General features: G+C 47.5%; 57 protein-coding genes and 1 tRNA gene (1 of these 58 running past the window's edge). 30 read left to right on the forward strand and 28 right to left on the reverse strand.

Going from position 1 to position 57,671, the window contains the following annotated elements; all coding sequences use genetic code 11:
* Window positions 1–689 precede the first annotated feature (689 nt).
* Window positions 690–1,277: a DUF2780 domain-containing protein gene (locus tag ABF87_RS02555; protein WP_160827572.1), complete on the reverse strand. Its 588-nt coding sequence runs from the start codon at window positions 1,275–1,277 to the stop codon at window positions 690–692.
* 201 nt (window positions 1,278–1,478) lie between these two features.
* Here ABF87_RS02555 and ABF87_RS14640 point away from each other — a divergent pair, with 201 nt between their 5' ends.
* The 4 genes from ABF87_RS14640 (at window position 1,479) to ABF87_RS02570 (ending at window position 5,241) form a co-directional block, all read left to right on the forward strand.
* Window positions 1,479–1,655, forward strand: coding sequence for a hypothetical protein (locus tag ABF87_RS14640; protein ID WP_164503124.1), 177 nt, complete (start codon window positions 1,479–1,481; stop codon window positions 1,653–1,655).
* A 161-nt stretch (window positions 1,656–1,816) separates the two neighbouring features.
* Window positions 1,817–1,996 carry a hypothetical protein gene (locus tag ABF87_RS02560; protein WP_160827573.1) on the forward strand — a complete coding sequence of 60 codons (180 nt, stop codon included), beginning with the start codon at window positions 1,817–1,819 and terminating at the stop codon, window positions 1,994–1,996.
* A 151-nt stretch (window positions 1,997–2,147) separates the two neighbouring features.
* A complete protein-coding gene (locus tag ABF87_RS02565; protein ID WP_240143489.1) occupies window positions 2,148–4,595 on the forward strand; it encodes an ATP-binding protein in 2,448 nt (815 codons plus the stop codon).
* Window positions 4,585–5,241, forward strand: a complete 657-nt coding sequence (locus ABF87_RS02570) for a response regulator transcription factor (protein ID WP_160827574.1) — start codon at window positions 4,585–4,587, stop codon at window positions 5,239–5,241. The genes ABF87_RS02565 and ABF87_RS02570 overlap by 11 nt, the downstream gene beginning before the upstream one ends.
* Window positions 5,242–5,485: 244 nt before the next feature.
* On the opposite strand, the gene ABF87_RS02575 is transcribed toward ABF87_RS02570, so the two are convergent.
* Both ABF87_RS02575 and ABF87_RS02580 read right to left on the reverse strand, forming a co-directional pair.
* On the reverse strand, window positions 5,486–5,896 hold the full coding sequence (locus tag ABF87_RS02575) for a KGG domain-containing protein (RefSeq protein WP_160827575.1): 411 nt from the start codon (window positions 5,894–5,896) through the stop codon (window positions 5,486–5,488).
* A 75-nt stretch (window positions 5,897–5,971) separates the two neighbouring features.
* Window positions 5,972–6,235, reverse strand: coding sequence for an NAD-dependent epimerase/dehydratase family protein (locus tag ABF87_RS02580; protein WP_160827576.1), 264 nt, complete (start codon window positions 6,233–6,235; stop codon window positions 5,972–5,974).
* Between the two features lie 55 nt (window positions 6,236–6,290).
* Between ABF87_RS02580 and ABF87_RS02585 the strand changes: the two genes are divergently transcribed.
* On the forward strand, window positions 6,291–6,797 hold the full coding sequence (locus ABF87_RS02585; protein ID WP_160827577.1) for a hypothetical protein: 507 nt from the start codon (window positions 6,291–6,293) through the stop codon (window positions 6,795–6,797).
* Window positions 6,798–6,888: 91 nt separating this feature from the next.
* On the opposite strand, the gene wrbA is transcribed toward ABF87_RS02585, so the two are convergent.
* From wrbA to ABF87_RS14900, 3 genes are all read right to left on the reverse strand, one after another.
* Window positions 6,889–7,518 carry an NAD(P)H:quinone oxidoreductase gene (gene wrbA, locus ABF87_RS02590; RefSeq protein ID WP_160827578.1) on the reverse strand — a complete coding sequence of 210 codons (630 nt, stop codon included), beginning with the start codon at window positions 7,516–7,518 and terminating at the stop codon, window positions 6,889–6,891.
* A 299-nt stretch (window positions 7,519–7,817) separates the two neighbouring features.
* Window positions 7,818–8,651 carry a thermonuclease family protein gene (locus tag ABF87_RS02595; RefSeq protein WP_160827579.1) on the reverse strand — a complete coding sequence of 278 codons (834 nt, stop codon included), beginning with the start codon at window positions 8,649–8,651 and terminating at the stop codon, window positions 7,818–7,820.
* 235 nt (window positions 8,652–8,886) lie between these two features.
* Complete coding sequence (locus tag ABF87_RS14900; protein ID WP_160827580.1) at window positions 8,887–9,585, reverse strand: PEP-CTERM sorting domain-containing protein; 699 nt, start codon at window positions 9,583–9,585, stop codon at window positions 8,887–8,889.
* A 405-nt stretch (window positions 9,586–9,990) separates the two neighbouring features.
* Between ABF87_RS14900 and ABF87_RS02605 the strand changes: the two genes are divergently transcribed.
* From ABF87_RS02605 to ABF87_RS02650, 10 genes are all read left to right on the forward strand, one after another.
* Window positions 9,991–10,803 (forward strand): ABC transporter ATP-binding protein, encoded by an 813-nt coding sequence (locus ABF87_RS02605; protein WP_160827581.1) that lies wholly within the window; start codon window positions 9,991–9,993, stop codon window positions 10,801–10,803.
* Window positions 10,796–11,593, forward strand: a complete 798-nt coding sequence (gene mlaE / locus ABF87_RS02610) for a lipid asymmetry maintenance ABC transporter permease subunit MlaE (RefSeq protein WP_160827582.1) — start codon at window positions 10,796–10,798, stop codon at window positions 11,591–11,593. The genes ABF87_RS02605 and mlaE overlap by 8 nt, the downstream gene beginning before the upstream one ends.
* Entirely contained in the window at window positions 11,593–12,054 is a 462-nt protein-coding gene (gene mlaD / locus ABF87_RS02615) for an outer membrane lipid asymmetry maintenance protein MlaD (RefSeq protein WP_160827583.1), read from the forward strand. Before mlaE ends, mlaD begins: the two co-directional genes overlap by 1 nt.
* Window positions 12,055–12,123: 69 nt before the next feature.
* A complete protein-coding gene (locus ABF87_RS02620) occupies window positions 12,124–12,744 on the forward strand; it encodes an ABC transporter substrate-binding protein (protein WP_160827584.1) in 621 nt (206 codons plus the stop codon).
* 32 nt (window positions 12,745–12,776) lie between these two features.
* The gene (locus ABF87_RS02625; protein WP_160827585.1) at window positions 12,777–13,070 is read left to right on the forward strand and encodes an STAS domain-containing protein; all 294 of its coding nucleotides are present in this window, start codon (window positions 12,777–12,779) and stop codon (window positions 13,068–13,070) included.
* 69 nt (window positions 13,071–13,139) lie between these two features.
* Window positions 13,140–14,054, forward strand: a complete 915-nt coding sequence (locus tag ABF87_RS02630) for an ABC transporter ATP-binding protein (protein WP_193567990.1) — start codon at window positions 13,140–13,142, stop codon at window positions 14,052–14,054.
* On the forward strand, window positions 14,051–14,806 hold the full coding sequence (locus tag ABF87_RS02635; RefSeq protein WP_160827586.1) for an ABC transporter permease: 756 nt from the start codon (window positions 14,051–14,053) through the stop codon (window positions 14,804–14,806). Before ABF87_RS02630 ends, ABF87_RS02635 begins: the two co-directional genes overlap by 4 nt.
* A gap of 44 nt (window positions 14,807–14,850) precedes the next feature.
* Window positions 14,851–15,093, forward strand: coding sequence for a BolA/IbaG family iron-sulfur metabolism protein (locus tag ABF87_RS02640; protein ID WP_160827587.1), 243 nt, complete (start codon window positions 14,851–14,853; stop codon window positions 15,091–15,093).
* A gap of 238 nt (window positions 15,094–15,331) precedes the next feature.
* Window positions 15,332–16,120, forward strand: a complete 789-nt coding sequence (gene djlA / locus ABF87_RS02645; RefSeq protein WP_160827588.1) for a co-chaperone DjlA — start codon at window positions 15,332–15,334, stop codon at window positions 16,118–16,120.
* Window positions 16,121–16,151: 31 nt separating this feature from the next.
* A complete protein-coding gene (locus ABF87_RS02650) occupies window positions 16,152–16,760 on the forward strand; it encodes a glutathione S-transferase (RefSeq protein ID WP_160827589.1) in 609 nt (202 codons plus the stop codon).
* Window positions 16,761–16,890: 130 nt separating this feature from the next.
* Here the strand turns inward: ABF87_RS02650 and ABF87_RS02655 are convergent, their stop codons facing one another.
* Window positions 16,891–17,244, reverse strand: coding sequence for a CZB domain-containing protein (locus tag ABF87_RS02655; RefSeq protein ID WP_160827590.1), 354 nt, complete (start codon window positions 17,242–17,244; stop codon window positions 16,891–16,893).
* Between the two features lie 532 nt (window positions 17,245–17,776).
* A complete protein-coding gene (locus tag ABF87_RS02660; RefSeq protein ID WP_160827591.1) occupies window positions 17,777–18,298 on the reverse strand; it encodes a hypothetical protein in 522 nt (173 codons plus the stop codon).
* 480 nt (window positions 18,299–18,778) lie between these two features.
* Between ABF87_RS02660 and hrpA the strand changes: the two genes are divergently transcribed.
* The 8 genes from hrpA (at window position 18,779) to ABF87_RS02700 (ending at window position 29,634) form a co-directional block, all read left to right on the forward strand.
* Entirely contained in the window at window positions 18,779–22,543 is a 3,765-nt protein-coding gene (hrpA, locus tag ABF87_RS02665) for an ATP-dependent RNA helicase HrpA (protein WP_160827592.1), read from the forward strand.
* A gap of 90 nt (window positions 22,544–22,633) precedes the next feature.
* Window positions 22,634–22,981 carry a small metal-binding protein SmbP gene (gene smbP, locus ABF87_RS02670; RefSeq protein ID WP_160827593.1) on the forward strand — a complete coding sequence of 116 codons (348 nt, stop codon included), beginning with the start codon at window positions 22,634–22,636 and terminating at the stop codon, window positions 22,979–22,981.
* Window positions 22,982–23,395: 414 nt separating this feature from the next.
* Window positions 23,396–25,339 (forward strand): integrin alpha, encoded by a 1,944-nt coding sequence (locus ABF87_RS02675; RefSeq protein WP_240143490.1) that lies wholly within the window; start codon window positions 23,396–23,398, stop codon window positions 25,337–25,339.
* Window positions 25,340–25,748: 409 nt separating this feature from the next.
* Window positions 25,749–26,801, forward strand: a complete 1,053-nt coding sequence (locus ABF87_RS02680; protein WP_160827595.1) for a TIGR03032 family protein — start codon at window positions 25,749–25,751, stop codon at window positions 26,799–26,801.
* Window positions 26,802–26,915: 114 nt separating this feature from the next.
* On the forward strand, window positions 26,916–28,151 hold the full coding sequence (locus tag ABF87_RS02685) for a bifunctional alpha/beta hydrolase/OsmC family protein (protein WP_160827596.1): 1,236 nt from the start codon (window positions 26,916–26,918) through the stop codon (window positions 28,149–28,151).
* Window positions 28,152–28,155: 4 nt separating this feature from the next.
* Window positions 28,156–28,560: an RNA-binding S4 domain-containing protein gene (locus tag ABF87_RS02690; protein ID WP_160827597.1), complete on the forward strand. Its 405-nt coding sequence runs from the start codon at window positions 28,156–28,158 to the stop codon at window positions 28,558–28,560.
* A 79-nt stretch (window positions 28,561–28,639) separates the two neighbouring features.
* Complete coding sequence (locus ABF87_RS02695) at window positions 28,640–29,425, forward strand: aldolase (protein WP_160827598.1); 786 nt, start codon at window positions 28,640–28,642, stop codon at window positions 29,423–29,425.
* 132 nt (window positions 29,426–29,557) lie between these two features.
* A tRNA-Val gene (locus ABF87_RS02700) sits at window positions 29,558–29,634 on the forward strand.
* A 29-nt stretch (window positions 29,635–29,663) separates the two neighbouring features.
* On the opposite strand, the gene ABF87_RS02705 is transcribed toward ABF87_RS02700, so the two are convergent.
* The 4 genes from ABF87_RS02705 to ABF87_RS02720 all read right to left on the reverse strand — a co-directional run bounded on the left by ABF87_RS02705 (window position 29,664) and on the right by ABF87_RS02720 (window position 33,853).
* Window positions 29,664–30,944, reverse strand: a complete 1,281-nt coding sequence (locus tag ABF87_RS02705; RefSeq protein WP_160827599.1) for a response regulator — start codon at window positions 30,942–30,944, stop codon at window positions 29,664–29,666.
* A 333-nt stretch (window positions 30,945–31,277) separates the two neighbouring features.
* The gene (locus tag ABF87_RS02710) at window positions 31,278–32,093 is read right to left on the reverse strand and encodes a metal ABC transporter permease (RefSeq protein WP_160827600.1); all 816 of its coding nucleotides are present in this window, start codon (window positions 32,091–32,093) and stop codon (window positions 31,278–31,280) included.
* A 7-nt stretch (window positions 32,094–32,100) separates the two neighbouring features.
* Window positions 32,101–32,907 carry a metal ABC transporter ATP-binding protein gene (locus ABF87_RS02715; protein ID WP_160827601.1) on the reverse strand — a complete coding sequence of 269 codons (807 nt, stop codon included), beginning with the start codon at window positions 32,905–32,907 and terminating at the stop codon, window positions 32,101–32,103.
* A complete protein-coding gene (locus ABF87_RS02720) occupies window positions 32,885–33,853 on the reverse strand; it encodes a metal ABC transporter substrate-binding protein (RefSeq protein WP_160827602.1) in 969 nt (322 codons plus the stop codon). Before ABF87_RS02720 ends, ABF87_RS02715 begins: the two co-directional genes overlap by 23 nt.
* A gap of 179 nt (window positions 33,854–34,032) precedes the next feature.
* Between ABF87_RS02720 and ABF87_RS02725 the strand changes: the two genes are divergently transcribed.
* Both ABF87_RS02725 and nikR read left to right on the forward strand, forming a co-directional pair.
* Window positions 34,033–36,054, forward strand: a complete 2,022-nt coding sequence (locus ABF87_RS02725; protein WP_205012650.1) for a TonB-dependent receptor — start codon at window positions 34,033–34,035, stop codon at window positions 36,052–36,054.
* Between the two features lie 98 nt (window positions 36,055–36,152).
* Window positions 36,153–36,614, forward strand: a complete 462-nt coding sequence (nikR, locus tag ABF87_RS02730; RefSeq protein WP_160827604.1) for a nickel-responsive transcriptional regulator NikR — start codon at window positions 36,153–36,155, stop codon at window positions 36,612–36,614.
* Between the two features lie 174 nt (window positions 36,615–36,788).
* On the opposite strand, the gene yut is transcribed toward nikR, so the two are convergent.
* The 9 genes from yut to ABF87_RS02775 form a co-directional block, all read right to left on the reverse strand.
* Window positions 36,789–37,772, reverse strand: coding sequence for an urea transporter (gene yut, locus ABF87_RS02735; RefSeq protein WP_160827605.1), 984 nt, complete (start codon window positions 37,770–37,772; stop codon window positions 36,789–36,791).
* Between the two features lie 88 nt (window positions 37,773–37,860).
* On the reverse strand, window positions 37,861–38,508 hold the full coding sequence (ureG, locus tag ABF87_RS02740) for an urease accessory protein UreG (RefSeq protein WP_160827606.1): 648 nt from the start codon (window positions 38,506–38,508) through the stop codon (window positions 37,861–37,863).
* A gap of 16 nt (window positions 38,509–38,524) precedes the next feature.
* Window positions 38,525–39,202 carry an urease accessory UreF family protein gene (locus ABF87_RS02745; protein ID WP_160827607.1) on the reverse strand — a complete coding sequence of 226 codons (678 nt, stop codon included), beginning with the start codon at window positions 39,200–39,202 and terminating at the stop codon, window positions 38,525–38,527.
* A gap of 10 nt (window positions 39,203–39,212) precedes the next feature.
* Window positions 39,213–39,734 (reverse strand): urease accessory protein UreE, encoded by a 522-nt coding sequence (gene ureE, locus ABF87_RS02750; RefSeq protein ID WP_160827608.1) that lies wholly within the window; start codon window positions 39,732–39,734, stop codon window positions 39,213–39,215.
* A 30-nt stretch (window positions 39,735–39,764) separates the two neighbouring features.
* Complete coding sequence (gene ureC, locus ABF87_RS02755; RefSeq protein WP_160827609.1) at window positions 39,765–41,471, reverse strand: urease subunit alpha; 1,707 nt, start codon at window positions 41,469–41,471, stop codon at window positions 39,765–39,767.
* 33 nt (window positions 41,472–41,504) lie between these two features.
* A complete protein-coding gene (locus ABF87_RS02760; RefSeq protein WP_160827610.1) occupies window positions 41,505–41,825 on the reverse strand; it encodes an urease subunit beta in 321 nt (106 codons plus the stop codon).
* Window positions 41,826–41,845: 20 nt separating this feature from the next.
* The gene (locus ABF87_RS02765) at window positions 41,846–42,148 is read right to left on the reverse strand and encodes an urease subunit gamma (RefSeq protein ID WP_160827635.1); all 303 of its coding nucleotides are present in this window, start codon (window positions 42,146–42,148) and stop codon (window positions 41,846–41,848) included.
* Window positions 42,149–42,232: 84 nt separating this feature from the next.
* Window positions 42,233–43,180 carry an urease accessory protein UreD gene (locus tag ABF87_RS02770; protein ID WP_160827611.1) on the reverse strand — a complete coding sequence of 316 codons (948 nt, stop codon included), beginning with the start codon at window positions 43,178–43,180 and terminating at the stop codon, window positions 42,233–42,235.
* Between the two features lie 44 nt (window positions 43,181–43,224).
* A complete protein-coding gene (locus ABF87_RS02775; protein ID WP_240143491.1) occupies window positions 43,225–44,469 on the reverse strand; it encodes a hypothetical protein in 1,245 nt (414 codons plus the stop codon).
* Window positions 44,470–44,960: 491 nt separating this feature from the next.
* On the opposite strand from ABF87_RS02775, the gene ABF87_RS02780 reads away from it, so the two are divergent.
* The gene (locus ABF87_RS02780; protein WP_160827612.1) at window positions 44,961–45,305 is read left to right on the forward strand and encodes an exosortase system-associated protein, TIGR04073 family; all 345 of its coding nucleotides are present in this window, start codon (window positions 44,961–44,963) and stop codon (window positions 45,303–45,305) included.
* A gap of 121 nt (window positions 45,306–45,426) precedes the next feature.
* Here ABF87_RS02780 and htpX read toward each other — a convergent pair whose 3' ends face one another.
* The 6 genes from htpX to argH form a co-directional block, all read right to left on the reverse strand.
* Window positions 45,427–46,311: a protease HtpX gene (gene htpX / locus ABF87_RS02785; protein ID WP_160827613.1), complete on the reverse strand. Its 885-nt coding sequence runs from the start codon at window positions 46,309–46,311 to the stop codon at window positions 45,427–45,429.
* 341 nt (window positions 46,312–46,652) lie between these two features.
* Window positions 46,653–46,937: a cell division protein FtsB gene (gene ftsB / locus ABF87_RS02790; protein ID WP_160827614.1), complete on the reverse strand. Its 285-nt coding sequence runs from the start codon at window positions 46,935–46,937 to the stop codon at window positions 46,653–46,655.
* A complete protein-coding gene (gene eno, locus ABF87_RS02795; protein ID WP_160827615.1) occupies window positions 46,937–48,220 on the reverse strand; it encodes a phosphopyruvate hydratase in 1,284 nt (427 codons plus the stop codon). The genes ftsB and eno overlap by 1 nt, the downstream gene beginning before the upstream one ends.
* Window positions 48,221–48,347: 127 nt before the next feature.
* Entirely contained in the window at window positions 48,348–50,015 is a 1,668-nt protein-coding gene (locus tag ABF87_RS02800) for a CTP synthase (protein WP_160827616.1), read from the reverse strand.
* A gap of 89 nt (window positions 50,016–50,104) precedes the next feature.
* Window positions 50,105–51,007, reverse strand: a complete 903-nt coding sequence (locus ABF87_RS02805; RefSeq protein WP_345789867.1) for a fructosamine kinase family protein — start codon at window positions 51,005–51,007, stop codon at window positions 50,105–50,107.
* Between the two features lie 14 nt (window positions 51,008–51,021).
* Window positions 51,022–52,425, reverse strand: a complete 1,404-nt coding sequence (gene argH, locus ABF87_RS02810; protein ID WP_160827617.1) for an argininosuccinate lyase — start codon at window positions 52,423–52,425, stop codon at window positions 51,022–51,024.
* Between the two features lie 309 nt (window positions 52,426–52,734).
* Between argH and ABF87_RS02815 the strand changes: the two genes are divergently transcribed.
* Window positions 52,735–53,349, forward strand: coding sequence for a hypothetical protein (locus tag ABF87_RS02815; protein ID WP_160827618.1), 615 nt, complete (start codon window positions 52,735–52,737; stop codon window positions 53,347–53,349).
* 217 nt (window positions 53,350–53,566) lie between these two features.
* On the opposite strand, the gene murA is transcribed toward ABF87_RS02815, so the two are convergent.
* Window positions 53,567–54,826, reverse strand: a complete 1,260-nt coding sequence (gene murA, locus ABF87_RS02820; protein WP_160827619.1) for a UDP-N-acetylglucosamine 1-carboxyvinyltransferase — start codon at window positions 54,824–54,826, stop codon at window positions 53,567–53,569.
* Between the two features lie 187 nt (window positions 54,827–55,013).
* On the opposite strand from murA, the gene ABF87_RS02825 reads away from it, so the two are divergent.
* The 3 genes in view from ABF87_RS02825 to ABF87_RS02835 are tightly spaced (at most 42 nt apart) and all read left to right on the forward strand, a layout consistent with a single transcriptional unit that may run on beyond the window.
* Entirely contained in the window at window positions 55,014–55,406 is a 393-nt protein-coding gene (locus ABF87_RS02825; protein ID WP_160827620.1) for a RidA family protein, read from the forward strand.
* Between the two features lie 28 nt (window positions 55,407–55,434).
* Entirely contained in the window at window positions 55,435–57,474 is a 2,040-nt protein-coding gene (gene recG, locus ABF87_RS02830; RefSeq protein WP_160827621.1) for an ATP-dependent DNA helicase RecG, read from the forward strand.
* 42 nt (window positions 57,475–57,516) lie between these two features.
* Window positions 57,517–57,671: the 5' portion of a bestrophin family ion channel gene (locus ABF87_RS02835; RefSeq protein ID WP_160827622.1), read on the forward strand. It continues 778 nt past the right edge of the window; 155 of the gene's 933 nt are visible here — the first part of the coding sequence; it begins with the start codon at window positions 57,517–57,519; its stop codon lies off the right edge, out of view.

Consider the following 57,671-nt stretch of genomic DNA (forward strand, 5'->3'; position numbering starts at 1 on the left):
CCGAGATTATTAGACCACTACACATCAGTCGACTTCCTCAATTGGCAATAATATGCCTTTTCAAATTCAACCGGTGGGATATTGCCGATCGACTCCAGCAGTCGGCTGCCAAATTAAGCAGACCAGTCTTGTGCTTGAAACATTCTGGTGAAAGTATAAAAATAAGCTCTTCAATAAGAAAAAACCAGTGTGCTCAAAGGCGAGCACACTGGTTAAAGTCGAAGAAACTTATCTTACTTTAACAATAAAGTATTTTCCTCCATTGTTCTGTGCGAAAACTCACAAAGCGGAAGTTTCTTTCTTATTTTTTGGAATTTAAGCAGCTTACCCGTCGCTCTTTCGACGACATCGCTCGTTTCCTGCTTGTTATCATTCGTGCGAATAATTCTGCCAAAGGTTAGAATTCCGCTGATATTGTTGCCATCATCTTTGACTACTAGTCTACCTACCTGGTTCTCGCTCGTCATTCAAGCCTAGGTGAGCTTTTAAAAGAGATAGCGAATGACGATGAGGTGATGTGAAATCAAGCAAAAGGCCAGTTTATGAGTAATCTGGAGCTTTTCATTCACAGCCTATGACAGCACATCATTTTCCAAAAAATTGAAAAACTCACGAGAAACTATTTCTGCGCCATGACAAAGGCAGCAAATACCTCTGCTACCCTTGGATTGATATGAATTGTCAGGAAATCAGCGGGAAGTTAAAACGGATTGAAGCATATCAGCGGATGCTTTCCCACTAGATTGACGTACATAGTTGGTTACGACAGGAATAAACTTACCCACCATATCGGGAGAAAGATCGAGTTGTTTAAATGACGAAGCCAACGCTGCCGCACCACCTAATGTACCTCCCGCGCCGCCTGCCATGGATGTCAAATTCGCTCCCGATGACGCCGGCGCTGCAGCCAGCATCGTACTCATACCGGGAATGGATTGCGACATGGATGTAAAAGCTTGTGGATTCATTTTTCCCTGGGCCAATTGAAAAATTGCACCAGCCCCACCTAAAGCTTGTTGTGGCGATACACCCAATCGATGCACCAGAATATCAACCAAACCGATCTGGCTTACACCTGACGAACCTGCAACCGCTGACGCAGCACTGGCGCCGGTACCGGCGCTCAATAGTTGCTGACCGCCCTGTGCTACGCTCCCTGATGATAGTCCCTGATTTGCAGTATCTACGGGATTATTTGTTCCGCCAGTCCCTGCACATCCAGCTAGGCCGATCAGTATCATCAAAGATCCAAATTGCTGGAAACTTTCTTTTTTCATGATAACTCCTTATAAAAACGGGAAGATAACTTAATGTTAATGCGTATTGTGGGTATTTCGCATATAGCATGCCACCAATCAACGTTCATTTCCACATAATGTAAACACTGTCATCTATTTTTCATTGTATTGTCATTCATTTTTCATATTGATTGGGTAGGCTATGCAGCGTACTAAAATAAAAACATAAAGGAGAAAAAAATGTATTGCCTAATAAAAGAATGGCCCAACAAAATGGCGACATTAATGACTGAAGATGGTGTAGTACTTTGGACATTCAGCAACAAAGAAGAAGCACGTCAAGTTTGGCAGGAGTGGTGTTCCCTTCAAGAAAAAAAGATGTTACATCAGGTTGATTTCATTAAAAAATATGAGTGAACTTGAATGAGAGCTTAGGGCATAGCGTATCAGCTCAGTGTATTGGCGCATTGCCTCGTCATTCCTTAACCATTGCATATTTTATTTTGCGTCATTCTCTACGTCTTAGTTGATTTTCTTGGCTTACAATGGATGCTCCAACGAGCGCCTTTTCAAGCATCATGAATTTCAATGCACCTTCAAAACCTCAACAGATTGAGAAAACTGATCTGAGCACCGCAGCGGATAAATCCGGCCTTCCAGCAGGTATCCCCATTCAGCATTCCAAGTTGGAAGAATATGCCAATTTTCTTTATTTGGTCATTAAAGGCATCAACATGAATCCAAAAAATGGATTTTAAGTTGCATTATGAACAAATCAGTATTTTATTATTGGCTCATTACGTAATCACCTTCAATTCATACCTCAGAGTCGTCAATCGCTGGAGTTATTTACCTGATATCCCTATAATTTGAGAGTCGCGCGCGCAACATTTATGCAAGGAGATCAGTTTGTTCTTAACACGTGATGATCGAAAGATCAGCATCATCGGCGGCATTTTATTACTTGGATTGACGCTGACAACCGGCGTTACGGTTTATAGTGCAATGCGCCAGGAAATTGAATCCGTATTAGGCCGAGGGCTTGCTGTCGCTTTACAAGGAAAATCACAACTGCTTGAATCTCAAATTGAAAAAGGATTGGCAGATACTCGTGCTTTGGCGCTGCGTCCTTTTATCGTTCAATTCATGCAACAACTTAAAGCGGAGCCGGATAACCATAATGCACTGCATGATCTTACCCGCAATGTAAATTCACTTCCCGAAGCAGGTTTTTCAGCAGCCGTCGTTCATGATATGCAGGGTAAAACATTATCACAGGTAGGTCAGTTTTCCAGAAGCAAAGAAGCGCTGCGATTAAATAAAGATACTTTTTTAGTGTGGGATGAACAGTTAATTCTTCATACCACGACAGATGTATTTTATGAAGATAAACAACGAATTGGTAGCATTACAACGCAAGTTCATTTACCACAATTAACGAGCCGATTTAGAGCAATAACATCTATCGGGGAAACCGGTGAGTTCATTTTGTGTGCAGCCCCAGAAAAGGGAAAGCATGAAATGGCTTGTTTAATCAGCCAAGTGGATGGCGTTAAATTCAGGCACTTGGTTCCTGATGAAAGCGTTCCTTCCAGAACACTGGATAGGAAAAGTGGCGTTGCTGCTACGATTGACTATCGTCATGTACCGGTAATTGAAGCTTACGCTTCCTTAAATTCCATTGGCCTCAGTATGATTCTGAAACTAGACGAGGATGAATTATTTAAGCCAGTGACTGAGAAACTAAAAGATATCATTATTTATCTTGCAGCTTTAATTATTGCAGAGATATTGTTACTAAACTGGTTTGTGCGAAAACTTATCCAATCCGAAAGAGAGGCCCGTGAAGCCAAAGAAACAGCCGAACAGTTTTCTATTGAACTAAGTCGTAAAGAAAGTGAGTTACGCGAACGCCTGAAGGAAATCACTTGCCTCTATGAAATCCGCCGCAGCCTAGGATTGGAATTATCAGTAGAGGCCGTTTGCCGTAATATTATGAAGTTTTTGATACCGGCAATGCAACATCCAGAATCTGCTTCGATCACAATCGAGCTTGATGGAAAGCGCATTGTTTCTGTACCTCAAACTCATAATTTAACTCATGAATTAACTTCTGAGATTTGCGTCAATGGAGAAACATGTGGTCAATTAAGCGTTTATTATCCAGAGGATAAGCCCTTCTTGGTCGTGGAAGAACAAAGGCTGATCAATGCCGTTACGAGTGATTTGGCCCGATGGCTGGAACGTAAAGATGTGGATGAACAATTACACGCACGCTTAAATGAAATTAGTTGCCTCTACGAGATTCGACGCAGTATGGGGATGGAACTTTCGTTAGAAGATGTTTGTTTGAGTATATTCAAGTATCTAATACCAGCCATGCAGTTTCCAGAAATTGCCACAGCGGTTATCGAAATTAACGACAGGCGGTTTATCTCTAAAGATTCTGATCAAAATCAGCTTCCCACGCTGCAATCAACTAATCATATGGGTGCAGACTTTACTCACTTCAAAAATGATTATCAGCTTCATACAAATAAGTCGATTTTACGCTCAAAAATTAGCGTCAACGGCATAGAATGTGGTCATTTAAGTATTTTCTATTTTGAAAACAGACCATTTCGTCTCCCCGAAGAACAAAAATTGGTAAATGCTATAGCCAGTGACTTGGAAAGCTGGTTGGAATTGAGACGATTGGAGCAAGCATTAGTATCTGTTGCAGAAGAACAGGCGCATACAATCGGCCAGGAGTTACATGACAATGTTGGGCAGCAAATCGCTGCCATCGGTTATCAAGCCCGAGTATTAGAAAAAAAGATTTCCACGACGACTAAAGGAAATGAGAATCTTGCCACTTTGGCCGCTTCCATTGCTACTCAAACACAAACTGCGGTGATTCATATTAAGCAGCTTGCTCAAGGACTGCTTCCCTTTGAACTGGAAACCAATGGCTTGATTCAGGCATTGCAAACGTTAGCCACAAGAATTTCCACGACCTACAATATTAATTGCAAATTTTCATACAATAACATCAATGTCATTAATAATAACAACAGCATGGCGCTGAATTTGTACCGAATTGCCCAGGAAGCCGCTAATAATGGCATTCGACATGGCAAAGCCCAAAATCTTACTATTTCTATAGTGTCTGATGAAAAAATGCTTTGCTTGTCCATCTGTGATGATGGATGTGGATTCACAGGTATTGATATTAATCATCCATCAACCGCAGGCATGGGGATTAAAATCATGCAATACCGAGCAAAACAATTAGGAGCAAAGCTAGAGATTCTAGCTCGCAAGGAAGGTGGCACCGAAGTTCGTTTAAAAACTCAGATAACTAAAAATGTCGACTAAAAAATCAAAAGTAATGTTGGTAGATGACCATGCAATGCTTCGGCATGGCTTGGCCATGCTCATCAACATGGAACCCGATATGGAAGTATTTGCAGAAGCTGGTGATGGCACTGAAGCTCTGGAAATATTAAAGAAGAATAATTCGATCGATATTATCTTGCTGGATGTCACACTTAAAACAGTATCCGGACTTGAAGTAATCAAAAGTATCCATGCTCTGGTTCCAGATTTGCCGGTACTTTTCATCTCTATGCATGATGAATCAGTGTATGCCGAACGTGCTCTCCGAGCCGGGGCACTGGGTTACGTCATGAAGCAAGAGCCGGGGGAAGTATTATTGGATGCTATTCGTAAAGTATTGAAAGGGAATGTATTTCTAAGCAAACAAATGCATGAAAAACTATTGAAGCGTATGGTCATGAAAGGTGCGGAGCCCGAACACCTCATTAACACGCTCACACCCAGTGAATTTGAAGTATTGCATCTGATTGGGCAAGGACATAATAGTCATGAGATTTCTAAATTGCTTTGTCGGAGCGTTAAAACAATCGAAACTCATCGTTTTAATATCAGAACCAAGCTAAATTTAAAAGATGGTGCCGATTTAATTCGTTATGCAACTCGATGGATTTCCGAACAACAATAAGAAAATGTTCTCAGACGCTGGAAAGGATTATTAGCCTGGAATCGATGATAATTACGGGTGTTAAAATTTGTACCGTGAAATATAACAGATGAATGGGAGTATCCAATTGCCTTCTTCTCTTAGGATTGGCGTTGGGTTTCTTTTGAAATACCAGAAACATTGTGTTTTTATTTAGTGATGAATAATTTCCTGTTTAAATGGAAAAATAAAACCCGCTTGCGCGGGTTTTAGGTAACTTTTGAAGCTATCGTTTATTGTCTGCATGCTGTCGGGATGATCCGCTGCGAGAGTTAGAGGAAGAACGATCGTTATCATCATCTTCATCGTCGTTATCTCCATCGGCCTTTCCTCGCATGTTCGAGGAAGAGTGACGTTCCTGTGAGGCATGGCTTCCCCGCGCTTGGCCGCCTTTCCGCCCAGCTTCAGCAGCTTCTTCGGAATCAAACTCATGGGCTGTGCCTTTTTCATGGGCAGCTTTTCCACCTTTGCGTCCTGCTTCTCGTGCTTCGTCGGAATCAAACTCATGCGCTGTGCCCTGTTCATGAGCAGCTTTGCCGCCCTTGCTGGCAATTTCGCGCTGCTTATCTTCATCCATCGAAGCAAATCCTCGGTTGGAAGTGTTACTCGAATCATTTTGATTTCTACTGGTAGCCATCATCATTCTCCTTAATTAATCAGGTCAGTTTCGAACTGCTCCGGTAACGAGCAGGAGCACACTGTATTGAGATGGTCATGAAGCGTCTGTGCGATGGATAACCTTGGGTGGATTAATTTCAGCATTGATAACCACATCAATGCCGCGCAAATTTTTTTCCAGATCATTCGCAAAATTCTTGTCGGTATAATCCATTTGAAGATATTTGAATCCTTGCAACTCTCTAGGAAGCGGCTTGTGCCTTATGCCACACGTGATCGTGTGTCCTGCATCGGCCGGGGCTATTGCCAGATTTCTACCGATGAATCCACTGACTCCGAAAATCACTATATTTGACATTTTATCCGAACCATACTAAAAAAGTATTCACCATTATTTTTTGACATCATTCGTCATGTTTTGCGCGTTCTCAGCATCCAGAGCTTATCGAATAGTCAGCAGAGCGCTGATCTCGGGGAGTATTGCGAGTCTTGGTTCTGCGCTCGCATTAGCAGCGTTGGGGAAAAAGGAATTGAACCATTCAGCCGCTCCGATGAATGGCCCCAGCCAATGGATTTGGGGTAGGCATGCTTCCTACATCAATGCATTCAGTCTGCACTATACGGTTACAGGTTATTTGATTCATCACGCAGCATCTATTTTCTGGGCGCTCTGGCATCAAGCGTGGTGTGAAAAGAAACCCCATGGCGATCAAAAACTCCATGCCGCAGCCACTGCATTAACCATAACGGCATCAGCTTATGTGGTAGATTTTCATCTCATTCCCAAACGCTTGACTCCCGGCTTCGAGCATCGCATATCCCCGCGATCGCTCATTCTGGTCTATGGGGTTTTCGCTTTGGGCTTGGCTGCGCCTGCATTGCTTGGATCGCATTCAAAACCAAAGCGCCAACGCATTTAATAAGCCGGAGTTTCTAGCTTTGTCTTCTCCCTGCAGAGTATTCCCGGTTTCATCCGCTATTATTTTCGTGCGCGTTCGATTCCGTCCGACATCATACGTTGGATTTATTTTCACGCACTGAAGAACATAATCTTTTGGTAATTTCTGCGACATGGATACCTTGGAAACGGGCAATCTTTAATTCGTTTTCTGACGGTTGCCGACTACCGTCGCCGCCCGCCAACGCGCCTGCACCATATGGAGAGCCGCCGGTAATTTCATTCATCGTTGTGATTTCTTGGCATGAATAGGGAATACCAACGATGATCATGCCATGGTGCAATAAAGTCGTATGAAATGAAGTGATCGTGGTTTCCTGACCGCCATGCTGGGTTGCAGTGGATGTGAATACGCTGGCGATTTTATCGATCAAATCGCCATTCGCCCATAATTGACCGGTCTGATCGAGAAAATTGCGCATCTGAGCGCACATATTACCGAAGCGAGTAGGGGTGCCGAAAATAATGGCATCGAAATCCGGCAATTCATTGATGGTCGCTACCGGCGCTTCCTGATTAAGCTTAAAGCCTGCTTTCCGGGCTACCTCATTGGGTACGAGTTCCGGTACACGCTTGATGGAAACCTGGCTGTCTTGAACGCTATTTGCGCCGTCTGCCACGGCTTTTGCCATTGTTTCGATATGACCATACATGCTGTAATAAAGAACAAGGATTTTCGTCATGAGTTACTCCTTGCTTGTTGTGAATAATCCATTAAACCGCTTGAAATAAAAATTTTTGGCGGGGTATGTGTATTTTATTTTTTACGGCCAGGAATTTTATTCTTGTCTGGGTCTTTTTCTTATCATTGGTTTTGAAAATCGACGAGGTCATGATGATCTCCTGTCAGTGAATTGAGTTTTCACCATAATCTCAGTAGTCTGCAAACGTCTGTACGTTGAATGACACAGGGCGATTTTAGAACTGAACCGGATTGGACAGGAGAGATAAGAAGGTTCAGGTGTGGATGATGCCGCCAAATTCATTGCGAGATCAGCGCGCTCGGATGACTGATCAGAATTGTGTAATAGTCTTTGTTACGTGCTACCCAGCCGCGAACTTCGACTGCTTTTCCCAAATAGCTGGATAATTCTGGAAATAAATGCAGGTTTGCATTGGCAATGCGGATATCCGTTTTGTCGTTGATAATGAGCCGGGTATATTTCTTGCCTTTGCGAAGAGTAATCGGTGTGCCGATGAAGCGTTGCCAGCCTTTGGTATGGCTGGAAATCTGCGAAATTGGTCGCGACTGATATTCCGGCATCGCCCATATGCCAAGTTTCTTCTTTTCTGCGTGTTGTTGTGCCCGGCTCAATTCGTCAGCGTAGCGGCCGTTTGGCGGAATGATGCTGACGGCCCCCAGGCCATTTTCCAATAATGCGAGATTAAGATGCTTGCCATCCGGCAAATACACATAGGCCAGTAACCGCTTGTATTTGTCGTGTCTGACTTGATCGAATTCCAGATAAATTTTACTGTTGCTTGGCAATTGAGCTTGAAGCCACTGTTTGGCGGCTACACCGCCGGGTTCTTCAACCTGGTGGCGGCTTTCAATCTCGGGTGTGTTGATACCCAATAACCGCACATGCTTACCGTTTTCTAAAACAATCGTGTCGCCATCATATACCCGAACCACATGCTGCATCTGTCGATTGCTTGAGCCGGCAATTTGAACCTGCTGAGCGCCACGCGTTGCCTGATCCGAATAAGTGACTCGTCCTTTGTCATCGACGCTACGATAAATTTCGGTGGCAATCGCAGTGGATGTGACGACGCTAAGTATCAGGCAATGAATGAAGAAATGCCGCTGAGACATGACGGGTTATCAGGATGTGATTATCAAATCAAACATGGCAAGCATGATGCCATAGTTTTATTTGCTGCAGAAATAGGGAATGGAATAAAGCAGAAATACCAGACTATCAAGGCAAGGAATTTTTGAGAGGGTGGCGAACGGTGGTCAGGAAAGGTGACATCAGGCTCAACTCGCGTAATAGTTATATGCGATACATGAGCATTTTGAGCCTGATGAGTGTAGGAGCAATACGTTATTAAGCCAGTAAGATCGAATTAGGTAAAAGTTTTTTTCTACGATATCCCCAAAAGCCTATCAACCCTAATCCGCCCAACCACATCAGATAAGTTTCCGGTTCAGGGACGGGGGGTGGCATTTCTACGCCGCCTGTTATCGTGCCCCCGATGCCAAATCCTCCACCAATTGCATCGTTCAAATCAGATATTCCGTTAGAATTCAGAACCAGGGTGCGAGTTTGATCACTATCGGATGGATTGTACATAAAAGTTCCATACGATAGGCCACTCATTAAATCGTTATAAACGCTCACATTGGTTCCCGAAGTGCGTACATCAGTTAATGGGGAGGTGATATCGAATAATTGATATTCGATTGAACTGCCTATTACGTCATAACTGTATAACGTCAAAGAGGCTGAAATGACGTTACCACTCACAGCGGAAAGATCGAACGTGAAAAAGTTATTGTGATTGGCTATATCACAGCATTTTCCGGCAATGTAATTATCATTCTCGGCGTCATGGCCGGCTGAGCTAGCCCACCATCCACTATCAGAGTTGGATACAAAAAAATCTCCAGTGCTCGTGGTGATGTTCAGACCATTATCGCGACTAAAGCTGCTGTTACCAAAAATGTATAGATCAGCTATTGCAAATTCGGAAAAAGAAATCCCAATAATAGACAGTGCACAAGCTAGCTTAATTTTTAGATTCATTTTTTTCCTCAATTTGAAGGCTTTTCGAAAAACCATAATAATATGAAAACACAGCTGCTTGATTGCTTGTATCATGTTTGTACTTGAATCACATCATCAATATCAGAGAAACGCTGATTGATATGTTCCGGTTGTTGCGTTCCGGGCGCCTCGCCCTTCATTTTGTTCGTTTAATTGACCAGCGCAAAATTCGTTCAATCTTTCACCGGTTTCCAGCATGATTGAACCGTTATGATGGCGAGTTTTTGGTTAAAATCAGACCAAATGCCCTTATTGGTGATAATATCGAAAGCAGCGAGGGATCCACCGATAATTTTCTACTACTAAAAATGCTTTAATTCGTTACCTACACTACCAGGACTGCCGTTCATTCGTTTTTTCTCCAACTAGATTTTACCGTTTAGCATGCCATCTGAGACTTTAATTGAGGCCAAAGGCCTCAGCTTTTCCTATGACACGCGCCCGATTCTGAAGGGTGTCGACATGACCATGCAGCGTGGTCAAGTGGTCGCCATCATGGGCGGCAGCGGTTCGGGCAAAACGACGTTGCTCCGCCTGATCAGTGGGGCGATTCGACCAACAGCGGGATACGTGAAGTTTGGCGGCGAAGTAGTGCATGAGCTGGATCGCGATGCGCTGTTCAAGTTGCGGCGCAAAATGGGCATGTTGTTCCAATTCGGCGCGCTATTCACCGATCTGTCGGTATTTGACAATGTCGCGTTTCAAATGCGCGAGCATACCGATTTGCCGGAACCAATGATTCGGGATTTGGTATTGATGAAATTGCATGCCGTCGGTTTGCGCGGAGCCCACCATCTGATGCCGAACGAATTATCTGGCGGCATGGCGCGGCGTGTGGCATTGGCTCGCTCGATTGCATTGGATCCGATGTTGATCATGTACGATGAACCTTTCACCGGTCTGGATCCCATTTCATTGAGCGTGATCGGAAATCTGATTCGCCGCTTGACCGATGCGCTGGGAATGACGTCGATTGTCGTCACCCATGATGTCCAGAAATCCCTGAAAATCGTTGATTATGTGTATTTCATTGCCGATGGCGTCATTGCTGCGCACGGCACGCCGACAGAAGTGAAGGAATCCGTAGCGCCATTCGTGCATCAGTTCGTGCATGGCGAAGAGGATGGCCCGGTGCCATTCCATTATCCTGCTCAAACCTACCGGAAGGATCTGAATCTGGAGGATAGCGTTGTTTAGGCATCTGATCTCCTCGGTTCGCAGCATCGGGCATCGCACGATCGATGGTATCTGGCGATTGGGGTACGCCAGTCGTTTTTTTGTGCTGGTGTTATTGAAATCCGGCACCAGTCTGCGGCGTTTCAACCTGGTCATCCGCGAATTGTATTTCACCGGCGTATTGTCGCTGATCATTATCGTGGTATCGGGCTTGTTCGTGGGCATGGTGCTGGGGTTACAGGGTTTCGAGACGTTGCAGAAATACGGTTCGGAATCAGCCGTCGGCACTCTGGTGGCTCTGTCATTGGTGCGGGAATTAGGGCCGGTCGTGGCTGCATTGTTGTTTGCGAGCCGAGCAGGCTCAGCCATTACCGCCGAAATCGGCTTGATGAAGGCTACCGAACAGCTCGCAGCGATGGGCATGATGGCCGTCGACCCGATTGCCCGCGTGGTCGCACCGCGCTTTTGGTCGGGCGTCATTTCGATGCCTCTGCTGGCTGCCATTTTTTCGGTGATGGGCGTGTACGGAGGTTATCTGGTGACCGTGGTTTTCATTGGCGTGGACGAAGGTTCTTATTGGTCGCAAATGCAAAGCGCGGTCGATTTCAGATTTGATATTTTGAATGGATTCATCAAAAGTTGTTTTTTTGGCGTCGCGGTGACTGCGATTGCCGTATTTGAGGGCTACGATGCCACGCCCACGGCAGAAGGCGTCTCCGGTGCCACGACCCGCACCGTTGTGACGTCATCCCTGGTCATTCTGGGGCTGGATTTTATTTTGACCGCGTTTATGTTTAGAGGAGTCAGTTAATGCAGCGGACAACGATGGATTTATGGGTTGGGTTGTTTGTGGGGGTGGGGATCATCGCATTGATGATTCTGAGTCTCAAGGTGGGCAATCTGAATGCCTATAATCCTTCCCAAAGTTATGTGATTACCGGCAATTTCGAAAACATCGGTGGCTTGAAAGTCCGTGCTCCCGTGAAAAGTGCGGGCGTCGTCGTCGGCCGCGTCACCGATATTCAATTCAGCACGCAAACCTATGATGCGCTGGTGACCATGAGTGTGGACAGCCGTTTTACGTTTCCTAAAGATACCTTCGCCAGCATCCTGACATCCGGCTTGCTGGGTGAGCAATATGTCGGATTGGCTGCGGGGGGCGATGAGGCCGTCTTGAAAGATGGTGATAAAATCATGAAAACCAATTCTGCGATGGTGCTCGAAGAACTGATCGGGCGTTTCCTGTTTGATAAGGCGTCGGAGTCGGATTGAATAGAATGTGTTAATTTGACAATGTTTGGTTTAGTATTGCGTGATACTTAAATTTTTGGTGAGGAAATAATGAACAAATTGATTAGGTTAATGGCTTTCGTGTTGTCTGTCGCATTGGTGTTTCCGGCATGGGCGATGGATTTGCCGCCCGACCGGCTGGTCGATAAAACGGTGAGGGAAGTAATCGATATCATTCAAAAAGATGAAGAACTAAAAAATGGCAATAAAGAAAAAATGCTGGATTTGATCGAAACGAAAATCCTGCCACACTTCAACTTTACCCGTATGACTCAGTTGGCGATGGGACAACATTGGGCATCCGCGGTGCCGGAGCAGCAAACCAAGCTGGTGGATGAATTCCGCACGTTATTGGTGCGCACCTATTCGAATGCATTGACGACCTATCACGACGAAACGATCAAGGTCAATGCGGCGCATCCATCGGCGGATGGCAAGGAAGCGACCGTGCGCACGGTAGTCATTCAAGGAAACGGCAAACAGCCGGTGCCGATCGATTACAATATGGAAAAAAAGCCTGATGGCTGGAAAGTCTATGATGTCACCGTATCAGGCGTCAGTCTGGTGACCAATTATCGCAGCACCTTCAATAGTCAAGTGCGCAAGGGCGGTATCGAAGGTCTCTTGAAAACCTTAACCGATAAGAACAAATCCCTGGAAGGTAAAAAATAACCGATCTCCACTCCTGGATCTGAGGATAGGCAATGATTACTGGCCATGGTGAAAAAATGATCGTGCAAGGGCCCATCACGATTGATAATGTCGTTGATATCACCGAACGGGGCAAGGCATATCTTGATCGGCCTCGCCAGGTGGTTGATTTGCAACAGATCACCAGCGTTGATTCCAGCGTCATCAGCATGATGCTGGAATGGCTACGTACTGCGCGCCTGCAAGGATGCCAGTTACAGTTCATCAACTTGCCTCCCAATCTGGCAACCTTGATTCAGTTATACGGAATTGTAGAAATGATTCCTGCAAGTGAGCTACCGCACTGAATAAGTTGTTCCGATCGCTCTACATTTTCTTCCTCGTAACAATCCACAGTCATTTCATTTTACACGCTGATGTTGCCCGCCATTGAAGTCAAGCATGTGAGCAAACGCTATGGAGCTGTGCGTGCGCTCGATGATATCGATCTGGAAATTCACAGCGGTGAATTTTTCGCTTTGCTTGGCCCCAATGGCGCCGGTAAAACTACGTTGATCAGTATCATCGCCGGCCTTTCGCTTGTCGATAGCGGCGACGTGACCGTCATGGGACACCACGTCATCCGAAATTATCAGCAGGCTCGCCTGAATTTGGGTGTGGTGCCGCAAGAATTGGTATTTGATCCATTCTTCACGGTACGGGAAATATTGCGTATTCAATCGGGTTATTACGGCATTACCGGCAATAACCGCTGGATCGATGAAATCATCGAGCGCCTGGATCTTGCCGACAAAGCCGATACTAATTTGCGCGCTTTGTCGGGCGGCATGAAACGTCGGGTATTGGTGGCGCAGGCGCTGGTGCATAAGCCGCCGGTCATCATTCTGGATGAGCCGACCGCGGGGGTGGATGTCGAGCTGCGCCAGACGTTGTGGGATTTCATCAAACAACTGAATCAAGACGGCCACACCATCGTGCTGACGACGCATTATCTGGAAGAAGCGGAAACCTTGTGCAATCGGGTGGCGATGCTGAAACAGGGGAAGATCATCGCGTTGGATAGCACGAAAAATTTGATTGGCACCATGACGTCGGGCCAGACCGTAAAATTGAAAATTCTGCCGGATAAGCTGCCGCCCGTATTGCGCCCGTTGCTCATTGCGCAGGCATATGGATTGCATGAGTTGCGCATTGAAAATTATGCGCATATCGAAGTTATTTTGTCAGCGTTGCGCGCAGCGGATATTCAGATCGTGGAAATGCATCTGCAGCAACCGGATTTGGAGGATGTTTTTCTCAAGCTGATGCGCAAGAACAAGGAGTCTGCATGACCGGTTTTGTCACCCTTCTCTACAAGGAATTATTGCGTTTCTGGAAAGTCGGTTTTCAGACGATCATGGCGCCGATGGTGTCGACATTGTTGTATCTGCTGATTTTCTTTCATGTGCTGGAGGCGCATGTCGAAGTATATCCGCAGGTTCCATACCCAGTTTTCCTGATTCCAGGATTGGTGATGATGGCGGTCATTCAGAACGCGTTTGCCAATTCCTCATCCAGCATCATCCAGTCCAAGATCAGCGGCAATATCGTGTTCATTCTATTATCGCCTATTTCGTATCAGGCCATTTTTCTGGCCTATATACTGGCATCGATCGCGCGCGGATTACTGGTTGGGCTCGGTGTTTATGTCGTGACGCTCCTTTTCTTTGATATCCCTTTGGAATTGCCAGGGTGGGCATTGTTGTTCGTTATACTTGGCAGCGCGATTCTGGGCGCGCTGGGATTGATCGCTGGCATCTGGGCGGATAAATTCGATGAACTGGCGGCGTTCCAGAATTTCATCATTTTGCCTCTGACGTTCTTATCAGGTGTTTTTTACACCATCCATTCGTTGCCGGTCGGTTGGCAGTATTTATCGCACCTCAATCCCTTCTTTTATATGATCGATGGATTTCGCTACGGCTTTTTTGGCGTATCCGATATTTCGCCTTATATAAGTTTGGCGATTGTGGCAATATGCCTGGTAATGATTTCGATGCTAGCTATTCACCTGCTTAAAAAAGGCTATAAATTGCGGCACTAAAAATAAACATATACTACATACAATAATACCTATAGGAGGAAGGAATGATTACAGCAGAAAACGTGAAAACTTACATCGAAGCGGCATTGCCGTGCGAGCACGTTCAAGTCGAGGGCGATGACGGGCGGCACTTCGAAGCGCTCATCGTCAGCGCACAGTTTGTCGGTAAAAATACCGTGCAACAACATCAAATGGTATATAAGTCATTGGGGGATCGCATGAAACAGGAAATCCATGCGTTATCGATGAGAACGCTGACACCGGAGCAGTGGGCTCACCGCTCGTAGAGACCCTTAAAAGAGGGAGAACGACAGGCAAGCAGGCGACGTCAATGTCAATGCGCGCAGTTTCAATGACCCATGAACATGTTTGAACCTTATTTCATCGTAACCACCTTTAACTTGGTTGAGCACATAAGTTTTTCAGGATGTCCCTCGCATTCATCAATCGCGGAACACAAACGGCAGGAAAAACTGAAAGTTTCATCGAACGCCCGGGCTCATTTTTACTTGATCTGGAATAGCAGTGTTTAGACTACTCGGCGCCATAGCAGGCTTCTATATTTTCGGTTTTCTCGGGATATTTCTCGGCTATTTCATTGGAAGTTTCATCGACCGGTTCCGGGCATTCGGCCCAGGTGGCATGAATCCATTCAATATCACCAAGCGACAAACTGTTTTCCTTGAAACCGTGTTCATTCTGATGGGTAAATTGGCGAAATCCGATGGCCGAGTATCAGAAACCGAAGTGTTGCATGTCGAGCAGTTCATGCAAAAACTCGGCATGACCCCCGATCACCGATTGAGAGCGATCGCATTGTTCAAGCAAGGTGCTTCGCCTGGCTATGATATCCACCCAACGATCACTGAATTCGTCACTATCTGTGGTTATTCGGCAAACTTGAAACAAATGCTGCTGATCTACCTCATTATCATGGGATTGTCCGATGGGCACTTGAATACGGCCGAAGAGGAGTTGCTGAGAGAAATCGCCGGTCGCTTGGGTTATCATCCCGCCGCATTTGCGCAGTTGCTCGACATGGTGTCGAATCAGACGCATTTTGCGGGGGGACGGAGTACGTCGGCGAGCGCGCTGGATGATGCCTATCGCGCCTTGGGTGTCAGCAAGGACAGCAGCGACCAGGAAATCAAGCGTGCTTATCGTAAGCTGATGAGCCAATATCACCCAGATAAACTGATGGGGCAGGGCGTACCTGAAGAAATGATCAAAGTTGCGACTGAGCAGGCCAAGGAAGTCCAAACTGCGTATGACTTGATCAAAAAACATCGGGAACAGAACCGCTCCGCCGCATAGTCCTCTCAGCGATTTAAATTTTCTGCCAACAATGAAACCGTTGCTCTACAGCTTCCGTCGTTGTCCGTTCGCCATTCGCGCACGGCTGGCGATCAAAGTCAGCGGCGTGGACGTGGATACGCAGGAAGTCAGCTTGCGCGCCAAACCCAAAGAAATGCTGGAATGCTCACCCAAAGGCACGGTGCCGGTACTGAAGTTTGCCGACGGGCAGGTGCTCGAGCAGAGCCTTGATATCATGCATTGGGCACTGAAACACAATGATCCTGAACATTGGTTGGATGACGATCGGATGATCACTGCTGACATGCTGACGCTGATTCAACGCAACGATGAATGGTTCAAGCCGAAACTCGATTTGTACAAATACGCCGTGCGCTATCCGCAGCATTCCGAAGCCTATTATCGTGAACAAACTGAGCTCTTTCTGGTCGATCTGGAGGAGCGTCTGAAAAACACCGGCCACTTGCTGGCAGGGCGGCATACATTGGCGGATATGGCGATTTTTCCATTCATCCGGCAATTCTGCAATGTCGATCCGGATTGGTTTTGCGCGTCGCGTTATCGAAATGTGGTGCGTTGGCTGGACGATCTGTTGCAGTCCGAATTGTTTCTCAGTGTGATGCGGAAAGAAGGCGAGTGACCGCATACTTGGTATTTTCTTTGAAAGCGTTTGATATTCTCAACATTCAAGTGACTGACAGCCGGGTAGTCAAAGACATCTCAAACCCGGCCCTAGCTCGTTGAATGTGCGGATACTCTTTGTTGGGTTTTTAAAGCCCAGCCTCTTTTTTCAATCGTGTGATGGCCACAGCTACTGCGCTGGAAGCGTTGGCGTAGCGCTTTCCCGTCGCGAGCAATGCTTCTGCTTCCGTGTACTTGCCCGCATTGATGGTCTTTGCGACTTTGCCGGCTTCGACATGAAAGGCTGCATGCTTGGCAACGCAATCGGCATGCGATTGAAATTTTGAAAATTTATATTTGGATTCGCCATGGAGCCATTTGCCCAATTCGCAGCAATTATCCTTGGAAATAGTGGCGTCATCCATTTTTTCCTGTTTTGAAATGGCACTGCGGAATTTAGTTTTCCACTCCGCATGTTTTTCGATTGCGCTATTCAGATCCATGTGTTCTCTCCAAAATGTGGTTTGTCTATGAAAGCAGAGCTATTGCAAGCAATGCGTAGTTGACTCGCATTCCACCATGAGGAGTTCCTGGTTCAGAAATGTCCGTCAGTAAAAAGTAACGTCACATTTCCTGAATTCTGAAAGAGTTGTGCTGATAGGCGTTATCGTTTGTACCGAATATAAATTTGCAAATAGACTGTTTTTAGGTGGAATTACTGCAAATTGTCGGCGTTGCTGGAGGCGCAGCGAGCCGTCGTCCTGGAGTCGCTGTTTGCTCCCTTTGGTTGTGAAGTCCTCTGATGTCATTCTGCAGCTTCTGCCTAGTAATCCCTTGGATTTGATCCGTAACGACCCTGGCGTTGCACACGTTGATTCGATAAAGATCAGGTTGATAATGAATATCTTCCTCCATCTCGAGCGGCGTTTTCGCGATTGAGAAGTCGGCATACACATCAAAAAGTATCGTAAAACGACATCAGATGCTGACTCGCGAGCAGTTGTACGACAAGCTTTTGGAGCTAGGTCTTGCGCGCTATTGCATGCGCTCCACTAGGGCGTTCGCAATATCGATCGCTGCCTCAGAGAGACCTTTCCGCATCACGCGATCCGCAACGGAGCCTGCCTGGCCACCAAAGCCGTTCTGCCATGTTACCCCGGCAAGCAGTTGACCGTTGTGCGTGCTGTTCATGCGAGAGCTCGCGCTCTGCGGTTGCTGGTCGTAGCCACCAGCCGCGCGAACGACGAGATATGCATCGATTCCCTGCTCCCTAAGCTTGGTTAGACCTTCCGGCTTAGCAATCTCGACTTCGTTGAGATTCAACCGGACGAGCATATTGGTCGTACTGGAAGGGTCGATAATCGTGAAGCCACGGTTCGCAAGCTCAATCCCAACAGCGTCTGCGAGCACGCCACCACCGGGTGCAAGAGCAATGACTTTGACGGCATGATGCACCGGCGGCGCGACAGGTGCAATTGATACTTTCGACGAAGCACAGCCTTGAAGTAGTATTGCGATGAGAATTGTCAACCATAGTCCGAAACTCATCCGAATCAAATTTCGCTTTCCTTTAGGTGGAGTTGAAAACGTCCAATGCAAAATATAAAAAATTTTGTCCAATATTCTTGTAGGTAATGTCATGGAATTACAGTGATGTTTTGTTATCATATTAATTGATTGACCAAAACAAATAGTATAAGCACATAATACCAATTACTCGATCAAGTCCGTGAAAAAATACAAACACTATAGCTTAGGTACAGAAGAAACTTATATTGCATGGATTAAACACTATGTTATTTTTACGGCACGCGTCGTCCGGCTGAAATCGGAGCGGTTGAAGTAAAACAGTTTTTTGTTTTATCTGGTTAATGAATCTCGAGTATTCAATAATTGGTATAAAATTAATCGATACACCCAGTGTACCTTTATCGCTATAAAAGATTTCAGCACGTTTTAAATTAACGTTGTAAAGTTACTGCTTGTCCTTCGGGTTATTTGTAAAAATCAATGACAATTGATCCGATTCTGAATTCAATGAAAAAACTTTCCCCTGAGATGATTGCCCGGCGGCTTGCGCATTTGCCTAAGCCTGTCTTTTCCGAAGAATTACCGGTCAACGCGCGCCGTGAAGAAATCAAGCGGGCGATTGAGCAACATCAGGTGGTGATCATTTGCGGTGAAACCGGTTCGGGCAAAACGACGCAGATTCCCAAGATTTGCCTGGAACTCGGGCGCGGCGTTCAAGGCTTGATCGGCCATACGCAGCCACGACGCATTGCCGCACGAACGGTCGCAGCGCGTATCGCCTCGGAATTGGATAGTCCGGTCGGCCAAGCGGTGGGCTATAAAGTGCGGTTTGCTGACAAAATCAATCCGGACAGCTATGTCAAGCTGATGACCGATGGCATTCTGCTGGCGGAAACGCAGAGTGATCCATTATTGCAGTCGTATGACACGCTGATCATCGACGAAGCGCACGAGCGCAGCCTGAACATCGATTTCCTGATCGGCTACATCAAGCAACTGCTGTCCCAGCGGTCGGATCTTAAATTGATCGTGACTTCTGCCACTATCGATGCGCAGCGCTTTTCCCGGCATTTCAACGATGCACCGGTCATTGAAGTGACTGGCCGGATGTATCCGGTTGAAGTGTTGTATCGTTCCATCGGTGTGGACGATGACGAAGAGGATGATGGACAGCGCGCCATTGCGAATGCCGTCGATGAACTGGTCGCGACCGGGCCGGGGGACATTCTGGTGTTTTTGCCGGGGGAACGGGAGATTCGGGAAACGGCAGAAACTCTGCGCAAGCACCATTTTGATCGAGCTCGGCCGGGTTTTCTCGGTGTCGAAATTCTGCCGTTATTTGCACGGCTGTCGTTTGCCGAGCAGGAGCGTGTGTTTCAGACCGGCAATACGCGCCGCATCGTACTGGCTACCAATGTGGCCGAGACTTCCTTGACAGTGCCCGGCATCCGCTATGTGATCGATACCGGGTTGGCGCGGATCAACCGCTATAGTTACCGCAACAAAGTCGAGCAACTGCTGGTGGAAAAAATATCGCGAGCCTCTGCCAATCAGCGCGCCGGGCGCTGTGGGCGCGTCGCGAATGGCGTGTGTATTCGTTTGTATTCCGAACTGGATTATCAGGGTCGCGCAGAATTTACCGATCCGGAAATTTTGCGCTCATCGCTGGCCGCCGTCATTTTGCGCATGCAATCGCTCAAAATCGGCGATGTCGAGAATTTTCCGTTTTTGCAACCGCCGCCGCCGCGCATGATCGCCGATGGCTATCAGTTACTGGCGGAATTGGGCGCAGTGGATGACAGTCGGCAACTGACTTCGATCGGTTGGCGTCTGGCAAAATTTCCATTGGATCCCAAAATTGCGCGCATGATTCTGGCGGCGAAACAGGAAAACTGCCTGCATGAGATCCTGATCATTGCGTCGGCGCTGAGTGTGCAAGATCCGCGCGACCGGCCCTTTGAACATCAGGCAGCGGCTGACGACGCGCATCGGCGTTTCCGGGATGAGCATTCTGACTTTCTCGCTTACCTGAAGCTGTGGAATTTTTTTGACGATCTGTTGAAACACAAGAAATCCACGCGAAAATTGATTGCGTACTGTCGCGAGCAGTTTTTGTCCTACCGTCGGCTGCGCGAATGGCGCGAGATTCATGGACAGTTGCAGGTCTTGATGAGCGAACTGGGTTTCAGAGCCAATGAAGTACCTGCCAAATATGAGGAGATCCATCGTGCGTTACTGACTGGGTTATTAGGCAATATTGGCTTCAAAACCGAAAAGGAAGGCGAATACCTGGGTGCACGCGGGATCAAGTTTGCTATTTTTCCCGGCTCAGTGCTGAAAAAAGCCAAAGTAAAGTGGGTGGTGGCTGCAGAATTGGTCGAAACCAGCAAATTGTATGCGCGCTGTGTGGCCAAGATCGAGCCATCCTGGCTGGAAAAAATGGCCGGCAATGTGTGCAAAAAACATTACTTTGAGCCGCATTGGGAAAAGAAACGGGCACAAGTGGTGGCGTATGAACGAGTCACATTGTATGGCTTGACGATCGTGCCGAAGCGACCGGTGCATTACGGACCGATCAATCCCCGGGAAGCACGGGAGATTTTTATCCGCTCGGCGCTGGTGTCAGGAGAATATCTCACTCAAGCGCCTTTCTTTGCGCATAACCAGCATCTTATCCATGACATCGAAGAACTCGAACATAAAGCGCGGCGCCAGGATGTATTGGTTGATGAGGAGGAAATTTTCGCTTTTTATGATGCGCTGATTCCTGAGAAGGTCATTAATGGTGCGGGTTTTGAGCAATGGCGCAAGCAGGCTGAGCAGAACAATCCTCATGTGCTGTATCTGAATCGCGAATCGCTGATGCGGCATCAGGCCGATCGCATTACTGATGTGCAATTTCCAGAAACGCTGGCATTACCGGACGGCAGCGTGTTAGCGCTCAAGTATCGCTTTGATCCCGGTCATCCGTTGGATGGCGTGACAGTCCGGGTGCCTCTGCCGCTATTGAATCGTCTTGATCCGAAACAGATCGATTATGTGGTCCCGGGTCTCATACGCGAAAAGATCACTTGGCTGCTCAAGGCACTGCCGAAGCAGATTCGGCGCATGCTGGTGCCCTTGCCGGACACGGTGACGGAATTTTTACAGGCGCATTTGGATGCCATGCCGGACACGTCATTGCTCGATGCGTTGGCTGCATTCGTGCTCAGTAAAACTACGCTGACTGTTCCGGCTGGAACGTGGCAAGTCAAGGAAATGCCTGCACATTTGCTGATGAATGTCCAAATCGTCGACGATACCGGTCAGGATATGGCGATGAGCCGTGATTTGTCTGAACTGCAGGCTCATCTGGGCAAAGCTGCGCAGATGACATTTGTGTCACGTGGCGAGACGAGCGAGAAAGTCAGCATCGAACGGGACCATATTACCCGTTGGGATTTTGGCGATTTGCCGTTAGACATCGCCTTTCAGCGTAATCATCAGCGGTTGACCGGTTATCCTGCGCTGGTGGATCAAACGGATAGCACTGCCATCCGCTTATTCGACACGCAAGTTGCAGCGAATGCGGCAATGCGCCTGGGCGTTCGGCGCTTGTTGTGCTTGGCGCTGAAGGAACAGCTCAGGCAATTCGAAAAAAATCTGCCTGGGCTCAGGCAAGCAAGCCTGCAATTGGCAGCTTGCATACAGCCGGGTGATCTGAAGCAGGACATGCTGAGCGTCATCATTGAACGGGCATTGTTGAACAATGATCCGCTGCCGCGCACAGAAGCCGAATTTGCCGCGCAGTGTCAGCGGGCAAGAAATCGCTTGCCGGAGGTGGCCGCTGCGCTCGCCCGGCTGTTACAGGAAATCGGCGCTGAATATCAAATTCTGGTCGGTAAAATGAGTAATGTCCGCGTGAGCAGAATCAAGAATGAATTGGCCGGGCAGATTGAATATTTGGTTTATCCGGGTTTCCTCAGTCAAACGCCCTGGCAGAATCTGCAGCAATTTCCTCGCTACATCAAAGGTATGTCAGTAAGAACCGAGAAATTTGTCAATAACCCTGGGCGCGATGAAACGAATGGCCGGGAAGTCAATGCGTTGTGGCAACAATATCTGCAGCGCCTGGAAAAGCATCGCGCCAGCGGCGTAAGCGATGAGCATCTGCTCGAATTTCGTTGGAACATCGAAGAATTGCGAGTGTCTCTCTTTGCGCAGGAATTAAAAACGCCTTACCCCATTTCCATTAAGCGTTTGCAAAAGCTCTGGGATAGCGTGCATGCTTGAAATGGGGCATATTCCCAAGTCTTTTCGAGGCATGGCAGTAGCTGTGCGTTCCTATAATGATTTTTTTGTCAGGTAAGATCGGAAATTTCAATGATGCGTTCATGCAGAGCGATGTATTGTGGCCTTTGGTGGCTGTTTGCTGGATCCATACTGTCGGCATGCGGTGTGGAAAACCATCTGCATCAGGCTATTCGCTACGCTGAAGCGGCGGTCATTGCGGATGATGGCGAAACCATTGTAAAACACTCTGAGACAGCAAAAAATCACGCACTCCTGGCGCAGAATCAACATAATATTTCATCAGCGGACCGAATTCATTTAGCGGTTGGCATTGTCAGCCTGGAGCAAGCCATCAGGAATGGAAAGTTCGAGGCGGATGATTCTGCAAGAAAAGCCGCACGAGGCGCAATGATTCATTTCAAGGAAGTTCGAAAATAAGCATCAGTCAATGAGCCGTTTGCTCATGCGAATTGAACGATTACGAAGGTAATCAGAATTCACTGAGCGTGCTGAAATTCTGAACGGATTCCCAGCAAGTGAAGGACGACTTTAATTGAGCGATCACGATGGCTTATGGACTGAACTTTGCCCATAGGTGAGAAGTATCAAGCTTTGCCGCATTTCGTTCAATGACATCTGATTCCTGCCCAACTGTCTATTTTTATATTCTCAATTGGAATAAGAAATGAAATTTTTCAGCAAAAAGAGAATTTATCTGATTGTCAGCACGATGTTTACCACGTAGTATTTGTCGCTTTTCTTACAAATGTAATGAGTAACCTTATCTCCTAGATGCATGCTGGTTTTGCGTTTTGATTTTAATGACTTATCTTTTACAAGGAACTCTTGATTATGACAACGATTAATTTATCCGATCTGAATGGCAGCAATGGTTATCGTGTGGATGGGGCATTACCGTATGATGCCGTGGGCAATTCAGTGAGCAATGCCGGGGATATCAATGGAGATGGCTTTGATGATGTCATCATCGGAACTTGGAAAAGCAATCTGAATGGTACCGAATCAGGCTCAAGCTATGTAGTGTTTGGCACGGCATCAGGTACGGTTGCAGAAGTGGATCTGACGAGTCTGGATGGCAGCAATGGTTTCCGTCTGGATGGCACCGGGCAGTTTGAACGGCTGGGCGCATCCGTCAGTACTGCAGGCGATGTCAATGGCGATGGCCTTGAGGATATCATCATCGGTGCGCGTTTGACCGACCGTAGCAGTACAAGTTATGGTTTTAGCATGGGAACCGGCGCGAGCTACGTGGTATTCGGACAGTCGACAGGATTCAATCCTGTCATGGATTTATCCCAACTCGACGGCAGCAATGGCTTCCGCCTCGATGGGCGATCAGCCATCAATGCATCCGGCCATATCGTCAGCAATGCAGGAGATGTGAACGGCGATGGATTTGGTGATTTGATCATCGGCGCTCCCGATCCATTTTCATATACTCCCGAAGATAACGCTCGTTCATCGGGTGATGCCTATGTGGTATTCGGAAAAGCGTCGGGCTTCAGCGCCGCATTGCAACTATCCAGTTTGACCGGCGTGGATGGGTTCCGGGTCGAAGGTATCGGGGGCGACCATTTGGGGGCTGCGGTCAGCAGCGCCGGAGATATTAATGGGGATGGATTCGATGATGTGATCATCAGTGCCGATGGATACTATGGAGATAACAGTTACGTAGTTTTTGGCAATGCCGCCGGCTTCAATGCATCGATAGATGTGCTGAGCCTGAATGGCAGCAATGGCTTTCAATTGCGCGGTACCCAGCAGTCATTCAATGACGCGGGGGATATCAATGGCGACGGGTTTGACGATTTGATCGCTGGAAATCATGTCGTATTCGGTAAGAATTCGGGATTCGATGCCGTCGTCGATGTCACGGCGCTCGATGGCACGAATGGTTTTAACTTTATCTTGCCGACGACGTTTTTTGTGATCAGTGGCGCTGGTGACGTCAACGCTGACGGATTTGACGACCTGATCGTTGGCGAACGCTTTCAGGGTGTCGATGTAAACAGCCAAGCAGGCGTCAGTTATTTGGTATATGGCAAGGCTAGCGGATTTGGCGCTACCTTGGATCTCACCAATTTCGATGAAACGCTGGGCATTCGGTTCGAAGGGGTTGCATCGAATGATTTTTCAGGCAGTGCAGTCAGCAGCGCGGGTGATGTCAATAATGACGGATTTGATGATGTGATCATCGGTGCGTCGGGCGCTGATCCGCATGGAGAAGAATCCGGTTCGAGCTATATCGTTTTGGGTGGAAATTCCTCGATCAATGAACCCGTGTTACAGGGTACCCCGGGCGATGACCAGCTAATCGGCACGAATTTGGCCGAACGGTTTGAAGCCGGCGACGGAAACGACACATTGATCGGGCGGGGCGGAGCCGATATATTTCACGCCGGTGCCGGCAATGACTATATTCGTGTTGGCAATTTAGACTTTGCACTAGTCGAGGGTGGGGAAGGTGACGATACGTTGGGTCTGGGCAACAAAGAGCTCAATCTTGATCTAGCGAATGCGGCAGGCAAGATCAGCGGCATTGAAACCATCTTTTTGTATGGGTCTGGCGATAATACTCTCACGCTCACTGCAACGGATGTGATTAATTTGTCAGATAGTAGCAATACCTTGAAGATTTTGGGAAATGCCGGTGATCGCATCGTAGGGTTGGCTAGCGGCTGGGAAGATGGGGGAATCAATGGAAGCCTGCATACCTTTACCAGTGGTGATGCGATATTGCTGGTTGGTCTGAACGTAACTACTGATTTCATCTAGATTTGATCTAACCGCTTTAGCTCCGGTCTGCGCAGTGGTGAGTGAGCATTCATGAACTCGGCAATGCCCGGAGCCAAACAAGAGCGGTCAGATTCTCTTTTGATGAAGTGAATTAGCTGGGTAGCTGTAGCCTTTTGGCATCAATATAATCATCTGCTTCAATTTCCACTCTTAATTAAACCGTCAGGAGAGACTCAAGAAGTAGCCCTGCGTTGCTTTACTTCAATTCAATTGAGAGTATAGTCAATTCCTGCTTATTTTCGGTCACGGAAAATTTCCGGTGCCAATATTGGCGTGTTGAGCTTGTGTCAATATCTCATGACCGAGCATAGTCGCTTAAAAAGCTTGCAGAGAACGAGTCACTCAAATAACGATGGATTAATGAATGAATTCAGAATCAGGATCTTCAATGGATACGAATGAAGCAGAGGTTAAGCCTACACTTGAAATCAGTACTTCCCGTCAGATGTTGTCGTGGCTTGCTGAGCAACGGCTTTCAATCGCACTGACCACTTATCAGATCGGCAAATTGTATTTCATCGGATTGAAGCCAGACAATGGATTATCGGTTTTTGAGCGCAGTTTCAATCGGTGCATGGGCTTGTGCGCAACTTCCAATGGGCTGTACATGAGCAGTTTGTATCAGGTGTGGCGTTTCGAGAATGTGTTTGAGCCCGGCCAACAGCAAGACGGTTTCGACCGGTTATATGTGCCTCAGATTGGCTACACTACAGGCGATCTCGATATTCATGACATGGCGGTGAATCGGGATGGGCGTTTGGTATTTGTGAATACATTGTTCGGCTGTTTAGCGACCTTGAGCGAAACGCACAGCTTCAAGCCGCTGTGGCAACCGCCCTTCATCAGCAAGCTTGCGGCTGAAGATCGGTGTCATTTGAACGGTCTGGCGATGAAGGATGGTCAACCGGCGTATGTGACGGCAGTCAGTCAATCCGATGTCGCCGATGGATGGCGCGAGCATCGCATGAGTGGCGGGATCGTCATCAATGTCACGAGTAATGACATTGTATGCACCGGTTTGTCGATGCCGCATTCGCCGCGCTGGTATAACGATAAATTGTGGCTGCTCAATTCCGGAACAGGAGATTTTGGCTATGTTGATCTGGCCACTGGGCGATTTGAATCGGTATGCTTTTGCCCGGGCTATATGCGTGGCCTGAGTTTTCATGGGCATTTCGCCCTCGTAGGTCTATCTAAGCCGCGCCATAATAAAACCTTCAGTGGTCTTGCACTCGATGATCATTTGAAGTCGCGCAATGCCGAAGCACGCTGCGGGGTGCAGATCATTGATCTTCGTACCGGCGATATCGTGCATTGGTTGCGCATGGAAGGCGTGGTGAATGAACTCTATGACGTGATTACGCTACCGCAGATACGCCGACCGATGGCACTTGGATTCAAAACGGATGAAATTCGCCGCGTGCTGAGCATCGAAACGTAAAGGATTCATATCGTGATAACTATGGGAATTTATTAAAGGAATTACCCTTGAAATGCAGAACGATAACTTGAACGATAGTATCGTCCAGGCGCGGTTGTAAGGAGTGAGAAATCAGTGTCGCAAGCGGTGGTAACATTCAAGAATCCACAGGGCGAATCGCTGGCTGGTGTGCTGGAGATACCATCCGGCCCGATTAAATCCTATGCGTTGTTTGCGCATTGCTTTACCTGTTCAAAAAATAATCCTGCCGCGACCTGGATCACGTGCGCTCTGGCCAGCCAAGGCATTGCCGTTTTGCGGTTTGATTTTACCGGACTGGGAGACAGCAGCGGCGAATTTTCCCATACCAACTTTTCTTCCAATGTGCAGGACCTGTTGGCAGCCGCGCAGTATCTCGAAGATCATTATGCTGCGCCATCTTTGCTGATCGGGCATAGCCTCGGTGGTTCAGCGGTACTGGCGGCAGCTCAGGAGCTTGTCGCCGTGAAAGCGGTCGCTACCATCGGCGCGCCGGCGACGGCGGCGCATCTCAAGCACTTATTTGCAGATTCCTATCATCAATTAACACAACAATCCTCAGTGGAGGTGCAACTTGGCGGAAGGGCATTCAATATCCGCCGTCAATTCATCGAGGATCTGGAAAAATACAATTCCGTCGCGCACATCCACGCACTGAACAAAGCATTGTTAATTTTTCATTCCCCTGCCGATACGATCGTTTCGATTGATGAAGCAGCGCGAATCTATACTGCTGCGAAGCATCCGAAAAGCTTTGTGTCGCTGGATCATGCCGATCATTTGCTGTCGGATTCGAAAGATGCTTATTATGTAGCGAACGTGTTGTCTGCATGGGTGGGCCGTTATTTGACGGTTGAACAGGCGGCCGTGAAAGAGAACGCTACCGACGTGCCAGTCATTCAGCCAGGCAGCGTGATCGTGCGTGAATGCGACAAAAAATTCACGCGCGAGATTCTGACGTCGCATCATCGCCTGATCAGTGATGAACCGATTGCGCTGGGTGGTACCGATTTGGGGTTCAATCCCTACGAATTGCTGCTTGCCGCACTAGGCAGCTGTACATCGATGACATTGCGCATGTATGCGAATCACAAGCAAATCGACTTGCAGGACATTCAGGTTGAATTGCATCATGATCGAATTCACGCAAATGATTGCGCCGGCTGTGATGAACATCCGCAGCAAATCGATGTGATCACCCGAGTCATTCAGTTGACCGGTCATCTGGATGAGAAGCAGCGCACCCGGTTGTTGGAAATAGCGAATGCTTGCCCTGTGCATAAGACGTTAAACAGTAAGATTCAGATCAATACCAGCCTGATGGATGCATAGGGTAATGCAATCAGATGATTCCATTGAAAAGTTCCGAATCGATAAATGGCTGTTTGCTGCGCGTTTTTTCAAGACACGGTCATTGGCGGCGGAGGCTGTTGAACGCGGCCGGGTTAGCTTGAATGACCAGCGCGTGAAGCCAGCGAAGACCGTGGCTGTGGGTGATATGCTCACCATTCGAATCGGCAGTGTTCAGTATGTCATCGAGGTATTGGCGCTGTCGAATAAGCGTGGATCCGCACCTCAGGCCCAGCAGCTTTACCGCGAGACGGATGAAAGCAAGACACAGCGCGAATCAATGATTGCCCGCCTCAAAGCGCAGCCTCAAGCACTGCTCACCCGAGGCCGGCCCACCAAACGTAATCGACGCAAAATTGAGCAATTCATTTCCGACCGGGATGAATATTGAGCCTGCAAGCAAATGTAATGGCTGTTTTCCTGAGCTTTCCACATACCTATCCTGAAGATACCTTTGAGAGAGATCAAAAATGAGCAATGATACTTTTAGCCTGAATAAGGACCAGTTGATTCAGCAATCTTTTGTGCAGATGGATCAGCACTTACACGGTTTGGATTACACGCCGGCGCAGAAGCTGGCGTTGACCTGCCGTATTTTATTTGATAACGGACATGATTCAGGTTTGGCAGGGCAAATTACTGCGCGTGGCGAGGTTCCGGGAACCTATCTGACGCAGCGGCTCGGTTATGGTTTTGATGAGATTTGCGCCAGTAATCTTTTGCTGGTGAATGAAGATCTGGAGGTTTTGCAGGGAGAGGGAATGGCCAATCCCGCTAACCGTTTTCATTCATGGCTGTACCGCGCGCGACCTGACGTGCAATGCATCATTCATACTCATGCAATACATACGGCTGCGCTGAGCATGCTGGAGGTGCCATTGGAGATCTCGCATATGGATAATTGCGTGTTGTATGATGACGTGGCATTTCTACCTGACTGGCCGGGTGTGCCGGTTGGAAACGAAGAAGGTGAAATGATTTCCGTGGCGATCGGCAACAAACGTGCTTTGTTACTGGCCCACCACGGCTTGCTGATCGCTTGTTCGAGTATCGAAGAAGCCTGCTTATTGGCGCTTGCTTTTGAACGCGCAGCGCGTATGCAATTGCTGGCGGCATCTGCAGGACAAATCAAACCCATAGCTCCGGATTTAGGACGCGAAGCGCATGATTGGATCTTGCGGGGACAACGCAGCGCGGTGGGTTTTGCTTATTACGCGCGCCGCAGTTTGAGAAGGAACGTAGAATGTTTGGAATAATTGCATTCCCATTCCTTGAACCATTTCTAACCAAGTCATCAGTTTAATGGCTCATCAGCTAACGACATTTTTGCGGCGTATGCAGATATCAATTGTACCAGCTGGCTGTTTCGGTTAGAATCCGCACTTCCTAGGCGCGTAGCTCAGCTGGTTAGAGCACCACCTTGACATGGTGGGGGTCGTTGGTTCGAGTCCAATCGCGCCTACCAAGCTCTGATCATGCGCTTGACTTGGCTTTTCACTGATGGGTTATGACTTGATTGCCACCACTCGTTTGAGCCAGGACAACGCCATTTCTGGCAGCATCCAATAATTCAGAAAAATTTCCGGATGAGTCCGGCATTATTTCCGCCACGCCAAAACTTGCCGTGATATCCACACCGGCTGGACATAAATTTTCAATCGATTTGCGAAGTTTTTCTGCAATGATAGTCGCATTGTAAACATTGCAGTGCGAGAGCAGTACCGCAAACTCTTCACCATCGTAACGAGCGGTAATATCTTCTCGGCGAATGGATTGAGTGAGCAGCGAAGCTATTTTTTTCAGAATTGCATCGCCTTTTGTATGACCATGCTGTTTATTAATCCATTGAAATTTGTCAGGATTGATCAGAATCAAGCTGCAGGGAATGCTGTGCCGCGTTGCTTCGCGCATTTTTGACGCGGCAGCTTCCAGCAAAAAATAGCGATTGTACAGTCCAGTCAATGGATCCTTGAGCGCCAACTCCTGCAGGAGATGTTGCTGCGTAGCCGATTTTTCGCGTAATTGCTTATTGAGAATCAATGTATGGATCCTGGCAAGCAGTTCCTCCTCAATCAATGGCTTGGTCACGTAATCAGCAGCACCCAAGCGCAGTAATTCGACCTTGTGCGCCACATCATCCAGAACCGAAAATACCAATAAGGGTACGGATTGTTGCTGATTTTCATCAAGCTGCCGTATTGCTTTAAGGGTACCGTAGCCGTTCAATTTTCCCTTCAACATTACATCCGTAAGCACAAGATCATAGGCATTTTTTTCAAAGGCTTCGAGGCCCTGTTCACCTGTGCTGCAATGGTCAACCGTAAAGCCATTTTCCGTTAAAACGGATAATGTCAGGTTTGCTGCAGACGGACTCTCCTCAATATATAAAATACGTCCGGCCATTGCTCCGCTGGATTTCTTTCTCGAAAATTGTGCGGCAAAGTTTGTGATCTTATCTAATTCATGTTTAGCAAATATTTCAGATATGCCGGCTGAAAATGCTTCATCTAGCAACTTCTTGTCGTCATTGGAGGTGACCATGATGATCGGAACTTGCTGAGTTTGGGAATTGGATCGAATATGTGAGGAAAACCTAGGCGCATCCATATCTTGCAAGTGCATTGCAACAAAAACGAGATCGAACGAGTTTGTCTCCAATAACGCCAGCGCTTCACTCCCGGACGATACCTGCTTGGTTTTCAATCCGCCTGATTCGATCGCTGAGGATAAAAGTTTTTGATATGTTCTGGAGGGTTCGACGATCAATCCTTCCATAATTGACTGCTCCCGGGTTCCCAATTGCCTTATCGAAAGTGAGGGAAACTCTGAAAAACCACTGCGCTCAGTTATGTTGAGCCTAAATCAGACTCAAAATGCTCATTTACATTCGTAAGCTGTGCGTTTTCATCTGATTTCGCCTTGCCTGACTGTCGCTCGTTACTTTTTTCAGAGTTTCCTTAGAAACTAGCCGCGCTATAAATTAAATAGGTATAGCGACATAGCAATCGATTTTTTTAGAAAAATTTTTATGAATCAGGGGAAATATGAGAGAAAGAAGCGAGCAACGACTATCCTGCCGTGTGATGAATATGATCAAACGATGAATATTTAGTGGCCCCGGAAGGGTTTTATCATTAACGACAGAACAAATACGAGTGCGCTGAACAAAACGATCGTTGTTCCTGAAGCTACATTGAGCATGTAACTCAAATACATGCCGATCACATTGCTGGTTGCGCCTAAGATGCCAGAATACAACAGCATTCTGCCAAAACTATCTGTCAACATTCGGGCTGTCATGGCAGGGGCAATGAGCGTGGCGGCCACCAACGTGACACCGATGACGTTCAACGACGCTATGACAGAGAATGTCAGCAGCAATGAAAACAACAATTGCACGGATTTTCTCTTGACCCCGAAGATCTGGGCAGCTTCAGGATCGAAGGTAGAAAACAATAGTGACCGATAACTAAAGAACATGACGACAAGAGTCACCAACCCCACCATTCCGATGAGCAGCAGATCGGATCCGGTAATTCCGAGAATATTGCCAAATAAAGCTGCCTCAAAGTTTTGCCGGAAATTCTTCAATGTACTGACCATTGCCACACCCAATGCAAACATCGCCGTGGTAACAATGCCGATCGCAGCATCCAGTTTGATTTTGTTATTTTTAGTAATGATATCGATGATCAGCGCCGCCAATACGCCCATTGCGCAGGCCCCCAAATAAAAGTTCAGATTCAGTGCCGCGGCCATGACGGCTCCGCCAATGGCCGCATGAGCCAATCCATGACCAACATAGCTCATTCCACGCAATACCACGTAAACGCCGATCAACCCATTGGATACACCGGTCACGAATGCAGCCATCAAAGCATTGCGGAAAAATTCATATTCAAGAGGCTCGAGAAGAAATTCCATGCATGTCTTATCCAAAATCAAGCGGCGTACTATTGGCGATTAGCAAGTGACCTTGATGCTTGACGATGACGATATCGCCGCCGTAAGTTTGGGTCAGAATGTCATTGGTAAAAATATCTGCAGGCCGGCCCTGCGCGATGACGCTTCGATTGAAACAGATGACCCAGGGTAGATGTGAAGCAACCGCATTCAAGTCATGCGTGGTCAATAGGATGGTCATTCCTTCCCGATTGAGGTCATTCAGCAGGTGGAGTATTTCATGCTGAGTCTTGATATCGACGCCTGAGGTTGGCTCATCCAATATCAGTAATTGCGGGTTGTTTATCAATGCCCGCGCCAGGAATGTGCGTTGCCGTTGTCCTCCAGAAGTATCGCTGATATGGTTTTTCAAGCAGTTTTCCACCCCTAAACGACTGGCAAGCGACTGAATAGTGGCGCGTTCTTGTTTGTTGAGCCACGGCATGACGCGTCCATGGGTGTTGAGTCCCATCGCGATCACTTCTTCGACAGTGACTGGGAAATTCCAATCGACGCTGCTCAGTTGTGGCACGTAACCGACGGTTCCCGGATGAATTTTGTTCGCCGGCTTGTTGAATAAGCGAATTTGGCCAGAATTGACGGGATGAATGCCCAAAATGATTCTGAGCAATGTCGACTTTCCGCTGGCCGTAGGACCCACGATGCCCGCAAGTTGACCGGTGGCGATCGTCAACGAGAGATCGCTCAATACGATGCATCGCTCATAGCCTGCAGTGATATCAGTCAAGGAGATGGCTGGATTTGATGGCACATCAGAATGGAATGTTTTTTGCATCGACGTGCGCCATGCAGGTGGAATTACCTTTGAGTGCTTCTGTCATGATAGCTACGTTACGAGCCATCATGCCAATATAGGAATGATTGGGTGGAGCCGGTAGTTCATCATCGGAAAGCTGATCAATGAAGTTGACCTTGGCTTCACGTGCGATTTGTTCCATTACCTTGCTGGGAAACACTTCTGAGCCGAATATCGCAGGTATGCCGGCTTCCTTGATGTGTTTAATAATGCGAATGACTTCCTGCGGGCCGGGTTCGGAAAAATCTGCAGGTTGCACGGCGGCGATGACCGTCATCCCATACCGAGGCGCGAAATATGCAAAGGAATCATGATAAGTGACCAGTTTCCGATGGTTGACCGGAATCGTATCAACGCATTTGAAAATTGCCTCATCGAGCCTTTCCAATTTGTTGAGATAGGCCAAGGTGTTTTTTTGATAATCGAGCTGATGGGCTGGATCAAGCTCAGCCAAGCTTTCATGAATGATATCTGCATATCGTTTCACCAATTCAACATTGAGCCACAGATGAGGATTGGGATGTCCGTGTTCGCGTGGAAAACTGAAGTCATACTGCCAATCTTCCTTCTTCAGCGTTAGATTCCCCAGCAACAAAATCGGAGTGTTGGGATTTTTGACCTTTTCAGCCAATTTCAGCGCTGGCAACTCCAGATCAAGCCCATTCATGATGATCATGTCGGCTACCTGCAAGATTTTGATATCCGAAGGGATGGGCTCGAAGGTATGCGAATCGATGCCATCCGGAACGATTCCGACTACACGGACATGGGTACCGCCGATATTTCTGACTATATTGGTAATAGGGGCGACTGTCGAAACGATGGTGAGTTTCTCACGCGTTTCAGCTGCGAATGATGAATTCAAAAATATGAATATCGACGCAATTAACAGACATTGTGCAATGCAATGAATGAAGCGTTTCATTTCTGGAGTTCCTTCGAATGGTCATGTAGTGTGTGAAAATAAAATTATTTATCACATTCTAGTTTACTATAAGAACTCTCAAAGCTTTACAGCTATTAGGTATGTGAATTTTGGGGGAAATGAACATGGTCGAAATCGCAAGGTTTGGCAGTTTACTTAAGCAGTGCGTGAACAATTGCATGCTTACTTTACTGGGGTTGCCGATTGTCTCAAGTGCTGCGGGAGTGCCGACACTCAAGGAAATGGTCATCCGTTCGAATGCGCGGGAGCTGATCGGTACCGCCAACTCCGCCAATGAAGGCACTGTGCTGAAACAGCAACTCGACTCTCGCACAGTGTATCGTCCAGGAGAATTGCTCGAAACCGTGCCTGGGTTGATTGTTACCCAGCACAGCGGGGAAGGGAAGGCGAATCAATATTTTCTGCGGGGTTTCAATCTGGATCATGGCACGGATGTGCGGATCACCGTGGACGGCATGCTGGTCAACCAGCGTTCGCATGGTCATGGTCAGGGGTGGGCGGATACCAATTTCATCATCCCGGAATTGCTGGGTAATTTGCAGTACTTAAAAGGCCCATACTATGCGAACCAAGGTGATTTCTCTTCAGCAGGCGCGGTCAGCTTGAGTTATGTCGATAAATTGCCGCAAGGGATACTCAGTTATGGTCTGGGACAGCAAGGATTCATGCGTGGATTAATTGCCAAATCACATGCAGCGGGTGCTGGAAATGTACTGTATGCAGTGGAATTGCTGACCAAGGATGGCCCATGGGTCAAGCACGAGGATTACAAGAAATTTAACGCTTTATTACGCTATAGCCAGGATAGCGGTTCAACCAAATTGAATGTAACAGCCATGGGCTATGGCGGCAATTGGAATTCAACCGATCAGATTCCGGTTCGGGCTGTCGCAGCAGGCATTATTCCACGGCTTGGTACAATCGATCCGAGTAGCGGCGGTGAATCCCATCGTTTCAGCCTTTCTGGCGCATTGCAGCATATCAGCCGTTATGGGATCACTCAGATGAATCTCTATACGCTCCATAGCAATTTAGCGTTGTTTTCAAATTTTACTTATTTTTTGGAAGATCCCGTCAATGGTGACCAGTTCTCCCAGATTGATAAGCGCTTTCAATCGGCGATGAATGTCAATCATCTCTGGTCTCATACGCTCAAGGGATCTGAAATCGAGCATATGATAGGGATTCAGTTTCAAAACGATGTTATCGATAACGGATTATTGAGCACCAAAGCGCGCACCATTTTATCCACTACACGTCGCGACCACATCAACCAGAACAGTGTGGGCCTGTATTATCAGAACAGCATTCAATGGTTGGAGAAATTTCGTACTGTAGCCGGTGTGCGCTCGGATTATTATTGGTTTGATGTCAATAGCACGTTGAACGCCAATTCGGGAAGGCGCTTCGATAGCATGACCAACCCCAAGCTGAGTGTGATTCTGGGACCATGGGCACACACCGAATTCTATTTTAATTACGGCAGCGGATTTCACAGCAATGACGCGCGTGGCACGACATCGACGGTAGATCCTAAAACAGGAGATCCGATGAGCCGGGTCAATCCGCTCGTCCGTTCGACGGGATATGAGATTGGGGTTCGCACGGCTTTTGTGCAGGGCTTACAGGCTTCTTTTGCTGCGTTTCGGCTTGATCTCGATTCTGAATTACTATTTGTCGGCGATGCCGGTACCACTGAAGCCAGTCGCCCCAGTAGACGGGAGGGGTTCGAAGCCTCGATGTTTTACATGCCGACTGATTGGCTGACGATTGATATCGATTACGCCCTTGCCCGAGCCCGGTTTACTGATGCTGATGCCAGCGGCAATCATATTCCGGGAGCGATCCAAGGGGTAGGAAAATTGGCAGTTTCTGTAGACAACGTTGGGCCATTGTTTGCCGGCATGCAATTCCGCTATTTTGGGAAACGCCCTTTGATTGAGGATAATAGTGTGCAATCAAATCATACCGTGACGCTAAATGGTCAGATCGGCTATAAAATCGGCAAGAATGCCCGCCTGATCGTGCAAGGATTCAATTTGCTGAACACGCATGCTCACGCCATCGATTATTATTATTCTTCCCGGCTTCCGGGTGAACGCAGCGCCGGTGTCAGCGATATTCACTTCCATCCGATTGAAAGCCGATCGCTACGCGTCAATTTGACGGCGAATTTTTAATTCCTGAGATTATTTGAAATTTAAATGCTTGTTGGAAGATATTTTAGTGCTTATGATGAGGCAATGATTTTTGGAATGAAATTTTCTGAGGAGTGCTTATGGAGCGGTTTACGATTTCAATGGATGATCAGTTATTTGAGCAATTTGATACGATTTCCCAAGCCCGTGGTTATGATAATCGCTCAGAAGCTATCCGTGACCTCATTCGAGATTACCTTGAAAACTCGCGCCTCGAAAAAGATAACAAGGGGTACTGCATTGCGACGCTCAGTTATATTTTCAATCACCACCAAAGAGATTTGGCCAGTCAAGTCACTTCAGCCCATCATCATCATCATGATTTAACGTTATCCTGCATGCATGTCCACATGGATCATGATAATTGTCTCGAGGTTGTCATATTGCGCGGCACGATCCAGGATGTTAGGCTCTTTGCCCATCGGGTCATCGCCACCAATGGCGTACGGCATGGCAAATTGCATATTGTTCCCATTGAGTTATCGCAGGAGCTTCACGCGCATTCTACAGTTCCACATACCCACTGCAGTCCGCTGACTTGAGTCAATCTAAAATTGCTTGCTGATGTTGAGGAAATTCTAAAACAGCACATAGCGACCACGCAAAGCGGCATCAGAAAGAAAGCGCAGTTCAGGGATATTCGATGAGAATGAGCATGTGAAATCTATTCCAGTGCACCATGACCCGAGCCCAATGGTTTTTCAGAATTTCCCAAGTTAAGGCGTATGAGCCCAATATTTGGATTTGCTGGCGGCAAATAAAAACATCCACATCACTAAAACAAAAGGAAATGTGAGCGTCGGTAACCCGAGAGGGGCAAGAAAATTGGCCAATCCAGCTTGACAGATGATGGTTACTATTCCGGCCAATAACGCGAGGATTGCGCTTCCTGTCGTGGGTTTCAGAAAAACCCATCCTACCGCCATCATGGTGAGAACAGGATTGAAGGCATAGAGTCCCATTTGAATGAGCGTCTTATCGGCGCCCAAGATAACGGGAATGACCACGCCCACTATTGCTCCGCCTAATGCCATCAGCGCCCCGCGCAATGAGGTGATGGCAATACCGACCAGGAATAGAATGCCGACGATCACACTATCTGCGAACATCACTTCGCCTATGCCTTTGGTGATTGCAGTAAGCCAAGCAACCGCAGTCTCTTGAGTCATGGCTGAAAATTCCATAGGAACTGCTGATGCGGCAGTAATCTCGGCTGGAATTGCTGGCGCTGGCAATACCGGTCCGCGTGAGAACATATCGAATGAGTATACTGCGATCATGAACATCCAACAGGTCAGGACAAACGGCGACGTGGAGGCCGGTATATTATAAGGCTGTAAAATTCTCATCAACGCTGCAAGCACAACTGTAGACACCACCGAAGCCAATACCACGAACAGCCAGAGTTGCGGCGTATTCTCCAGGAATAGGAATAGACAGGGACCTACTAGCGTACCGTTGAAACCATAGAGCCCGGCATCGATGTCATCTTCCGAAAAACCCAATAAGTAAGCAGCAACCGTGCTGCTGATGACACCCACTGTCGCAGCAAGTCCGGCAGTGATCCCCCCGATATAGAGCGCTATCAGAAAAACAAGGCCCGTGACCGCATTGCAGCAGAAAAATACTTGCCCGACACCCCTTAAAATTACACGTAGTGGTCTTGGCAGTGCTTTGTCGATTGATAAAGATCCATCCATGATGATCGATTCCTCAGGTATAGTGTAAATATATTGATGAATCAGCGGTATGTTTTAAAAATCCTGGCAACTGGTGCTGATTAATTTGCTACACATGCAATTGAGCGCTTTGTTGTTTGACTTCTTCCAGCAGGCCTTGCTTTACAATGAAATCGACAATCTGATCCACGCCCTCACCTGTATGCAAATTCGTGAATACAAAAGGGCGGTCGCCGCGCATTTTTTTCGCGTCTCGCGCCATGACATCCAAACTGGCGCCCACATAGGGAGCGAGATCGATTTTATTGATGACGAGAAGGGCAGAGCGCGTGATTCCCGGACCGCCTTTGCGTGGTATTTTTTCTCCAGCGGCAACGTCGATGACATAAATGGTGAGATCTGAAAGTTCAGGACTGAATGTCGACGCTAAATTATCCCCTCCTGATTCCACAAGGATGAGATCCAAATTAGGAAAATCTGCAATCATGCGCGCGATGGCTTCGAGGTTGATGGAAGCGTCTTCACGGATTGCCGTGTGCGGGCATCCACCGGTTTCGACGCCCATCAAACGTTCCGGCGGCAGTGCATTGGCGCGCAACAGGATTTCCATGTCTTCCTTGGTATAGATATCATTGGTAATGACGGCCATTTCATACTGATCGCGCATTTTCTTGCTCAGCGCCTCACATAAAGCGGTCTTGCCCGATCCAACCGGCCCGCCTATCCCCACGCGTAGAGGATTTGAATGTTTGTTCATGTGTTATACCTCATAATTATGATCGATAGACCCGACTATATTGTATTTCATGCTGCATCGACAGTAATGATAAGCCCGGAGCCCAGTTCGATAGATCATCGTCAGCCAGCTGCTGCGCATGCAGGGCTGCTTTTTCGATTGCCGGATGCAGCGATAACAAGAGTTTTTGACCTGAAACTTGTCCCAGCGGCACTGATTTGACGCAAGCCAATACTTGATTCTCAACCAATGAAAACAGCATGCCCAGCAAGGCAGCTTCATGTGGTATCGCAAGCGCTTCCGCGGCGTATGCAAAAGCCGTGGGCAAGGGTATCTCGGATCGATGCTGCAGAATTGCGCCCAATGATTCATCCGCAACTTTGAGATCGATGACGAGCTTTGCCAATGAATAGCCCATCTGGATGGTTTCCGCACGAAATTCGGCAGTGTCGCGCGCAGCAACGAAATAATCGCTCCAATAATTCACGGCTTCGATATCGCGGTCGGCGAACGATAGAAGTAAACGCCATACGATCGGCGCTTCAAAATCGGCGATGATATGCAAGGACTCCGAAATCCACGCGCGCGCCGATTGCTCATCGTGAACAGTACCTTTTTCTATAGCGGATTCCAGTCCTTGCGAATAAGTATAGGCGCCGATCGGCAGCGAGGGGCTGGCGAGCTGCAACAAACGAAGCAATAGGGTTGATTGCACGTTAGCACTCCTAAGAATGTGAATCCGAGGGGCGGTGAATTTTTTGACGGGCCGGTATCGGCGCCAGCGGACCATGGGCATGAAAATGACCATCACCATGATGATGGCCCGCGCCTCCGTAGGCGCCCGCTTCAGGCTCAAAAGGCGCATCCTCTTCGATAACCGCCGCGCCTAATCCTTCCAGCATTTGCTTGAGTACACTGTCTTGATGGATTCGCAAAAAAGCATCGCCAACTTGCGTTTGTGTGTGGCGATTGCCTAAATGAAACGCGCATCGTAATAAATCCTGCGCTGATTGGCAGGTGACGCGATAAGTGGGTTCATGGGCCGCGATGATCTGCACCACCCGCCCATCAGTGCTTTTGAGCAAATCACCATGGCGAAGCACTGTGCCTCTCGGCATGAAAATGGCCACTTCTTCTCCACAATCCAGTGCTGCTCTCAATCGACTGTTTTCGCGCATTTCATAAGGTAAAACGAGTTGCGCGAATATCGAGTCGGCACGATCTATTTTAGTGTTCAATGTAAGCATGTTATGACGATCAGTGAATGGAGATGGGATTTAAAACAGGAAGTAGCGCTGCGCCATGGGCAACACATCCTCGGCACCGCAGCTTAATAATTGACCATCAGCCCTCACTTCATAGGTTTCAGGATCCACTTCCATCTCTGGCGTAGCGCCATTATGAATCATGTCTTTTTTGCGCAGATTCCGCGTATTCTTGACTTCGATGAGATTTTTATCCAGTTTCAGCTGATCAACCAGACCTGCACTCAATGCGGCCTGTGAAGCAAATGTGAAACACGATGTTTTGATGCCGCCACCGTATCCGCCAAACATATAGCGATAATGCACGGGCTGTGGCGTGGGAATGGAGGCATTCGGATCACCCATCAGAGAGGCTGCAATCATGCCACCTTTCAGGATCATCGATGGCTTTACCCCAAAAAAGGCCGGTCTCCACAGTACAAGGTCAGCATATTTACCTACTTCTATCGATCCTACTGCATGCGCAATGCCATGGGTAATTGCGGGATTGATCGTATATTTGGCAATGTAGCGTTTGACCCGGAAATTATCATTGCGTGAATTATCTTCCTGCAACGTTCCCCGCTGTACTTTCATTTTATGAGCAGTTTGCCAAGTACGCAGAACGACCTCGCCGATACGTCCCATCGCCTGGGAATCTGAAGACATCATCGAGATTGCACCCATATCATGCAGGATATCCTCCGCAGCAATCGTCTCCTTGCGAATACGTGATTCGGCAAATGCAAGATCCTCGGCAATATTGGCATGCAGATGATGGCAGACCATCAGCATGTCCAAATGCTCGTCCAGTGTGTTGACCGTATAAGGTCGAGTTGGATTGGTGGACGAAGGCAGCACGTTATCCAGACCGACCACCGCGATGATATCGGGCGCATGGCCGCCCCCGGCTCCTTCGGTATGGAAAGTATGAATGGTGCGATCCTTCATCGCAGCAACGGTATTTTCCAAGTAGCCGCCTTCATTGATCGTGTCCGTATGAATGGCGACTTGCACATCATATTTGTCGGCAATATCCAAGCAGTTGTCGATGGCGGCAAAAGTCGTGCCCCAGTCTTCATGGAGTTTCAAACCACATGCGCCGGCTAATACCTGTTCTTCCAGAGGAGTGGGTAAGCTGACATTACCTTTTCCGAAAAAGCCCGTATTCATGATCAGTCCATCCGATGCTCTGAGCATCGAATGGATATGCCATGGCCCAGGGGTACATGTGGTTGCGGCTGTACCTACTGCGGGGCCTGTTCCACCGCCCAGCATTGTCGTGATGCCATTCATCATCGCGTCTTCGGCTTGTTGCGGTGAAATGAAATGAATATGCGTATCGACACCGCCGGCGGTCACGATCAAATTTTCCCCGGCGATGATCTCCGTGCCAGCGCCAATTGCCATCGTGACATTGGGTTGAATATCCGGGTTACCTGCTTTACCGATATTGGCAATTTTGCCACTTTTGATACCAATGTCAGCTTTGACGATGCCCCAGTGATCGATAATGAGTGCATTGGTGATGACCGTATCCATCACATCTGCGTGATTGCGCTGTGACTGTCCCATGCCATCGCGAATGACTTTACCGCCACCAAATTTCACTTCTTCACCGTAGGTGGTGAAGTCTTTTTCGACTTCGATCATTAATTCTGTATCGGCCAGGCGCACGCGGTCTCCGGTTGTCGGACCCATCATCTCGGCGTAGGTTTGACGGGAAATTTTTACGCTCATTTTTTTACTCCTGTAAAATTGCTGCGATTGATGCTATTTCAGCTTGCCCATCACTTTCTGATTAAATCCATACACGATCCGGTCTCCGGAAAGCTCCACCAGCTCAACCGTTCTTTCTTGGCCTGGTTCGAAGCGGATAGCCGTTCCTGCCATGATATTCAGTCGCATACCGTAGGCGGCCTCACGGTCGAATTTCATCGCGGAATTCACTTCATAAAAATGAAAGTGCGAGCCAATCTGAATGGGACGATCTCCGCTATTCGAAACAGTTAAGGTCTTTGTTTTTCTGCCGGCGTTAAGCTCGATGTCACCTGATTCAGTAAAAACTTCGCCGGGTATTAGAGGTATCCGCATGGTGATCTCCTATTGCTAAACTAAATAATTGGATTATGAACAGTCACTAATTTGGTGCCATCCGGGAAAGTCGCTTCAACTTGGATGTCCGGAATCATTTCCGGCACGCCTTCCATTACATCAGCCCGGGACAGAACTTTTTGGCCGGCTGTCATCAATTCTGCAACTGATCGGCCATCTCTTGCGCCTTCGAGTACGGCGCAGGTAATCAATGCGACCGCTTCCGGGTAATTGAGCCGCAGGCCGCGGGTTTTGCGCCGCTCAGCTAGTAACCCGGCAGTAAATATCAAAAGTTTGTCTTTTTCTCGGGGCGTTAAGTCCATCATTTTCTCCTGAATGAAATAGTAATTTTCACAAGTGCATCGTTGAAGTTGGCATTCATTGCTTTGAAACTTTTACCTAATTGATCAGGTATTCCACATGCGAGGCACGATCGCATCGCGGCCCAGCAATTCCGGTCGGAATAGCCCCCATAGCCGCAGCATCACAAGCCGTGCAATTTCACTGGAATCACCGAGATATCGGGCCACAACTACCGATTTGAGTTGGGAGATGCCGGTTTGGTCCGTTTTTCGGATGATTTTCTGAGCATTCTCACGAGCTGAGTCAATCAATGACTGGGGTAGCGTTTTCCCAGTCAAAATTAGCGTCGCGCATACCGTTTTCCCCGCAAGAGCCAATGGCCCGGCTATTGCTGAGCTTTCACCTTGAAGCCTGATTTGTTCCAGCCAGATTAATTGGTTGTTTCTTTTGATTCGCGTGCGTTGCCTAATTTGACCTTCATTGAATGATTCGCCGGACGCAGTTCGTCCAAAGCATAATATTTCACATCCGATAAACTTGGCATCGCCTTCAAGCATGACTTCAGTATCGATATGAACATCGGCATGATTGTAAAAGATTGTTTCTTGTGGAACCCATTCGAGCGAGGCATTTTTCTCTACGCTGATTCGTATTTTTTGATGTGAAACATGGCCATTCGATTTGTACCATTTGGCTGCTCCAGGCGTAGTGATTTGTGCATGCGCAGATGCGCCAACATGCGTCGAGATTGCAAGTTGATCGCCACCGACGACGCCGCCCGGTGGGTGAATGATGACCGCATGGCAGACATCGCGTCCTTCCGGGTATAGCGGTTTCTGTACCAACAGAGGGCCATAATGATCTCGCGATACCAAGCGAGTAGTGCCCTGATCTTCAGCGAACCGAAGTGACAATCTTGCTTCGAGCGGCTTGTGCACTGAATCGGGAAGTGTGTCACGTATTTCCGGATCTCTCACTTGCTGAGGATAACTCAAAATAGTGGGACGAGGTTTTTTGAAGAGTAGCTCGTCTGAATGGGTTGGTAGCAGCATGAAATTAGGTCTGTCAATGTGTAAGGCTGAGTTTTAAAGTAGTTCTAAATCTGGAGTTGGAATGAAATTTTGAAAACATCCTGAGCAGGGCCAGTGACGCCGGGAGCATAATTCAATCCCTTGGACAAAAGATCTCCATGCTGATAATAGGCTGAGACCCGGGCATTGAAACCATCGATAATATAATTCACGCCGGCTTCGATTTCCTCTCGATGACTGCTTCGGTTCGGTTGTACACTGGTAAACCGGCCATACGGTTGAAATTGTCCGATGCCGATCTTGCCGGGAATGAGGTAAAGTCCGGTCACTGTCCAGGATTTACCATCAAACATGCAAAAGCAATCACGGTCAGAAAATGCGGCGGTCGAATAGCCTGCATAGAACTGCTTATACTCGGCGTTCAACGTCGTGACGCCCATATTTCTCGATAACACTTTTTCAAATAATAGGTCGCCCGTAAATCCAAGAAAATCACTGCGATGAGCGGATGATCCTGCGCCATTTTTTTGATATGACATGCCAAACGCCAGTGCTAGAATATCTCCGGCTTTACCAAAATAAGTACTTGATGTGTAATAGCCAGGATTTTTTTCCGGGTTCAGAAAATTATAGGTGATACGCGCTGCTGTCAGAATTGCCCCATTCGGATTGGGGCCGCTGATACGAGAAGACTCCAGGCCACGAAACACACCCATCGCGTAACTGAACGTTCCGGGAATAAAGCCGGGCTCAGCATTTCCCCAGAAAGTTACCCCATCGTCACGGCCATACCGGCCTGCGCCGCCATCTCCAAATTTGACGCTGAAATCCTGCGAGAAAAAAGGCGTTTTGAAAGCATCATGCGTGGCTTGAAAAAATGGACCGCTGAGTTCCCCCCGTTCGGTGGGCACCAGCATGCGTCCTCCCCAAACATTGAAATAGCGGTTGTATTCGAATTTAGCGATGGCATCGAGGATGTTATAGGACATCCGGGGATTTTCATTGGAGGCCGTATTGTTACAAAAAAAACAGTCCGTATTGACTTCAAATTTGAGGTATTGGTTAATTTGTCCATTGAAATAGATACGCGCATTATCGTTACTATAATGGCCGCCGTCCAAATTACCATTTGCGTTTTCAGTCCACAATCCTGTGCCTCGATAACCTGCTCCCAGGCTGATCCATCGCGTCTCGCTGGCTTTGATTTTCAATCGATCGGAAATCGGTTTGACCGACACATCGAACGCATAGGCTGCCGATACAGTCCACAAAATACTCGACATCATGACTATCAAGCGAATTTTTTTCAAGAAGTGAATGATGCTTGCTTTTTTGTAGCCAGAGGAATGGGATAAGCAGGTGAAGGCCGAGCAAGCTAAGGAAGCAACTTGACGGAAAATCAGAAAGTAGCTGTTGTGTTTCTGCATGAAGCATCTACCTCAGGAAAGATTTATCAAATTGAATATTTGATCGCTCGTACCGACAATTCAACAAAAACTCTAGAGATCAAATTCTATCGTATAAATTTTTTTGAGCTGTCAACGTAATACTTTTTTTACATTCCATATGAAACTAGCTTCCCAGGTTTGAGTTGATTAAAGTAGGCTGGGGAATCATCCTCACTTGCCATGAAATGAAGGATCAATTTTTTAAGGGACGAATTTCGTATCAAAAATTGTCTGCTGCAGTTTGAAAAGGTAAACTCCCTGTACATTTCTGCTAATTTTTTTATTAGAAACAGAAATCTTATGGTTTTAAATGGTAGAGACTCAATTTTTACTACATGTTAAAGGAGTTTTTGATGAAAAGAATTACCGGAATGTCATTGATTTTTTCGATATTTTTCTTCTTTTCTGCGCAAGCGATTGCTTCAGATAGTTATTTCGGTAATGCCAGTGAAAAATTTGTGAGCGGTATCGCCAATGCAGTCACGGGCTGGGTTGAGTTGCCGAAAAACGTTATCCTGACTTCGCAAAAAGAAGGGCCATTGTATGGAGCTACCATTGGAGTAGGCATGGGCATCATGCATACGGTGGGACGCAGCCTCGTGGGTGTTCTGGACGCCGCTACATTTTTTATTCCCACCAAGCCTTCCGTTAATCCTCCATTCATTTGGCAGGATTTTTCTAGAGAAACATCGTATTAATTATCTAACTCAAGTTCTCGCCGAGTACGAGAATAAGGATAAGAAACAGGCATGAATAAAAACAGCGCCGTATGTATTGATACGGCGCTGTTTTGGTAAACAGAATAAGCTACAAAAGAAATTATCCCTGAGCCTGGAGCGCAGCAATTCTCTCTTCCAATGGCGGATGAGACATAAATAACTGAGCCAATCCGGCACTTCTGCCACCTGAAATGCCAAAAGCAGCCAATTGATCGGGTAATTGTGCTTGTTGGCTGTTCAATTGCAAGCGGCGCAATGCGGCAATCATTTTGCTTCTTCCGGCAAGCTGAGCGCCCCCGGCATCTGCACGAAATTCACGTTGGCGGCTGAACCACATGACGATGATGGTAGCCAAAACGCCCAAGACGATTTCGGCAATGATATTGGTGATCCAAAAAGCCGGACCATGACCTTCTTCAGTCTTGAAGATGACACGGTCGACGGTATGTCCGATGACACGCGACAGGAAAATGACAAAGGTATTGACGACACCTTGAATAAGCGCCAAGGTCACCATATCGCCGTTCGCTACATGACTTACCTCATGAGCCAACACTGCTTCAGCTTCATCTTGAGACATGTTGTTCAATAAGCCAGTACTGACGGCGACCAGTGCATCGTTTTTGGACATGCCAGTCGCGAACGCATTCACGTCTGGCGCATCGTAAATCGCAACTTCAGGCATGCCGATGCCGGCTGCTTTGGCTTGACGCTGTACAGTGGTTACCAACCAATGCTCTTGCGCATTGCGCGGCATTTCGATGACTTGCGCACCTGTAAACCGCTTTGCAGTCCATTTCGACATCGCGAGTGACATCAAAGAACCACCAAATCCGAATACTGCAGCAAATATCAGGAGTGAATTGATGTCGAGACCGGTTCCTTGGGCATCGAGAATTTTTTCTACGCCCAACAGGCGTAACGTAATGCTCAATACCACGATGATGGCTAAGTTCGTTGCTAAAAAAAGCAGAATTCTTTTCATTTATTTTTACTCCGTGTTAGCGATAATCTCAAACGAATAGGATGTAAGAACATATACTCTTTTTTCAAGAGCGCGTTAAAGCTGAATTTTAACCAAGAAAGTTCTGAATGAGGTAGCGGGCGATAATCAGGTAGACGAAAAAGTACCGTATATGCGACGAAGATGAACATTTTGAACGTGTTTCCATTTACGCTCATGGGAGCGTGAGCACGATAGATTTCGTTGATTATTGCAGATTTCTCTTCTGAGAGTGCATCAGCGTTTGATGAATGAGCCGTGCCGGAAGTTCAGAAAGAAAAAAATTGATGATTGCAAAGAACGGGTTTAACGGTTGATGGAGATTAGGGCTGCGGTGCGCCGGTTACAATCTGGAACAGGATCTCGTCTTGCTTGATCATGCCGAGATCGCTACGGGCGCGTTCCTCGATGGCTTCGATACCTTGCTTTAAATCATTGACTTCAGCTTCGAGCATGCCATTGCGATGCTGGAGCATTACATTATTCTCGCGGGCAGCAATCACATCCTGATCTGCTTCCCAAACTTTTTTCCAGCTGGTTTTGCCAAACCATAACGGATATTGCATTAATGCGATCAACAGAAGCAGTACCAAAGCCAGTAGTTTCATTATCGTAATTGATAGAATGCTCTTCGATTCGCATAATTGGCAGAATCACCCAGGTCTTCTTCAATCCGCAAGAGCTGATTGTATTTGGCCAATCGATCAGATCGGGACATCGATCCGGTTTTTATTTGCAATGCATTGGTGGCGACCGCGATATCCGCAATGGTCGTATCTTCGGTTTCTCCGGAACGGTGTGAAATGACCGCGGTATAACCGGCACATTTGGCCATTTCTATGGCGGAGAATGTTTCAGTGAGTGTGCCGATCTGATTGACTTTGATCAAAATCGAATTCGCGATTCCGCGCTTGATGCCTTCTTGTAGAATTTTCGCATTCGTGACGAAAATATCATCGCCCACAAGTTGAATCGACTTGCCGAGTTGTTTGGTGAGCAATTCCCAGCCTTTCCAGTCATGTTCACTCATGCCATCCTCAATCGTGATGATCGGATATTTATCCACCCAGGAAGCAAGATAATCCACAAATTGCGCGGATGTCAGCTGTAACCCATCCGAGGCCAGATGGTATTTGCCATCATGGAAAAATTCAGAGCTGGCACAATCGATACCGATCGCAACTTCATTTCCAGGTTGATATCCTGCCTGGTCGATGGCTTGTACAATCAATTGCAAAGCCGATTCGTTATTTTCAAGATTCGGTGCAAACCCGCCTTCATCGCCAACTGTGGTAGGCATGCCTTTTTCATTGATGAGCTTTCTCAGTGAGGCGAATACTTCGGCACCACAGCGGATGGCATCACGGAAATTCGCTATTCCCAAGGGCACGATCATGAATTCCTGCATATCGATATTATTATTGGCATGCGCACCGCCGTTAATTAAATTCATTAACGGCACGGGCATGGACATCAACCCAGCGCCGCCCAGATAACGATACAGCGGTAAACCGGATTCTTCAGCAGCAGCCTTGGCGACCGCCAGAGATACCGCCAGAATTGCATTGGCTCCAAGTCGGGATTTATTTTCAGTGCCATCCAATTCGATCAGTGCTTGATCGATGAAGCTTTGGTCGACGGCATCCAATCCCATCAATGTTTCAGAAATCTCGGTATTGACATTTTCTACCGCTTTGAGCACTCCTTTGCCTGAGTAACGTTGTGCATCACCATCTCTCAACTCTACCGCCTCGCGGGTTCCCACAGACGCGCCGGAGGGAACCGAGGCGCGACCCAACACGCCGGATTCCAGCAGAACGTCTGCTTCAATGGTTGGATTGCCGCGAGAATCTAAAATTTCACGGGCGATGACATCTACTATTGCACTCATGCTGCTTTTTTCCTCTATGTTTAATTAGTATTATTGCTCTGATTACACAACTAAAACGCTGGTACGGATTACAATTCGATCGGTTTTGTCAGGATGATTGATTTCTTTCAAACTGGCGTATGAATAATTACGTTATTGCATGCAGTTTTTCATTGATGGCTTGATGATGATTAGAAAAATTAATGGCCGCTTGTACGTAGGACTTGAACAATGGATGTCCTAATCGCGGTGTAGACGTAAATTCAGGATGAAATTGGCAAGCCAGGAACCAAGGATGCTCGGATTCAGGAAGTTCGATCACTTCACAGAGGTTTTCTTCCTTGGAAAATCCACTGATGCAGAGTCCTGCTTTTTCCAATTTTGGAATATATAGGCTATTGACTTCATACCGATGTCGATGCCGTTCAATGATTGTGTCAGCACCGTAGATTTTCCAGGCGAGAGAATTCTTTTTGAGCACACATTCTTGCCCGCCCAAACGCATACTGCCGCCAATATCGGAATGTTCGTCTCTGGTTTCAAGGTATCCATCGCGGGTGCGCCATTCAGTAATCAATCCGATGACGGGAGACGAAGTGTCAGGATTGAATTCCGTACTATGAGCGCCTTTCATATTCGTTTTATGACGGGCATATTCAATGACGGCTAACTGCATTCCCAAGCAGATACCTAGATAGGGAATACGATGGGTGCGCGCAAAACTGATAGCTTGAATCTTACCTTCGACCCCTCGTTTGCCAAAACCGCCCGGAACCAGAATGGCATCCATACCCAATAAACAATCCGTGCCGTCTTTTTCGATATGTTCTGAATCGATGTAAGTGATGTTGATCTGACTCTGCGTATGGATTCCGGCGTGAGTGAGGGCCTCAGATAATGATTTGTAAGATTCGGTCAGGTCGACGTATTTTCCGACTATCGCAATATTGACTGAAAATTTGGGATGTTCAAGTGCATGTACCAGTTTTTTCCAGACGCTTAAGTCCGCTGGTTTGGCAAGAATATTCAATTTATGGCAGATAATCTCGTCCAGCATTTGTTCATGCAGTAGAGCCGGAATTTTATAGATGCTGTCGACATCAATGGCGGAAATGACGGCTTCTTCCGGCACATTCGTGAACAATGCAATTTTGCGACGCTCTTCTTTGGGTAAGGCGCGATCGGAACGGCACAGCAGTACATCAGGTTGAATGCCGATTTCCCGCAATTCTTTGACTGAGTGCTGAGTCGGTTTGGTTTTCAATTCACCTGCTGAACCGATGTAGGGCAGGAGCGTGAGATGAATGAAGCACGTATCATGGCGAGGATGTTGCACGGCCATTTGACGAATCGCTTCCAAAAAAGGCAAGGATTCGATATCGCCCACGGTGCCGCCGATCTCGATGATGGCGACTTGGGCATCCCCGATGCCTGCCTGGATGTAACGCTTGATTTCATCGGTGATATGAGGAATCACCTGAACTGTGCCGCCGAGATAATCACCGCGCCGTTCTTTACGGATGACGCTTTCATAGATTTGACCGGTCGTGAAGTTATTATGGCGCGTCATGCGGGTACTGATGAATCGCTCATAATGCCCGAGGTCAAGATCGGTTTCGGCGCCATCTTCGGTCACAAAAACTTCGCCATGCTGGAATGGACTCATTGTGCCGGGATCGACGTTAATGTAGGGGTCCAATTTGAGCATCGTCACTTTGATTCCGCGTGTCTCAAGCAGCGCGGCCAAGGATGCCGCAGCAATACCTTTGCCTAATGAAGATACAACCCCGCCTGTTACAAAAACGTATTTGGTCATAAGTGACGATTGTTAACAGAATATTCCAACGAAAAAAGCAGATTGTTTTTTATAAACCATTTAATCAGGCAGCATTTTCCGATAATGAATCAGCGGATTTCAGCAAGCAAAAACCCCATCATTTGTTCAGCCTGGTGGCGATAATTGCTACCAAATAGATTTAAATGATTCAGGATATGGTAAAGATTATAGACTATTTTGCGGGTATTATACCCGGAATCCAATGGATATTCATGCCGGTATGCCGAATAAAAATCTGCGGGAAAGCCGCCGAAAAGCTCAGTCATGGCGATATCCGCTTCTCGATCACCATAATATATCGCGGGATCAAAAATGATCGGATTCCCCATTTCGTCGAAAGCGTAGTTGCCGCTCCATAAGTCACCATGCAGTAATGAAGCGGCTGGGGATGCCTCGGCTAGAAGCTTGTCCAACTCGAGCAGGATGTTTTCCCCCAATGTTTGTAATTTGCCATTGAAGCCATTTTTTCGGGCGAGGTCGAGTTGATAACCCAAGCGATGAGTGCGCCAGAAATCCACCCAATTGGAGGATATTGAGTTTACCTGGGGAGTTGCCCCAATCGTGTTATTGCGGATCCACCCAAAATGAGTCGATGTTGTGCGATGCATGGCGGCAAGCTGCTTGCCTAAATCGGATCCTTTGCCGGATGCGCGGCCGCTGATGTCGATGTATTCCAGAACCAGCCAGGCAGAATCAGCGTCGCTTCCGTGACAAATGGGCGATGGGACGCGCAATGTCCGGGATCGATAAATTTCCATCAGACCTGCAGCTTCATCTTCAAACATGCAAAGTTGTTCGCGAGTGTTTAGCTTTACAAAATAATGTTGCCTACCATCAGTGATGCAGTAAGCCTGATTGATGCAACCGCCGCCGATCGGCGAACTGCGGGTGATGACAAAGGAGGTTTGTGTGGAAGCAGAAATATCGGCGGCGATGCTGTCCCATGTTTGCGTGCTGAGGGAGTTTTTCACTGCAATCGCTTACATCAGACTGTGAGCCACTGCCGGGCCCGTTCAATTGCAGCCTGAACCTGGCTCGGTGCAGTGCCACCGGTATGATTCCGGCTCTGCATGGAACCTTCGGGTGTCAGAATTTTAACAATGTCTGCTTCGATCAGCTGAGAGAATTGCTGCAAATCCTGCAGCTCCAGATCGTTCAAATCGCAGTTTTTTTGTTCAGCATACTGTACGGTTTTTGCTACGATTTCATGCGCATCGCGGAAAGGAATACCTTTTTTGGTCAAATAATCGGCTAAATCAGTGGCTGTGGCGTGTCCGCGCAAGACTGCTCGGCGCATGGCCTGCTGATTGACCTGAACGCCGCTGAGCATATCGGCATAAATCCGCAGCGTATCAATGATGGTGTCGACCGTATCGAAGAGCGGCTCTTTATCTTCCTGATTGTCTTTATTATAGGCCAGCGGCTGTGCTTTCATGAGTGTGAGCAAAGCAACCAAGTGACCATGAATACGGCCCGTTTTTCCTCTGACCAATTCGGGCACATCCGGGTTTTTTTTCTGCGGCATGATCGAAGAACCGGTGCAGAAACGATCTGCTAATTGGATAAAGCCAAACGATGGATTCATCCACAGAATAAATTCTTCCGATAATCGCGATAAATGCGTCATGATGAGAGAGGCGCAGGCACTGAATTCGATGGCAAAATCCCGATCCGACACGGCATCCAGTGAGTTCTGGCAAACTCCTTCGAATCCGAGCAGTTCGGCGACCAATTCGCGGTTGATCGGATAGCTGGTCCCTGCAAGCGCAGCAGACCCAAGCGGTAGTTGATTGACGCGTTTTCTGCAATCGATCAATCGTTCACTATCGCGTTTGAGCATTTCGAAATAAGCCATCAAATGATGGCCGAACGAAATCGGTTGAGCCACCTGCAAATGGGTAAAGCCGGGCATTACTGTGGTGATATGCTGTTCAGCCAAGTTCAGCAAGGCAGTCTGCATGGCCTTGAGCAAGCTGATGATATCGTCGATGGCTGTTCGCAAATACAACCGAATATCGGTGGCTACCTGATCATTGCGGGAACGGGCGGTGTGCAGCCGCTTGCCGGCATCTCCGATCAGAGCGGTCAGGCGCTTTTCAATGTTCAAATGGACGTCTTCAAGTTCTTGCAGCCAAACGAAGCGATGCTCACGAATTTCCTGTTGAATTTGACTCAAACCCTGTTGAATGGCCATCAGGTCATCCTGGCTGATGATTCCTTGCTGACAAAGCATTTGCGCATGCGCCAGCGAACCTTGAATATCGTATTCGGCCAAGCGTTGATCAAAACGGATCGATGCGGTGTAGCGTTCAACCAGTTCTGAAACGGGTTCACTAAAACGGCCTGACCATGTTTTTTTATTGTTATTTGCCACTGGATCGTTATTCATAGCATCCACAATGTTCCTTGAAATTGCTTCAAGTCGCCAATTATAAACAGAAACACTCCAGTAGTTTGGGGCAGTTATTTTTGCAACTGTCGTATTATCGTATTAAATTTAAACCCTGCTGATTATGTTGTTGATTATTAGAAATCTAATTTTGATGAATGGCGCTCTTGGATACATTTTCGTTTAATTCATCCAGTAATGACGGGCATAATTGCAACGACTGCACTTTTCCTTATGGCAGGTTTAGGAGATAATCTGACTCTGAATTTTCCTCAGTTATCAAACAATCCAACACACAAGGAGCTATTCATGGCGGATCGGAACACGCAAAATCATACTGAACAATCCACACCCACCACTTTTTTCTCTATATTGAGCGATAAATTCGAATGGATTTCTAAAATACCAACCATGCAGCTATCTGCCAAGTATGGTGCAGCGCTCGTTGGACTCATCGTTGTCGTGGTTGTTTGGAAATTTATAGCTGTCAGTAAAGTTGAATCTGACATGGCGAAAAAACTTGAAAATGAACGTGTGATGATCAAACAGCAAGCTCGTGAATATGCAGACACTCAATATGCGCGAGAAGAAGAGCGGTTTGGACAGGTGTTGTCTTGGGCGGTGCGGGGGGAATTGATCCGCAACAATCTAGATCAAATCGACCAGTATTTGAGCGAAATCGTTAAGATGAAAGACACCGAGCGAGTGGTATTGATCAATGAGGAAGGAGAGCTACTGGTTTCCACCGATAAACGGCTTGAAGAGACCAAAGGAATCGAATTATTTCCAAAAGAAATTCTGAATCTGCAAAAAATTACCATCAAATCGGATGTCGATGGCAGAAAAATTCTGGTGATTCCTGTGATGGGTCTGAATAAGAAAATTGCTACAGTCGTTGTCAGTTATAAACTGGCGAAATTGTAAATTTCGAATTCTAATCATGATGTCGATAACATCCTGAACATCAACAGTTAAAATATTGACTCAAAAGCCTTTGAATCTTCAAAGGCTTTTTTATGTAATAAAGAAGCTGTACGAGAACCGGTCACGCTCAGTCAATGTAAAATTGGGTGGTAAAAAACGGTTTATATAGCCTGATTTTAACGTCGAATGCTTGAAACGAGCAGCCTTCAGAGTTTTCTCAGGAAGAAGTGGTTCGCCTAATGCGAGCGCCCAAAGCCGACAATTTTCCTTCAATATTTTCATAACCCCGATCCAGGTGATAAATCCTGTCGATCAAGGTTTCGCCCTGTGCGGTTAATCCGGCGATGACCAGACTGGCCGATGCACGCAAATCGGTCGCCATCACATGGGCGCCATCCAGTTTGGGGATACCATGAATGATCGCTGCATTGCCTTCCACTTCAATATCGGCATTCATGCGCTTGAGCTCCTGCACATGCATCAGGCGGTTCTCAAAAATAGTCTCGGTAATGATGGCAGTTCCATCAGCAATGCAATTCAACGACATGAACTGGGCTTGCATATCGGTTGGAAAAGCTGGATACGGGGCAGTTCGTAAATTGATCGACTGTGGCTTCTTGGTCATGTGCAGATGAATCCAGTTTTCTGCGGATTCAATGTGAGCACCCGCTTCGGTCAATTTGTCCAGAACTGCATCCAATAAGTTGGAAGAGGTGTTGAGTAAGCGGATATCGCCGCCAGTGGCTGTGGCGGCCACTAAAAAAGTACCTGTTTCGATACGGTCCGGCATCACGTTGTATTCACCTCCATGCAGCACGGGCACGCCTTCGATCGTGATGATATCGGTGCCGGCACCATGAATTTTTGCACCCATTTTACGCAAGCAATTCGCCAGATCGACAATTTCCGGCTCGCGCGCTGCATTCTCAAGCGTCGTGATGCCTTCTGCCAGTGTTGCGGCCATCATCAAATTCTCTGTTCCTGTCACGGTAACGATATCAAATACAATTCTTGCGCCACGCAATTTTTTTGCAACCGCCTGAATGTATCCATGTTTGATCGCAATGTCTGCTCCCATCGCCTGGAGTCCCTTGATATGCTGATCGACGGGGCGCAGGCCGATCGCGCATCCTCCCGGTAATGAAATATTCGCTTCACCGGCGCGCGCCAATAACGGTCCCAGCACCAGGATGGCTGCCCGCATGGTTTTGACCATTTCGTAAGGCGCTACGAGATGAGTCAAATGGCTGGCGCATAGCTCGATTCTGGAAGAGGCCGGAGTAGTGACATTGACACCCATTTGCTGCAGCAATGATTGCATCGTGGTGATGTCCTGAAGATCGGGAACGTTATCGACGACGAGAGATTCACGTGTCAATAATGCGGCGCACAGAATGGGTAACGCTGCATTCTTGGCACCTGAAATAGAAATTTGCCCTTCGAGGGGGAAGCCGCCCTGGATAATCAGTTTTTGCATTCCATCAAGATGCTCAATAAAATTTAATCAAATCGTGTCAGGATGGCTTGAGATCAAGCTCATCGTCAACCACTCGCCAGTTGAAATATGCCGGAGTTCACTGCATGATAGCGCAGCAAATCATCTAAAGGGTTTGCCGCAGCTACTATAACAAAAAATTAGCGTATAAAATTTACCAGGAGAAAAAATGAGTAAACAAATCATCCATACCCCACATGCGCCGCAGGCCATTGGTACCTATTCTCAAGCTGTCAGAGTCAGTGGTGGCGATACGGTGTATGTTTCTGGCCAGATAGGATTGGATCCTGTCAGCATGACGATGACGGACGATATTGAAAGCCAGATTCAACAGGTCTTTTCCAACTTGAAAGCGGTTGCGTCAGCCAGCGGAGGGAGCCTCAATGATATCGTCAAGTTGTCGGTATTTCTGACTGACCTTGATCATTTTGCCTTGGTAAATCAAATCATGGCCTCTCATTTTTCTGAGCCCTATCCGGCACGTGCGGCAATCGGGGTCAAATCGTTGCCGAAAGGCGCTTTGGTAGAAATGGATGCGGTGATGGTCGTGCAACGCTTATAGAATATATCACTGCCTTGAAGATACCGCGATGACGATCAGCCCTGCGGTCATGGAGAAATTATCACGGCTGGGCATTCGCAATGAATTGGATCTGATTTTGCATCTGCCGATTCGCTACGAAGATGAAACGCACATGTTTCTGATTTCCGACGCGCCTCCGGGTAAAACAGTGCAAATCGAAGGACTGATCGTGCATAATGAAGTGGTCGTGCGTCCGCGGCGGCAATTGATTTGTCATGTCGAAGACAGCAGCGGTCTGCTGGTGATGCGATTTTTGAATTTCTACGCCAGTCAGATCAAATCCTATGCCATCGGCAAGCGGGTACGCTTGCTTGGAGAAATCCGCAACGGTTTTTTTGGAGCGGAGATGGTTCATCCTAAATGCCGTATTGTGCAGCAGGGTGAATCTTTGGCGGACACGATGACGCCAGTGTATTCGACCACTGCCGGCTTAACGCGGAAAGTCCTGGGAAGATTGATTGAGCAGGCACTGCAGAGTTCTGAGAACATGTTGTTTCTGACAGAAACATTACCGGAAAATATCATTCGAACGTATCAATTGATTGGTTTCCGCGAGAGTATCGTATGTTTGCATCACCCGCCGCCGGATGCATCGATGGATGCTTTGCAGGTACGATCACACCCGGCGTGGCGGCGCATCAAATTTGATGAATTGCTGGCTCAGCAGTTGTCCATGCGCCTGCATTACCGGCAGCGGCGCAATCGCACAGCGCCGATATTATCGCGCAAGCATCGATTGATCGATCAATTTCTGCGTCAGCTTGCTTTCACATTGACGAGCGCGCAGATCAAAGTGGCCGATGAGATCAGCGGTGATTTGGCAGCGCCGTATCCGATGCAGCGGTTGCTGCAGGGGGATGTCGGCAGTGGCAAGACCATTGTGGCAGCACTGGCTGCTCTACAGGCCATCGACAATGGTTTTCAAGTGGCGCTGATGGTTCCGACTGAAATTCTCGCCGAACAGCATTATCAAAAATTATCGATCTGGTTTGAACCACTCGGCATCGACGTGGTTTGGCTATCGAGCAGTCAGAAGAAAAAACAAAAGCAACTTACCCAGGAGGCCATTGCCAACGGCAATGCGCAACTGGCGATTGGTACCCATGCCTTGTTTCAGGAACAGATCGCGTTTCATCGACTGGGATTGGCAATCATCGACGAGCAGCACCGGTTTGGTGTGCAGCAGCGTTTGGCGCTGCGCATGAAAGGTGCGCAATCCAATAATGTGCCGCATCAATTGATGATGAGTGCGACCCCGATTCCACGCACGTTGTCGATGAGTTATTACGCGGATCTGGATGTATCCATCATCGATGAATTGCCGCCCGGACGATCACCCATCGTAACCAAGCTGATCGCTGACAATCGCAGGGATGAAGTCATTGAACGCATACGACAGGCTTGCCATCACGGTAAACAGGTGTACTGGGTCTGTCCGTTGATCGAGGAATCCGAAACCCTGCAATTGCAAACAGCGCTACAAACGTACGAAGCATTGAGTAAAACATTTCCGGATTTACAAATCGGATTGGTGCATGGGCGCTTGTCCACACACGAGAAAACCGCCGTGATGTCATTGTTCAAGCAAGGTGACATTCAGTTGCTGGTAGCCACTACTGTCATCGAAGTGGGCGTGGATGTACCGAATGCGTCGCTGATGGTGATCGAAAACGCCGAGCGCATGGGATTGTCGCAATTGCATCAATTGCGTGGGCGGGTAGGGCGCGGAACAGAAGCGAGTGTGTGTATTTTGCTATTTCAACAACCATTGTCGGAAATCGCCCGTAAACGACTCAGAATCATTTTTGAGCACACGGATGGCTTCGAAATTGCGCGCCAGGATTTACAATTGCGCGGTCCAGGTGAATTTCTGGGAGCTCGTCAGAGTGGAGTGCCCATGCTGCGGTTTGCTGATCTGGAACGCGATGAGGAATTGCTGATCGCTGCCCAAGCGAGCGTCGATGACATGCTCTCTCTTTATCCAGACCTTGCTCAACGCCATATCGAACGCTGGTTGGGCGAGAAGACCGAATATCTGCGGGTGTAATGGTTCGGTTCCAGAATAATATTCAACAAGGAATTAACTGACGTGATTGTTAAGAATAAAGTGTCATGGGTGCGGCTGTTGTTTCACTTCCGAGGCAGCAGTTTCATGGAGACCTGGCCGCGCATTCTCACGGTAACGCTGGCTGCCTGTATCGTGACGTATGTGGAGCTGTACTACAATATCCAAGCCTATACGCT

This window comes from Nitrosomonas sp. JL21 (genome assembly GCF_009833095.1).
GTDB lineage: Bacteria > Pseudomonadota > Gammaproteobacteria > Burkholderiales > Nitrosomonadaceae > Nitrosomonas.

Bases quoted from the DNA above. Each gene is read 5' to 3' on its own strand.
- ABF87_RS02555 (WP_160827572.1), bottom strand. From the start codon at position 1,277: ATGAAAAAAGAAAGTTTCCAGCAATTTGGATCTTTGATGATACTGATC.
- ABF87_RS14640 (WP_164503124.1), top strand. From the start codon at position 1,479: ATGTATTGCCTAATAAAAGAATGGCCCAACAAAATGGCGACATTAATG.
- ABF87_RS02560 (WP_160827573.1), top strand. From the start codon at position 1,817: ATGAATTTCAATGCACCTTCAAAACCTCAACAGATTGAGAAAACTGAT.
- ABF87_RS02570 (WP_160827574.1), top strand. From the start codon at position 4,585: ATGTCGACTAAAAAATCAAAAGTAATGTTGGTAGATGACCATGCAATG.
- ABF87_RS02575 (WP_160827575.1), bottom strand. From the start codon at position 5,896: ATGGCTACCAGTAGAAATCAAAATGATTCGAGTAACACTTCCAACCGA.
- ABF87_RS02580 (WP_160827576.1), bottom strand. From the start codon at position 6,235: ATGTCAAATATAGTGATTTTCGGAGTCAGTGGATTCATCGGTAGAAAT.
- ABF87_RS02585 (WP_160827577.1), top strand. From the start codon at position 6,291: ATGTTTTGCGCGTTCTCAGCATCCAGAGCTTATCGAATAGTCAGCAGA.
- wrbA (WP_160827578.1), bottom strand. From the start codon at position 7,518: ATGACGAAAATCCTTGTTCTTTATTACAGCATGTATGGTCATATCGAA.
- ABF87_RS02595 (WP_160827579.1), bottom strand. From the start codon at position 8,651: ATGTCTCAGCGGCATTTCTTCATTCATTGCCTGATACTTAGCGTCGTC.
- ABF87_RS14900 (WP_160827580.1), bottom strand. From the start codon at position 9,585: ATGAATCTAAAAATTAAGCTAGCTTGTGCACTGTCTATTATTGGGATT.
- ABF87_RS02605 (WP_160827581.1), top strand. From the start codon at position 9,991: ATGCCATCTGAGACTTTAATTGAGGCCAAAGGCCTCAGCTTTTCCTAT.
- mlaD (WP_160827583.1), top strand. From the start codon at position 11,593: ATGCAGCGGACAACGATGGATTTATGGGTTGGGTTGTTTGTGGGGGTG.
- ABF87_RS02620 (WP_160827584.1), top strand. From the start codon at position 12,124: ATGAACAAATTGATTAGGTTAATGGCTTTCGTGTTGTCTGTCGCATTG.
- ABF87_RS02625 (WP_160827585.1), top strand. From the start codon at position 12,777: ATGATTACTGGCCATGGTGAAAAAATGATCGTGCAAGGGCCCATCACG.
- ABF87_RS02630 (WP_193567990.1), top strand. From the start codon at position 13,140: ATGTTGCCCGCCATTGAAGTCAAGCATGTGAGCAAACGCTATGGAGCT.
- ABF87_RS02635 (WP_160827586.1), top strand. From the start codon at position 14,051: ATGACCGGTTTTGTCACCCTTCTCTACAAGGAATTATTGCGTTTCTGG.
- ABF87_RS02640 (WP_160827587.1), top strand. From the start codon at position 14,851: ATGATTACAGCAGAAAACGTGAAAACTTACATCGAAGCGGCATTGCCG.
- ABF87_RS02650 (WP_160827589.1), top strand. From the start codon at position 16,152: ATGAAACCGTTGCTCTACAGCTTCCGTCGTTGTCCGTTCGCCATTCGC.
- ABF87_RS02655 (WP_160827590.1), bottom strand. From the start codon at position 17,244: ATGGATCTGAATAGCGCAATCGAAAAACATGCGGAGTGGAAAACTAAA.
- hrpA (WP_160827592.1), top strand. From the start codon at position 18,779: ATGAAAAAACTTTCCCCTGAGATGATTGCCCGGCGGCTTGCGCATTTG.
- smbP (WP_160827593.1), top strand. From the start codon at position 22,634: ATGATGCGTTCATGCAGAGCGATGTATTGTGGCCTTTGGTGGCTGTTT.
- ABF87_RS02675 (WP_240143490.1), top strand. From the start codon at position 23,396: ATGACAACGATTAATTTATCCGATCTGAATGGCAGCAATGGTTATCGT.
- ABF87_RS02680 (WP_160827595.1), top strand. From the start codon at position 25,749: ATGGATACGAATGAAGCAGAGGTTAAGCCTACACTTGAAATCAGTACT.
- ABF87_RS02690 (WP_160827597.1), top strand. From the start codon at position 28,156: ATGCAATCAGATGATTCCATTGAAAAGTTCCGAATCGATAAATGGCTG.
- ABF87_RS02695 (WP_160827598.1), top strand. From the start codon at position 28,640: ATGAGCAATGATACTTTTAGCCTGAATAAGGACCAGTTGATTCAGCAA.
- ABF87_RS02705 (WP_160827599.1), bottom strand. From the start codon at position 30,944: ATGGAAGGATTGATCGTCGAACCCTCCAGAACATATCAAAAACTTTTA.
- ABF87_RS02710 (WP_160827600.1), bottom strand. From the start codon at position 32,093: ATGGAATTTCTTCTCGAGCCTCTTGAATATGAATTTTTCCGCAATGCT.
- ABF87_RS02715 (WP_160827601.1), bottom strand. From the start codon at position 32,907: ATGCAAAAAACATTCCATTCTGATGTGCCATCAAATCCAGCCATCTCC.
- ABF87_RS02720 (WP_160827602.1), bottom strand. From the start codon at position 33,853: ATGAAACGCTTCATTCATTGCATTGCACAATGTCTGTTAATTGCGTCG.
- ABF87_RS02725 (WP_205012650.1), top strand. From the start codon at position 34,033: ATGCTTACTTTACTGGGGTTGCCGATTGTCTCAAGTGCTGCGGGAGTG.
- nikR (WP_160827604.1), top strand. From the start codon at position 36,153: ATGGAGCGGTTTACGATTTCAATGGATGATCAGTTATTTGAGCAATTT.
- yut (WP_160827605.1), bottom strand. From the start codon at position 37,772: ATGGATGGATCTTTATCAATCGACAAAGCACTGCCAAGACCACTACGT.
- ureG (WP_160827606.1), bottom strand. From the start codon at position 38,508: ATGAACAAACATTCAAATCCTCTACGCGTGGGGATAGGCGGGCCGGTT.
- ureE (WP_160827608.1), bottom strand. From the start codon at position 39,734: ATGCTTACATTGAACACTAAAATAGATCGTGCCGACTCGATATTCGCG.
- ureC (WP_160827609.1), bottom strand. From the start codon at position 41,471: ATGAGCGTAAAAATTTCCCGTCAAACCTACGCCGAGATGATGGGTCCG.
- ABF87_RS02760 (WP_160827610.1), bottom strand. From the start codon at position 41,825: ATGCGGATACCTCTAATACCCGGCGAAGTTTTTACTGAATCAGGTGAC.
- ABF87_RS02765 (WP_160827635.1), bottom strand. From the start codon at position 42,148: ATGGACTTAACGCCCCGAGAAAAAGACAAACTTTTGATATTTACTGCC.
- ABF87_RS02770 (WP_160827611.1), bottom strand. From the start codon at position 43,180: ATGCTGCTACCAACCCATTCAGACGAGCTACTCTTCAAAAAACCTCGT.
- ABF87_RS02780 (WP_160827612.1), top strand. From the start codon at position 44,961: ATGAAAAGAATTACCGGAATGTCATTGATTTTTTCGATATTTTTCTTC.
- htpX (WP_160827613.1), bottom strand. From the start codon at position 46,311: ATGAAAAGAATTCTGCTTTTTTTAGCAACGAACTTAGCCATCATCGTG.
- ftsB (WP_160827614.1), bottom strand. From the start codon at position 46,937: ATGAAACTACTGGCTTTGGTACTGCTTCTGTTGATCGCATTAATGCAA.
- eno (WP_160827615.1), bottom strand. From the start codon at position 48,220: ATGAGTGCAATAGTAGATGTCATCGCCCGTGAAATTTTAGATTCTCGC.
- ABF87_RS02800 (WP_160827616.1), bottom strand. From the start codon at position 50,015: ATGACCAAATACGTTTTTGTAACAGGCGGGGTTGTATCTTCATTAGGC.
- argH (WP_160827617.1), bottom strand. From the start codon at position 52,425: ATGAATAACGATCCAGTGGCAAATAACAATAAAAAAACATGGTCAGGC.
- ABF87_RS02815 (WP_160827618.1), top strand. From the start codon at position 52,735: ATGGCGGATCGGAACACGCAAAATCATACTGAACAATCCACACCCACC.
- murA (WP_160827619.1), bottom strand. From the start codon at position 54,826: ATGCAAAAACTGATTATCCAGGGCGGCTTCCCCCTCGAAGGGCAAATT.
- ABF87_RS02825 (WP_160827620.1), top strand. From the start codon at position 55,014: ATGAGTAAACAAATCATCCATACCCCACATGCGCCGCAGGCCATTGGT.
- recG (WP_160827621.1), top strand. From the start codon at position 55,435: ATGACGATCAGCCCTGCGGTCATGGAGAAATTATCACGGCTGGGCATT.